We start from the raw sequence: 57671 nt of genomic DNA on the forward strand, positions 1-57671 counted from the left end.
CAAATATTAAGTCCTCGATTATCAAGTCATAAACTTGTTGTGTAGAACTTCTTCCTTTAAATAGAACATCAGGATCAGCCGATTCTACAGGTTCTGTATATAATGGAAGGTCGCCAAAAAGCTGTGTTAATTGAAAATACGTATAAGCTCTCATCCATCTAGCTTCAGCTAAATATTGATTGGCAATTATTGGTTTATCAGCAGCAAAGCTAGAAAGTGGAATGTTTTTAATTACCGTATTTGCCCTTGAAATGGCATTGAAGCCAACATTCCATAAGCGTTCGTATCTAAAAGGTTGCTGCTCTGGAGTTGCATAAGCTGCATATCTAGCATTTCCTGCAATTCTTGAAGTAGCGTATTTACTCATCATACTTGTTAAGAAAAACATATCCTGTTCCCAAACCACATGACCAAACGCTGCATAAATACCAACGTTTTGAGATTGGAGCTGTTCTTCATTTTGATAAAAGTTAGAACCACTGTAGGCTGAGAATATTTCTTCTTCTAAATCAGTGCTACAAGATAAAAATCCTGCCAGCATTATTCCGAAAATGACTATTTTTTTTAGTTTCATAATATGCTATATTTTTTATTTTGAAATTTTAAAATGATAAATTTAAGCCTAAAGTAAATACTTTGGGTCTTGGGTATGCAGAATAATCAACACCTCTGTTCAAGGCCCCATTTCCATTTGTACTTACTTCTGGATCTGGCCCTGTATAGTCTGTAATGGTTATTAAATTGGTTCCCGTAAAAGTGACTGCAGCGTTTGAAAAGAAAGGGATATCTTTTAAATTATATCTAACACTTAGGTTTTTAAGCCTAACGTATGAACCATCTTCTATAAACGTTGAATTTGGAACAGTAACGCCTGTAGGACCATTAAAGCTAGGGTAATTAATATCGTTGTGTTGGTTATCTATGGTATAACGGTTTTCAAAATAGTCTTTAGAACCATTTCCTCCACTCCAGCCAGAACCGATGAAGGCTTTGTTAAGATTTAATATATCATTACCATAAGACCCTTGAATAAACATGGAAATATTAAAGTTTCCTATTGTAAATTGATTGTTCCAACCAAAGAAAAAATCTGGGTTAGGGTTTCCTATGGTTTGCCTATCTGCTGGCGTTATAAGCCCATCGCCATCAAGATCTTCAAATTTCCATAATCCAGGAGCATTTTGCCCAGGGTTTCCATTACCATTATTATTACGGGCTGTTGTAGCAAAAATTGGAATATCGGCAGGATTACCATCTTCATCAATTCCTGGTTCTGTTCTAATATTGAAGTTCCCGTTAGCATAATCTTCTAAGTCATCAGGTTGAATTAACCCAGTTACCTTATAACCAAAAAATAAACCTAATTCTTCGCCAGGATACGTTTGCGTTGCATTAATTTGAAAGAAATTGGCACCTATACCAGGACCTATAATAGATTCATTGGTACCATATTCAATTAATTTACTTACGTTCTTTGTCCAATTAATCTTAGATGTCCAAGAAAAATTTTCGTTATTAAAAATATCATAGGCTATATCTACCTCAATACCTTTGTTTTCTAGTTCGCCATCGTTAATTGGTATACTGTTAAAACCATTTTGACGCGGAATTTGTAAATTATTCAATAAATTATCAGTTATTCTTTCATAAACATCTACCGTTGTTCTTATTCTATTTTTATAGAAGTTCAGGTTTAAACCTAAATTTAAGGTGGTACTGGTTTCCCATGATAGGTTTTTATTTGCAATTCTTGCAGGAAAGGTTCCTGTGTATATGCTATTATCTGTTAATCCAATTCTACCAATGGCATAAGTGTCTAGAGTTGAATAGGGTGCCACACCAATTGAACTTCCAACTTCTCCATAAGAAGCCCTTAATTTAAACTGTGATATGGCTCTAATGGTTTTCATAAAACCCTCTTTGTTTACATCCCAAGAAATGGCTGCCGAGGGAAAGAATCCCCAAGGATCTCCTTGACTAAATTTTGAGTCTCCATCATTTCTTCCAGTTGCGGTAAAGGTGTATTTTCCCTTGTATGAATAATTAAACCTGAATAATAAGGATTGGATATAATTATTTGATTTTGCAGTAGAGTATCTTGACGACAATCTTGCCAACTCAATAGCGTCTGGTCCTAAATCATCAAACGTAAAATCTGTATACTCTTCTCTACGTCTTGTCCTATTTATATCGGTGTAACTGGCACCAGCAGTAACGTTTATAGTATGGTCATTAAAGTTTTTATTGTAATTTAAAAATGATTCTGCTGTAAACCTATCTGATTCTGCATCTGCAAGAAATAATCGTCCATTGTTATTAATACCTTGCTGTGTGTTCTTTCTGTTAAAAACTTGATTGGTATTGATTCCATAATTAAAACCAATTCTGTTAGTCCACTTTAAATTGTCATTGATATCCAATATACCTTCGGTTGAAAAGATAAGTCTTTTATCTTTTTGAATGTTGTCAGATTGTGTCGCTTCAATTACTGGATTGGTTATAATATTATCATTTCCATCCAATTGATTTAAATCTCCCGCATCATCAAATAAGGGAATAAACGGATTGATTCTCATGGCTGTAAAAACAACTCCAGACAAACCTGTCCTGGCACTAGTTTGAACACGTTGGTTTCTAGAATAATTTAATTGGATATTGGAATTAAGCGAAAAACTATTTCCAACTTTCATTTTAGCATTATACCTAAGGTTAACTCTTCTAAATACAGAGTTTATAATGTTTCCTTCGTTTTCATTATAATTCACAGATAATAATTGAGACAAAGATTCTGTTCCTCCAGAAATACTAAAATTGGCAGTCCTGTTAAAACCCTGTCTAAAAATAGCATCCATAAAATTAGTACCTTCTCCAGCATTTTCTGGTAACGGTCGTCCATTATCGCTTCCATCATAAGGAATTCTATTATCATCTAGCAACTCTTGAAACGTGAATTGCGGATTTTGTATTACAACCCTGTCGTTTCTGAATTGTGCGTATTGTCTTGCGGTCATTAAATCATAAGGTACGCCCACACTAGATATTGAAGTTCTAAAAGATGTATTGATTTTTATTTTACCAATTTTTGCTTCTTTAGTTTTAATTAAAACAACGCCGTTACCGGCTCTGGCACCATAGATAGCAGTAGCAGATGCATCTTTTAAAACTTCAATACTTTCAATATCATCCGGGTTTAAAGAGGCTAATGGATTGGTAGGTGTGAAATATAGATCTCCAGCCGCTTGAGTATCCAATCCCAGTGGAATACCATTTAACACATATAAAGGTTGGGTACTGGCACCTATACTATTTATACCTCTAATAGTTACAGAAATTCCCGCACCAGGTTCTCCAGAATCTTGGCTTACAAAAACACCAGCAGCTTGTCCTTGAAGTGTTTCGGTGATACTGGTAAAAAACTGATCTTCTAAATCTTTACTTTTAATGGAACTAATGGCTCCCGTAATATCTTCTCTTTTTTGTGAGCCATAACCAATAAGTACGACTTCGTCCAATGCCTGTACATCTTCTTGGAGTGTGACATTAACAGTAGAAGTTCCTTTTGCAGTTTTTTCTACAGATAGGAAACCAACATAAGAGTATACTAAAGTTTTTGAACCCGATAGTAAAGTGATTGAGTAGTTTCCATCAAAATCGGTAATAGCACCATTAGTGGTTCCTTTTTGTAAAACGGTAACCCCTATTAAAGGTAAATCGTTAGACGATTTTACAACGCCTTTAACAACTTCTCCTTGAGCATAACTCCCAAAGGAAATCATTATAAAGAAAAAAAACAAAGCCTTTTTCAAGACGCTTTCATAATAGATGTGTTTCATAATTTTTGATTTAATTTTAGTTCTTGAATAATTGTTTTAGTTATTTGATTTCCATCAAAACTATTATAAGAATACTATTAATGTATCCTGTACTATACTGTTGGAATTAGTTATACAGTCGATAAAAACAAAATAATCACTGTTTGCAACCTAAGGAAATATTAATGAATGCAGTCATACAGCCATTACAATAGTAGCCGTTAAACAAACCTATAACTCCATTTTTACCTTAAATTCATCCAAAGCGAAATCATATATTAAGTCAAAGTATGGAATAAGTACATAAACTTTATTATTAAGCAACGTCTTGAGTACAACAAAAAAAAAATTGATATTCTTGGTTTATTAAAATTACTTCTTCTCTAGATGCTTTATCGCTATCTTTAAAAAGCAGTATAGTACAGGATATGTATCAAGAATTAAAAACAGTTTTTTGTATATTATTAATATTCATAAATTAATACAAGATATTTACCGCCATAATGATAAAAAATAGTCTCCTCATAATATGTATTGCTTGTTGTCTTGGATGTAAAAAAGAAAAGGAGTTAACAAAGAATACTAAACCTAACATCATATTTCTTTTAACGGATGACCAACGCTGGGATGCATTGGGCATTAATGGAAATAGGTATATAAAAACCCCAAATATTGATAGTTTGGCAAATTCTGGTTTTAATTTCAAGAATGCCTATGTTACAACTTCGATTTGTATGGTAAGTAGAGCCAGTATATTAACTGGACAATATATGTCCAGACATGGCATAAATGGTTTTCATACTAGCTTAGAAAATGAAGCTTTAAATAATACTTATCCTGCCCTATTAAAATCAGCAGGATATACAATAGGTTTTATTGGTAAATATGGCATAGGAAACCCTCCAGACCATCCTAAGAAACTATTCGATTATTGGAAAGGTACACCTTTGCATCAACCAAACTATGAAACCGTTGATAAGAATGGAGACTCTATTCATTATACAGATTTACTTAGCCAAAATATTTCTGAATTTTTAAATATTTCATTTAGCAAACCATTTTGTCTTTCTGTAAGTTTTAAGGCGCCACATAGCCAGGACGGGGATGAGAGGCAATTTATTCCAAAGACTGAATATGCGGAATTATATGAGAATATTGAAATGCCTTTACCAACAACTGCCGATTCAAAGTATTGGGATTCTTTACCATCATTTTTTCATACTGAAGAAAATATAGCCAGAATTCGTTGGAAATTGCGCTTTTCAACTGAAGAGAAATATCAAGAATCAGTAAAGAATTATTACAGATTGATTACGGGTGTTGATGAATCTGTCGGTAAATTAAGGGAAGAACTCAAGAAATCAGGTCAAGATAATAATACAGTCATCATCTTTATGGGGGATAATGGGATGTACCTCGGAGAACACGGCTTAGCAGGGAAATGGTTCGCACATGAAGAATCGATTAGAGTGCCATTGATTATTTATGACCCTAGAAATGAAAAACGGTTAATTGGAGCCCTTGATGAAATTGGATTAAATATTGATATTGCACCAACAATCTTGGGTTTTGCTGGCGTGGAAATTCCAGAAAGTATGCAAGGTCATGACTTAACTGCTGCACTAGCTGGTAATTCCCCGAAAAGAAAGCAATTTTTTTACGAACACACCTTTAATGGAAGTCCAAGTTTACCAGAAACGAAAGCAGTTATTAGTCCGTCACTAAAATATGTCTATTATCCTGAATTTGATTTTGAAGAACTTTTCGATTTAAATACAGACCCTAACGAAGTGAATAACTTAGCAAGTGATTCAAAATATTTAGATGTATTAGAAGAACAGCGTCAAATTTTTAAAAAGTTGAAGAATGAAGCTAATTAAAAATGCCCGTTTCAGACTAAATAGAAAAATAAAAAATAAATTTATGAGTAAGATATATAGTTATTTTATAATTGGTCTGTTGGTTTTTAGTTGCAACTCTAAGGGAGTTGAAAACACAAAATACGATAGTGCAAACTCTGCAGATTTAATTGCCAATTTCATAAGACCCACTGATGATAACACTTTGTGGTGTTATTGGTATTGGATAGGGGATGATATTTCAAAAGAAGGCATTACCAAAGATCTTGAAGCGATGAAGGAAGCGGGTATTGGTGGTGCGCTTATCGGCAATATAAATCCAGCTGAAAAGGACGGAAAAGTTCCCATGCTCTCAGAAGAATGGTGGGAACACATGGTGCACGCGGTTGAAGAAGGGAAACGAATAGGTGTGGATATTGGAGCGTTTAACTGCCCGGGCTGGAGCCAATCGGGAGGCCCTTGGGTAAAACCGGATATGGCGATGCGCTATTTAACCTATTCTGAAATCAAAGCTGAGGGTGGAACCAAAATAGAATTGGAGTTGGTAAAGCCTACGGACGAATTTCAGGATGTGTATGTGTTGGCATTTCCATCGATTGCTTCTGAAAATTCAATCCTCTCAAAAAATAATTCAAACATAAGAATAACACCGTCACTGGCACAAAAGGAGCGTCTTATTGATGGTGATACGACCAAGTCTGTTGGTTTTTCAAAAAAAGTCAAAAACTACGAGGTCGTATTTACTTCAAAAGATACCATTAAAACTAGAAGCCTTAAAATCATTCCAGGGAAAAATCCTGTTGAGATTTTGGCAAAGGTCTATTCTTGGCAACTGGATGATTGGAAAGAGATAAAATCCTTTAAAATTAATAGAAGCCGATTAAACCCAAATGTGGGACCTGATAGATATGCTCCCATCATGATCGCTCTGCCAGAAAGTCGCTCGAATCAATTTAAGTTGGAATTTGAACTTCCGGATAACCTCTTTAAATCCTTTACGGAAATAGACCCGGTCATCGATACTTGGGACATCGCAGAAATCATCTTTTCCGAGGCAGCAGGATTTGAATTATATGCGGATAAAAATTTATCAAAAATGCATCCCACACCAATATCAAATTGGGATAGTTATCTCTGGGATGCACAAGAATCCTTAACCAGTAAAGATTTAAAAGTAAATACGGATCAAGTTATTGATATTAGCGAGTTTATGGACGAAAGTGGACATCTTGATTGGGAAACACCCGCTGGAAATTGGACCATTCAACGCTTTGGTATGACGCCTACTGGCACCGAAAATGCGCCCGCTGCACCTCAAGGGAAGGGCTATGAGATAGACAAGGCCAATGAAGAATTGGTAAAATTTCATTATGAACAATTTATCGGTGAATTTTTAAAGCGGATTCCGGAAGAAAGCACGAGTGCCTTTAAATATGTCATTGCCGATAGCTATGAAATGGGGAGCCAAAATTGGACCGACGGTTTTGAGGCTACATTTGAAAAAAAATACGGCTATAATCCGAAGAAATACCTGCCCGTTTTTACTGGTAGAATTGTGGGCAGCGTCGAAGAATCCGAGCGCTTTCTATGGGATCTGCGCCGTGCCGTAGCAGATGCCGTCGCTTATGAATATGTAGGAGGCCTTAGAAAAGCCAGCAATGAGGATAACCTAAAACTTTGGTTGGAGAATTATGGCCATTGGGGATTTCCATCAGAATTTTTGATGTACGGCGGCCAATCGGATATTGTAAGCGGCGAATTCTGGAACGAAGGCAGCTTAGGCGATATTGAGTGCAAATCTGCATCCTCGGCTGCCCATATCTATGGAAAAAACAGGATATCTGCCGAGTCATTTACGGCATCCGGTCGCACTTATGTTCGGCATCCGGCGATGCTTAAAAAACGAGGGGATTGGGCGTTTACAGAGGGCATCAACCATATAGTGTTGCATCTTTATATCCATCAACCCGATGATAATAGGGTACCAGGTGTCAATGCTTGGTTCAGCACAGAATTCAACCGGCACAATATCTGGTTTAAAAAATCAAAAGCCTATTTTGATTATTTAAGAAGATGCCAACATTTATTGCAACAAGGTACCTATGCTGCGGACGTCTGTTATTTTATAGGTGAAAATACACCCATCATGACCGGTGCAAGGCAGCCCGAATTACCAGATGGCTACTCCTATGACTATATCAATGCCGAGGTTATTTTGAACAGATTATCCATAAAGGATGGCAAATTTGTTTTGCCGGACGGGATGGGTTATAGTTTAATGGTCTTGCCTCCATTTGAAACCATGCGACCAGAATTATTGTCCAAAATTGAAGAATTAGTGTTACAAGGTGGAAAAATATATGGGCAAGCCCCAAAGAAATCCCCAAGTTTGCAAAACTTTCCAGAAAATGATAAAAAGGTCAAAGAGCTTGCTGACAAGATGTGGGGACAAGATGATTCCCAGCTGAAGGGATATGGCAGTGGGAAAATTATCGACGGTCTCACTTTAGGGCAAGCACTGGATACTTTGAAGATTAGAAAGGATGTCATTTTAAAACCGGAAGACCCTGTGCTATGGACACACCGTTCACTTTTAGATAAGGACATTTATTTTTTGACCAACCAAAGTGAAACTGAAATTAAAATCAATCCATCCTTTAGGGTTAAAAACAAAACACCAGAATTGTGGGATGCAGTTACCGGCGAGATACGGTCGCTAACGGAATACACAAAAGAGGAAGGTAGAATTACGGTACCCTTAACTATGGAAGCCCATCAAAGTTGGTTTGTGGTTTTTAGTGATTCGGAAGTTAATGATGAGGTAAAAGAATCTGGGATAGCATCAAACTTCCCTGAACCAAAAACCGTTCTCAATTTAGATGGACCATGGGAAGTGGATTTTAAGGACAAGGAAATCGGACCTAATGAGGCGGTGTCTTTTCCAAAGTTAACAGACTGGATTGATAATGAAAATGATCAAATAAAATATTATTCTGGTACAGCGGTTTATTCATCAACATTCACTTACGATGAAAAAGACCAGTATTCAAAAGTTATTTTAGATCTTGGAAAAGTAGGCGTCATGGCATCGGTTAAGATCAATGGTAAGGAGCTTGGCACTACATGGATGGCACCCTTCCAATTAAATGCTTCGGAAGCGATAAAAACGGGAGAAAATACGATCGATATTGAAGTTGTAAATGTCTGGAGAAACCGTATTACTGGCGACAGCTTATTGCCAGAAAATGAGCGCAGCACTTGGTTGTTGGTTGATATCGTAACACCAAAGGAAGAGTTGATCCCTTCTGGGCTGATGGGGCCGGTAACCTTAAAGGTTATTCAATATTAAAAAGGGCATGTGGTAAGGAGCAAGTTGCTTTCTTCTATCCCTAAATAAGTACATGACAAAAATTGGGACATACATTTTAAGTTACTAATTATCTTAGACCTGCCAGGTTTTGAAAACCTAACAGGTCTCATATTCAGTAACATTAGTATTATTTAATGAAAGCTAAACTGATTTTTGTCTTGTACTGAAAAACCTAACTTGATATTAATGGGTAATGGGTAAATGGACAAACGCATTGGTCTGGAGAATATGTCCATTAAAAAGGATATTAAAATTTATAAATCACTAAACAATATAACTTATCATTATGAAATCAACTTCATTTTTTATTAGAGTACTATGCGTTTTTTTAGCACCCTTTTTTTTTAGCTGCTCTCAGAAACCCAAGGATAATACACCATGGGTTGACTTATTCGATGGAAAAACCTTAGATGGCTGGACACAAAAGGGGGGCAATGCCAATTATAGGGTTCGTGATGATGCAATAGTAGGTAGCACAGTTTACGATACTCCCAATTCGTTTTTATCAACAAATAAACTCTACGGCGATTTTATTCTGGAACTAGACTATAAAGTAGACTCTACAATGAATTCGGGTATTCAAATACGAAGCAATAGTTTTCCTTATTATAGAGAAGGACGTGTACATGGGTATCAAGTTGAGATCGATCCCTCTCCACGTGCATGGAGCGGTGGTATTTATGATGAAGCTAGGCGGGGATGGCTTAATCCGTTAACCGATAACCCAGGGGCACAAAAAGCTTTTAAGCAAAACGATTGGAATAATTATCGGATCGAAGCCATAGGCGATACCTTAAAAACTTGGATAAACGGTGTTCCTGCATCGCATTTAATTGACGATAAAACGGCAATTGGTTTTATATCCCTACAAGTACATGGTATAGGTGAGACCCAAAAAGAGGGCACTGAAATTATCTGGAAAAACATAAAGATACTTACCGAAAACGTTTCCAAGTACTCCACAGAATCACCTCTTAAACCGATTGTCACCAAAAACAGCCTAACCATAGATGAAGCTAATAAGGGCTGGAAATTATTGTGGGATGGCGAAACCACCAATGGCTGGCGGGGAGCTAAATTAAGTTCCTTTCCTGGAGAAGGATGGAAAATTGAAGACGGAGAATTATCGGTACTGTCCTCTGGCGGAGCAGAATCTGCTGCAGGTGGTGATATTGTAACAACCGAAACCTATGCTGATTTTGAATTAATGCTAGACTTTAAATTAACACCTGGTGCCAATAGTGGTATTAAATATTATGTTGATACAGAGATCAATAAAGGACCAGGCTCTTCTATAGGTTTAGAGTATCAAATTTTAGATGATGAATTGCATGAAGATGCTAAATTAGGTTCGCACAAAGGCAGTAGGACCGTAAGTTCTTTATATGATTTAATTGAAGCTGATATCAATAAACCTATTAATCCTGTGGGAGAATGGAATACCGCTTATATAATGTCTAAGGACAATCATGTAGCACATTGGTTAAATGGGGTTAAGGTGTTGGAATATGAAAGAGGTAGCAAAGACTTTTTAAAATTAGTTTCAGAAAGCAAATACGCTAAATGGCCAAATTTTGGTACTTTAGAAAAAGGTCAAATTTTACTGCAAGACCATGGAGATAAAGTATCATTTAAAAACATAAAAATCCATCCTTTAAATAAAACTAAAGAATAAATACCATGACTAACAGAAGGGATTTTATAAAAAAGGCGGCCATTGCTACTGTGGGGGTTACAATAGGCTCAAGCGTTAATGCGATGTCCGCAAAGAGTTATTCTAAAATTATTGGGGCTAATGATAGAATACATGTTGCTATACAGGGTTTGGGAAGAAGATATGGCGCCTATATACCCGCAATTGCAGCAAAAGAAAATAATATAGAATTACGTTATTTATGCGATGTCATGAAGAGCCAGCGCATTAAAGCCGTGGACGCTGTTCATGATAAAATTAAAAACAAACCCATACAGGAAAACGATATTCAAAAGATAATAGATGATAAGGATATTGATGCAATTTTTATGGCTACACCAGACCATTGGCACGCCCCGGGAGCTTGTATGGCCATGCAGGCCGGCAAACATGTTTATTTAGAAAAACCATGTAGCCATAACCCCAAAGAAGGCGAATTGCTGGTTGCGTATCAAAAAAAATACAACAAGGTGGTGCAAATGGGAAACCAGCAGCGTTCCTCATTACAATCCCAAGAGATCATAAAAGATATCCATAACGGTATTATTGGTGATGTTTATAAGGCCATGGCATTTTATACCAATGCCCGGGGCCGTGTTCCCAATCAAGAAAAAGCAAATCCACCAGAAGGCTTAGACTGGGAACTTTTTCAGGGGCCTGCTCCAAGAAGGGATTACACAGTAAACACTTGGGATTACAATTGGCATTGGTATGGCTGGGATTATGGAACAGCAGAAATGGGCAATAATGCAACACACGAAATAGATATAGCGCGTTGGGCTCTGAATGTAAAATATCCTATACATGTAGCCGTAAATTCTGGAAAATACCATTATAAAGATGATGGTTGGGATATGTACGATACAATGGAAGCATCCTTCCGATTTGATGGTGATAAGGAAATTCAATGGGATGGAAGAAGTAGGGATGGATACGATAAATACGGTGCAGGTAGGGGCACTATCGTTTCAGGTTCCAATGGTTCTGTATTTATTGATAGGAGCGGTTATAGACTATACGATTTAAAAGGCAAAATAATTAAGGAAAACATATCTGGAAAAACTGAGGCAGGAAATGCGGTTGGTGGGGGCGGTGATCTTTCAACATTGCATACCACAAACTTTTTCGACGCCATAAGGGGAAAAGCAGAGTTAAACTCTCCTATCGATGAAGGTGCCATTAGCCAATTGTTAACGCATTATGCAAATATTGCATCTCGCATTGGCGACACCTTTGAAGTTGACGAAGACACCGGACGTATTTTTAATAGGGAAGCCATGAAATTATGGTCTAGAACCTACGAACCAGGTTGGGAAATTAAGCCTGTCTAATTAACAACTTTAAAAGTAATATGAAAAGAAGGGAATTTATAATTAAAAGCACCTTAGCATCGGCAGCTGTTTCGGCAACTTCATTTGCCATTGGAAGTAACTTGAACTTTGAAAATGCAATTGAAACTATAAATATTGGTATTATCGGAACCGGAGCTAGGGGTGCTGGCCTTATTCCGAGTATTAATCATATTAAAAACTTTAATGTCGTTGCCTGTTGTGATATACTTCCCTTTCGTTTAGAAAATGGCCTGGCCAGGGTTAATGGCAAAGCAAAAGGCTATAAGGATTATCGTGAATTATTGGACAATAAGGATATTGATGCTGTATTGATAGCAACACCCTTTAGTACACATTCTCAAATAGCTATAGATGCATTAGATGCCAGTAAACATGTGTACTGTGAAAAAACTATGGCAAAAGGATATGATGGTATTCAAAACCTAGTGCAAAAAGTAGAACAATCCAAAGCCATTTTTCAAACAGGACATCAATACCATAGTTCAAGATTGTACACACATGTAGTCGATCTTATTAAAAATGGAAAAATAGGAAAGATAATTGCCTTTGATTGCCAATGGAACCGTAACGGAGATTGGCGACGGCCAGTACCTGATCCAGATCTGGAAAGAATAATTAATTGGCGTATGTACCGTGAATATTCCGGGGGTTTATTAGCTGAACTTTGTTCACATCAAATTGATTTTGCCAACTGGGTTTTAAACGAAACACCAAATCAGGTCATGGGAACTGGTGGCATTGATTATTGGAAGGATGGACGCGAAACCTACGATAACATTCATCTTATCTACAACTATCCAAGTGGTGTTAAAGCTACTTTTACATGTTTAACGGGTAATTCTAGAGATGATTATAAAATAAAGGTAATGGGAGACAAGGGCACCATTATATTGGATTATCACAAAGCGTGGTTTTTCCCGGAAGGACAAACTAAAAAAGAGTTGGGCGATTTGGATGGTGTCTCTGGTGCTACAATAAAATGGGACAAGGGTCTGGGTATTCCTATAGATGTTGATCATAAAGAACCTAGCGAACAGGCTTTATTGGATTTCAGGGACTCCATTGTTTTAAACAAAGAACCTGTATCTAATATTGCTACTGGCTCCAATACTGCAGTATGTATACAAATGGGATTGGATGCCATGTATAATAACAAAATTGTTACAAGACCTGTATTTTAGTAGCTGGCAGCTATTTCTTAAAATCAAGAGAAACGGTATAATGGAAGTTGGGAAAAGAAGGTCAATGGGTACAAAAAGTAAAAGCGGTATTGTGCAGGATAGTAGTACTTACCTTAATCCCTATTTTTAAGCAAAATACTCGAAATCGAAACGGACTTTCATCTCACTAACTTATAATTAAGAATGAAAAAATTTCTATACATATTATTACTTTTAATATTTGTACAAATGGTTAATGCACAATTACCCCCTGTTTTTGATGATGCTGCAAACGAGAAGGCGACAGCCTCAGAGATGTCTAAAACCTATTTGATTCCATCAGCAATAGTATGGCAATCGGATTCGACGGGTACAAATCTTCAAAATACCGGGCAACTTTTAAAAATGGGTAATGGTCAAGTGGCAGTTAACGACACTAATCTAACGCGCTTTATCAGCGATTCCATTAACAAACCTGGGATATTACTCGATTATGGAAAAGAAATTCATGGTGGTTTAAAAATCTCAATGGGCATCAGACCCTCTAAAACACCTTTGAAGTTGCGAGTTAGATTTGGAGAGTCGGTAGGAGAGGCTATGTCTGATATTGGTGGTGACAGAAATGCGACCAACGAACATTCCCTCCGTGATTTCATTGTTGAAGTACCATGGTTGGGTAGCGTTGAAATTGGGGAAACAGGCTTTCGTTTTGTGCGCTTGGATGTGGTAGAGGTCAACGAAAATGCACCTATAAAATCTGTGGAGGCAGCTTTTGTGTATCGCGATATTCCTTATTTGGGAAGTTTTAATAGTAGCGATCAGCGATTAAACGAAATATGGGCAGTAGGTGCATATACCGTTCATTTGAATATGCAAAATTATCTCTGGGATGGTATAAAACGTGACCGATTGGTTTGGGTAGGCGATATGCATCCAGAAGTGATGACCATAAATACGGTATTCGGAAAAAACAATATTGTTCCAAAGAGTTTGGATTTAGCTCGAGACCAGCACCCCTTGCCGCAATGGATGAATACCATAAGTTCGTATTCTATGTGGTGGATACTCATTCATAAAAATTGGTATGACTATCATGGTGATATGGATTACCTAAATGAACAAGAGATGTATATGATTGCGCTTTTAGACCAGCTAGCCACATTTATAGATAAGGATAACAAAGAAATTTTAAATGGTGGACGTTTTTTAGATTGGCCTACCAGTACGGATCCAAAAGCAGTGCATGCAGGCCTGCAGTCGATGATGGTCATGACCTTTGAAGCTGGTAGTGAGATTATGAAGCTTTATGGAAAAGAAGCATTAAGCGAAAAATATCTAAAGGTATCTAAACAATTAAAGAAACATATCCCAAAAGGTAATACCTCAAAGCAGGCAGCTGCATTGATGGGATTGTCAGATTTGGAAAAGCCTTCAAAAATCAATGAGTCGATTCTAAGTAAAAATGGAGTAAAAGGAATGTCAACGTTCTACGGATACTATATTCTTGAGGCTATGGCCAAAGCAAATGACTATGATAATGCATTGGATGTTATTAGAACTTACTGGGGTGGCATGCTCGATTTAGGAGCTACAACATTTTGGGAAGATTTTGACATTAGCGATATTGAAAATAGCGGTAGAATTGATGAACTCACCCCAAAAGGAATTTATGACATTCATGGCGATTTTGGAGAATTCTGTTATGTAGGTTTTAGACATAGTCTAGCACATGGCTGGGCAAGCGGGCCAACACCTTGGCTCACACAATATGTTTTGGGAATTAACGTGACCGATGGCGGGAATACGATAAAATTAAAACCACATCTTGGCGATTTAAAATTTGCAGAAGGGACTTTCCCTACCAAATTTGGAATATTGAAAGTGCGTCATGAAAAATCTTCAGACGGAACCATTAAAACTGAAATTGATGCACCACAAGGTCTAAATATTATTCAATAATAAAACAATGACAAATAATCTTAATTCAAATATGAAATACAATGTCGATATTGATTTAGATAAAAACAACCTTAAGTATTTCATAAGGTTGATTATTATTTGCTTTTTGATTCCATCATTAAATGCTCAGGAATCAAAACCAATGAACGTCGTTTTCATTCTTGCTGATGATTTAGGATGGAGCGATACAACACTTTACGGCACAACCGATTTCTATGAAACCCCCAATCTTGAACGCCTTGCAGCACGAGGAATAATATTTAATAGAGCTTACGCAGCTAGTCCATTATGCTCTCCTACTCGGGCAAGTATATTAACGGGTCAGACACCAGCAAGACATGGGGTTACTGCACCGCAGGCTCATTTACCAGAAGTTCGACTTGTAGCATCAATTGATAAATCTTCAGGTCCTAATAGTAAAATGATAATACCAAATTCGGCTTCCCGATTAGACACAGCCTTGCCTACTTTAGGTAAATTGGTTAAAAGTAAAGGATATTCCACCGCACATTTTGGGAAATGGCATTTAGGCCCAGCACCTTACACACCACTAGAACATGGTTTTGATGTGGACATTCCACACTGGGCAGGGCCAGGACCTGCAGGAAGTTTTGTTGCACCATGGAAATATCCAAGCTTCAAGGCAAACTACGAAAAAGAACATATCGAAGACCGCATGGCGGAAGAAGCTGTTAGTTGGATGCGAGTACAAGATAAAAGTGTGCCTTTTTTCATGAATTACTGGCAGTTTTCAGTGCATGCACCTTTTGATGCTAAGGAAAGTTTGATTTCTTATTATCGTACCAAAGTAAATTTAAATGATTTACAGCATTCCCCAACCTATGCGGCCATGGTACACTCACTAGACGATGCTGTTGGTAAAATCCTTAATGAGATAGATAGATTAGGAATTGCAGAAAATACAGCCATCATTTTCTTTAGTGATAACGGCGGTAATATGTATAATGGCATTTCGGAAAAACTTCCGAATGGAGAACAATTCTTAACAGCACCAACTAGTAACATACCACTTCGTGGAGGAAAAGCAACTATGTACGAAGGCGGTATAAGAGTACCTTGTATTGTAGTTTGGCCGGGTATTACAAACCCAGGAACAAGGTCTGATGCTTTAATTCAATCCACTGATTTTTATCCTACTATTCTTAAACATTTAAATATTGAGAAGCCTAAAAATCATGTTATTGATGGAGTGGATATTACCTCCGCGTTACAAGGTAAGGAATTAGACCGAGCGCCTATAATTACTTATTTCCCACATCAGCCGCCAGTGCCACAATGGTTGCCAGCTTCAGTATCCGTTCATGATGGCGACTGGAAATTGATTCGACTATTTGGTATGGCAAAAGACAATAATCATGAATACCGACTTTATAATTTGAAGTGGGATATCGGAGAAACAAATAATTTAGCAGGTGCTTATCCAGATAAAGTAAAAGAAATGGATGCTTATATTTCAAGCCATTTGGCAGATGCAAATACCGTAGTTCCATTACCAAATCCAAATTTCGATGCCAACCAGTCTTCAAATGACATTTATGGAGTACAGCCTGGAGGCTTAAGATATAATCCTAAAATAACAATTGATAGTGATTAGGAAAGCCTTTAAGATGAAAGTATTCCCTGAAAAAATCGAGGAGTATGTAAAACGTCATAATCCGATTTGGGAAGATCTGAAGTCCTTGTTGAAGGATCATGGTGTTCATAATTACAGTATATTTTTAGATAAAGAAACGCACTGTCTTTTTGGTTATGCTGAAATTGATTCTGAAGAAAAGTGGCAACAAATCGCTTATACCGAAATTTGTCAAAAATGGTGGGTATCTATGTCTAATTTGATGGCAACAAATCCAGATAACAGTCCTCTTTCCTTGGATCTAGATGAGGTTTTCCACATGTCTTAAAAATTCCTGCCCAAAGCCCATAGTGTTCAGAAACAGCATTCAACAGGATGGCTTCCAATATGCTTCATTGTATATTTAAAATCCATTATAAATATCTATAGCTATGAATAAATTTGCAATATATCTATTCTTGATACTGTCCATGTCAATATACGGACAAAACGCTCAATTGCCATTAACAGTAATTCAAGATGACACCAACGATGTAGCGTTAAAAATCATAGATAAATCAATCTATGATATCACCACAACGGGATCTGACCCTTACGTATTTACTTCTAAATTATCGTCAGATTTGGACAAGAAGAAAAACCAATTATCCTTTCAATATTTTTGTCCAACAGGTGTAGATTTTATTGAGGTTCACTTTTTTCCGATGAAAGAAGGTGTTGGTCCAGAAATTATTGGAGATGTTGGCTCTACTGAAGGATGGGTGGAGTTTAAAATAGATTTATCTGAACAAATTCAGAACTGGGGAAAAAAGGGGGATTTCCTAAGATTAGATTTTGGTGCCGCTCCCGATTTAAAAATTCAAATAAAGAATTTAGTCCTTCGACCTCAAACTGAACGTGAAGCAGAAATTGATGCCCAAAAAGATGCAAAGAAAAAGTTGGAACTTGTTTTTGAAAATAATCTAAAAACATATTTAGATAAAGATTTTCATAATCATATTTTAAATGTTTTAGTAACAGATGATAAAATTGAGTTAACAGGGAAAATTTCAGAAATGAAAAATTTATTCATCGCCGAGGTCAGTACTTATGAAAATGCTACTGAACTTAAAAGCTATGAATATTTGATACCATTAAAATCGGAAGGGAGCAATTTCAAAATGAGTATCGATCGTTTTGTAAAACGACATGGTTTCAATCAAGACCGTGTACTTTCCAAATGGATAGTTGTAGAAAAAAATGGGCAGAACTATACGCCCGCATCCCATGCTCGTTATGCCGATTCCATTGTTCCAAAATACATCTATCCGTTTGTAAAACCTTCAACAAAGAAAGGCTTGGGCGGCTACAGTACAGATCGTGAAGCCCCTTATACAGACTTGGACGACTTGGGAATCACAAGTGTAACCGTAAATATATTGGTCACACGTTTCTTGCGTTCTGAACCTTCCCCAGAGAATATATCATTTGAGTATATGGGAAAAACCTATTATGCCGATAAAAAATCGATAGCTGAGCACGACAAAACATTTCTTTCTACTGCGGAAAGAAATATAGAAGCATCTGCGATATTGTTGGTAGATAAGGCATCAAAGGCGACAGATCCTAAAATCGGTGCCATCCTTCAGCATCCAGATTGTGACCCTGCAGGTATTTACAGTATGCCCAATTTAACCAGTCCGGAAGGTGTTCAATACTATGCGGCCGTACTTGATTTTCTGGCAAATCGCTATACCAGACCCGATAAAAAATATGGCCGGATCCATCATTGGATTATTCATAACGAAGTCGATGCAGGATGGGTTTGGACCAATGCTGGAGAGAAGTCCTCCTTGGTATTTATGGATCTTTATCATAAATCCATGCGCATGTTGCACAATATAGCACGTAAGTATAACCCAAACTCCAAAGTATTTATTTCCCTTACACATTATTGGAATTGGACCTCCAATCCCAAGTTTTATCATTCCAAGGAACTGTTGGAACAACTTTTACAATTTTCAAAGGCGGAAGGCGACTTTGAATGGGCCATTGCACAGCACCCATACCCCGAATCCTTGCGAGAACCAAAAACTTGGTTAGATGAAAAAGTGAGTTTCGATTTTGATACAAAATTGATAACCTTTAAAAATACCGAGGTATTGGATGCTTGGGTAAAACGACCTGAAGCGCGCTTTAAGGGAAAGACCAAACGTCTCGTTTACCTTTCTGAGAACGGAACAAATTCCCCGACATACAGCGAGCAAGATCTGTTGGAGCAGGCTGCCGGTATGGCCTATGCCATGAAAAAAATAAAGTATTTGGATGGAATAGATGGTTTTCAATACCACAACTGGCAAGATAACCGTCAGGAAGGTGGTTTGCGGATTGGGCTCCGTCGTTTCCCCGATGATGAGGAAGATCCAGGCGGCATCAAACCCGTTTGGAAAGTGTACCAAGCTTTTGGCACGGATAAGGAAGATGAAGTGTATGATCCGTACAAGGACATCATTGGTATCGATGATTGGGACGAGATCCGTTATACCGACGAAATTGGTGAGAAGGGCGAGACTGACAAAGAATGAATTTTAAAATCCAGACTATGAGAGGTAATAAACGGCTGCGGCCTTTTGAATTCAATTTAAAAATACATCGCCCAGTAAACTTTCTTTTTATTGTACTCCTAGGTTTAATACTGTTAGGTTGTGAAGAGAAACAGGAAGAGCAAACGAGCGATACCAAAAGCGAACCAAGACCCAACATTATTTTAATCGTTGCCGATGACTTGGGCTATAGTGACATCGGTAGTTATGGTGGCGAAATATCTACACCAAATTTGGATGAATTAGCTCAGGAAGGCGTTCGGCTTTCTAATATGCATAATGCAGGTATGTGTGTTATTTCTAGAGCCTCAATGCTTACAGGGCAATGGTGGCCAAGGGTCGGTTTTGGAATTGAAAAAGGAAGCAATATTGCGCAAGTTCTAAAAAAGGATGGGTATAGAACAGGATTGATTGGTAAATGGCACTTAAAGGGCGAACCAAACAATAAAGGCTTTGACCACTTTTTTGGATTTTTAGGAGGCTTTTCAAGCTACTTCAATGGCAGTCCTGATTACCGTTTAAATAAAGAAAAATATGATGATTTCGATAACGGATTTTACAGTACCGATGCGTTCAGTAAAAATGCAGTGGATTTTGTAAATAAAAATGATCCTAGCCAGCCATTCTTTCTTTATCTAAGTTATCAAGCACCACATAATCCTTTACAAGCTCCCAAAGAAGATATCGAGAAATATCGTGGCTCTTATTTAAAGGGGTGGCAAGTAGTAAGAGAGGCCAGGATTGAGAATCAAATTAAAATGGATTTAATTCAGCCTGAAACACCCTTGCCGGACTATCCAGAAAATTTACCTGCTTGGAATTCCTTAACGCCTCAACAGAAAGACCTTGAAGATTTAAGGATGTCGGTTTATGCAGCCATGGTAGAGCGCATGGATACAGGTATAGGTCAGCTCATGGCAGCATTAAAAGCCAATGGCCAAGATAAAAGAACCTTGGTAATTTTTCTAAGTGATAATGGAACGGATTCCTTTTCCGTCATGGATGCTGCTATGCTCGATAAAGGACTTTTGCCTGGCGATGCCGGTTCTAACTATCAACCAGGTACAGGTTGGGCATACGCTAGTGTTGCCCCCAAAAGACTCTATAAAATCAGTCAACATGGTGGTGGTGTTAAAACTGGAGCAATTACTTGGTGGCCTGAGACCATAGAGAAGAATAAAAGTATACATATGGAACCACTACATGTGGTGGATATTATGCCCACTATTTTAGAGGTTTCGGGTAGTTTAAAATCTTCAAACAATAAGGAAAGTAATAATTTTTTCGCAGGAAAATCATTTCTCCCACTTTTAAAAGGAGATGATTGGAAACGGGATGCGCCTATGTATTTCCAATTTATCGACAACCGTGCCATCCGAACGGAACAATGGAGCTTGCTGGAAATAGATGGCAACGGATGGGAATTGTATGACAATACAAAAGACCCCTTGGAAACTAACGATCTTGCAAATGAAAATCCCGCCAAGGTTTCAGAACTTGAAAAAGATTGGTTGGAATGGTGGAAGTCCGAAGGTGGAAACCTTGATTACCAACCAGAAAGTACTTCTGAAAGTCCTCATTACCAACCGCAGGGCGATCGGGGGTCGGGGGATATGTATGTGCCTACTGCGATGCCTGATACCTTAAGGCTCAAATACTAGAATTGGAAAACACTTATCAAATCAAAACCTGTAAATAAATAGTTCTATATTTGAGAACTTTTATTATTTTTGTTTTATAATTGAACAAATGAAACGAATAGTTGCAAAAAGTACACTTCGTAAATTTTGGGAAAAACATGAAGATTCCGAACAGTATTTAAAAACTTGGTACAATACAACAAAAAATGCGAAGTGGTTTTCCCCGAATGATGTTAAAGAAACTTATATCAATGCGAGTATTCTTAAAGATGGTCGAGTAGTTTTCAATATCAAAGGAAATTCATATCGATTAATCGTTAAGTTTAATTACGAAAGACAATGGGCATTTATTCGATTCATCGGTACACATGCCGATTATGATAAAATAGATGCAAACTTGATTTAAATAAATAGTTATGGATTTGAAGCCTATTAAATCAGAAAGCGATTACCAAAAATCACTTGAACGCCTTGAAGTAATTTTTGACGCGCCAATCGACTCAAAAGATGGAGACGAAGCGGAAATACTTGCTATGCTGATCGAGAACTACGAAAATGAGTACTATCCTATTGAGGCACCCGACCCTATCGAAGCTATAAAAATTCGTATGGAAGAAATGAATTTACGTCAAAAAGACTTAGTTGGAATAATTGGAGGAAAAAGTAGAGTATCTGAAATTCTAAACCGCAAAAAGCGATTGACTGTAGATATGATAAGAGAATTAGAGCGGTTACTTCAAATCTCAGCTTCGGTTTTGGTAAACAACTATCAGCTTGTACAAAAATAATTGTTTACTACCGTACTCGAGAAGTATAACTTCAAGTTTAAATAGAATAACTATTCAATGGTCTCTCCACTTCGAAAACGTTCCAAGTATTTCTTTGTGATTGGGTATTTCCAAACAGGTATTATCGCTATTGCAGCGAATACCGCAGCGGATAAAAATCCTACCAAGGTTACTTTTTCCATCGTTTCCATGGAATAACTTTCCTGAGCCGCCTCAAACCCCATCTGGGTCAATACAAATCCTGAGAAAAACACTCCGAGCGATTGTGATGCTTTAAACACAAAACTTAGCATTGCGGAATAAGAACCATCTCGAAGTTTGCCTGTTTTGATTTTTCCGATTTCCGAAACATCGGCAACCATGGCAAACGACGTTGGAATCATGGTACCGACCCCTAACCAGAAGAGGTCATGAAAGCCCATAAATGTCAACATGCCACCTGAGAATTCCAATCCGAACAGCTCAAATGGGGCAAAATCCTTAGAAACAAAACCACCCACAAATAGCACGCAGAGCAAAATGTTTCCGATCAGACCAAGGGAAATGCCTGAGAGGATGGCACCTTTTTTCTCAATCCGTTTGGCAAGTGCACTTCCCACAAGAGAGCCAATTGCAAATGCTACCATCGTTGAGGAGTGCACCACGGTTTTTTCGACACTAGAAAACTCCATAAAAAACTCGTACACATAAATCTGTACACTTCCCACAAAGGCGGCTGAAGTGATACCTACCACTGTCATGATATAAACCATACGCAACAACGGGTCTTTTAAGGTATGTCCAATTTCCCTGAACATATTACCGATGCCACCATTACCCTTGGGCTCATCACGGGTATCTTTAGCATATTTTCGTGTAGTAAACATTACAATAGCTAATAGAATAACACCTAACACCAAGCAAGCGATTATCAATGACACATAATTATCTGCCACTGCAGTTGATTTTATGGCCCCTTCTGCTGTATCTTGAAAGAATAGAACCCAACTAAAAGCTGTTAATATGTTAATAAACATACCAAAAGCAAAACGTACCCCTTGAATTTTAGAGCGTCCTTCATAGTCCGTGCATATTTCAAAACCAAGGGCGTTATAAGGTACAAGAAAAATGGTCATACCCGTTCTCATCAGAAGGTTGAAACCCATTAGCCACCCGAATATAGCATATTCACTTTCCATACCTTCTGGGACAAGCCAAAGAAGGGTAAAAAAGAAAAGTGATAAAATCCCGCCCAATAGCATGTATGGATGTCTTTTGCCCCATTTGCTTCTGGTATTGTCCGAAATATATCCCATAATCGGATCTGTAACCGCATCCCAAAAAATAGAAATACTTATGGCAAGTCCCGCCAATGTTGCATCAAGACCTATGACTTGGGTATAATACAACATGGCAAAGTTTAAAATGGAATTCAGCATTATGGAGGTCACACCATCGCCCGATGCATAGGCCATTATGTCACGCATCTTTGTCGGAATTTCCTTTTTTAAAATGGTGGCCATATCTGGTTATTTAAGGTTAGTTGAACTCAGCAATCCATTGATTAGAATGTTTAATATTTTATATTTAAGCGAACAAATATGTGGACAAAAATGGGTTTAAACATATGCTCCACCAAGTATCAAATAAAAATGTAATGTAGAATTATAGTCCTGAAACAGCATCCTGTACTGACCTGTTAAGGGTACTCTATCTATAACATAAAAGATTAATTATCATAGAATTGTTAAGACTGTGGTATAGTTATCAAATATTATCAATACCTAGTAGGTAAGGGAATTTCTAATTCTATTGTTGTCACATTTCGAATCTTATACTAAATGAATAGTGACCAGACCCAATTTTAAGCACCGTTTCTTTATCATTCACTTCTAATATATTGATATTATGTAACTCTAAAATAGATATATTACTCTCTTTGAGAGTTGAAACATTGTTGGAAGGAATAAAAACTTTGGCTTTGGTATTTACAGGAATGCCAATATCCATGATTAATGTATTTTCCTTCCAGTCCCATGCTGAAGAAATAATCCCGTTGATACTTTTATAGCTTCCCTTCATAAACCCCATGTCTTTACTTATTGCAGGTTTTATAATAATATTCCGGTAGCCAGAATCTTCAGAATCGATGCCGAGTGCGCATTGAAACATCCATTGTGTGACAGAACCAAAAGCATAGTGACTAAAAGAATTCATTCTGGCATTGATATCGGAATTCACAGCATCGTTTTTGGTATAGCTGTTCCAGCGTTCCCAAATTGAGGTAGCACCGTTTTCTATGGAGTAGCCCCAACTTGGATATTCGGTCTGTTGAAATATTTTGTATGCCACATCGTTATGTCCATATTTAGAGAGGGACAACATCACGTGTTTGGTACCCAAAAAACCAGTTGCGAACTTAAATCCGTTATTTGTTATTTTTTCGGCCAAACGAGCAGCTCCCTTTTCGGCTATATCTACAGGATATAAATCAAAATATAGGGCCAAGGCATAACTGGTCTGGGTGTCTTCAGTCGTATGGCCGTTTGCTAAAATATACTTTTCGGAAAAAGCTTTTTGAATATTTTCAAATAGTTCTGCGTACTTGAGTGCTTTTTCTATTTTACCCAAGACCCCTGCCATTTCTGCCATTAATAAGGCGTCGTAGCCGTAAAATGAAGCCGCGATAAAGTCATTACTGGTATCTTCATTTACGGAAAGCCAATCGCCCCAATTTCGCCCGCCTTCAGGTCTAAGATAATTTGAACTTGCATCCTCCTGAAATTGCATGAATTTTTCCATGCCCTTATACATGTATTCCAAAATGCGGGTGTCATTGTAGACTTTGTACATTGTATAGGGAATAATGATGCCGGCATCCATCCATGCTGGGGAATATTGATGCTGCCTTGAAAATGGGAAAGGCGCAAAATTAGGATAAGCCCCATACCAAAGCTGGGAATCCTCTAGGTCTACCAAGAATTTGGTCATAAAGGCAGCGATATCCGCATTATAGGTGGCAGAGCGCACATATATATGGGCATCCCCGGTCCAACCCAAACGTTCATCACGTTGGGGGCAATCGGTGGGAATTTCAAAAAAGTTGGCACTCTCTGTGGTTTTTATATTTTTAAAGAGCATATTGTTCATCTCATTAGAACAACTAAACGTACTTGCATTGGTCTCAATGGAACTTAATGCGATACCCGTGATGGTATCAGTTGTCGGTTTTTCTGGCAATCCCGTAACTTCAACATACTGAAAGCCGTGATAGGTAAATCTAGGTTGCCAAGTTTCGATGCCGTCTCCCTTTAAAATATAAGTGTCCGTCGCTCTGGCCTCACGGAGATTATCGGTCTGAATGTTGCCGTCCTTTTTAAGTATTTCTCCAAATCGAAGCTTTACTTTGGTTCCTTTTGGTCCTTGCACCTTTAAGAGTGCAAAACCAGCGATGTTTTTTCCCAAATTAAAAACAAAGGTATCGGGAACAGGTTCCGTAATATTGAGAGGCGTTAGACGTTCGGTATTCTTGACCAAGGTGCCAGGATGTGCCTGCAGTTTTCCTTTTGGGAAAGGATACATTATTGGATAGTGCCAATCGCTATCATCATAATTTGAAGCATCCCAACCCGTTTTTTCCAATCGGGAATCGTAGGTTTCGCCCATAAGGATGTCCGCTTCCCGAATAGGTCCTTGGTCGACTTTCCAAGTATCGTCAGACGCTATAATTTCAAAGCTTCCGTCTTCATATTCTAATTCAATCTGGCCCATAAACGATGGATTGACCCCATAGAATTCCCTGACCTTATCCAGCCTAAGGTAGAGTGCATAGCCCACATAACCCGCATACCATCCATCTGCAATGACTGCTCCTATGACGTTTTCGCCTTCAAGCAAACTGTCGGTAACATCAAAGGTCTGATAGTATAAGCGCTTATCATAATCCGTCCAACCAGGTAGAAAGTTTGCATCCCCTACCTTTTTTCCATTAATGTGCAATTCGTATAAACCCAAAGCGGTTGCATATACCGTTGCTTTTTTTATTTTTTTATTTAAAACGAATGGCTTGCGCAGGTATCTTGCTGGAGGCAGATATAAACTATCATATTTATCCAATGTATTGTGTCCCACATCGTGCCCGATGAAGGCACCCTTCCAATTGGAAAATTTCAACAGTCCCATAGACCAAAAAGCTGGTTCGCTCCATTCGGATTCCCGGTCTGTTTCATCCCAAACCTTAACTTTCCAATGATACGTTGTATTTGATTCCAGCAAAACTCCATCATAGACAATCTGGTTGGTGGCATTGGAAGAAATCTTGCCACTATCCCAAACATCCGCTGTATTTTTTAAGAGGTTTTCTTTAGAAGTAGCAATCAATATACGATAAGAAGTCTGGGTTCTGTTTCTTCCTTCTCCAATTAAAACCCAGCTAAATCTGGGAATTGGGATATCCAAACCCAAGGGATTTTTTCGATATTCGGTTCTTAGTTCATCGATTTTCAATGGCACGGAATTATTTATTTTTGAATGTTTATGGTTCAAGGGAAAGATGGGAATTTAAAGACTATTTAACTTGGACCTTTTTTATTTATTTTAAAAAAAGCTACTTAAAGAAGGCAGCCTCCGTTTAGGTTCAAACTCCAATATAAGTAGTATTTCGATTTATTTTTAAGTTATCTCAAAAAGGTTCAACTCAATCAATTGGGATGATTCTTATCTCAATGCATTAAATCATATAATCTTGTAAATGAAATATAAAAGTATGCAAGGTCAAAACTACACCCTTTAAACGCATCCTGTACAATGCTGATACATTAATTTTACATTCCCAGAATGAATAAAAACTTTAAGCCGTTTTCTTATTCATTAAGAAAACTAGTATTAATATGCCCGATAACAGTACTGTACAGGATGGAAACATTAGAACCTTAACTTATTTTTAGCACACTTTGATAAATTTTAAAGTGCATAAAGATTAAACTATTTGAATGGAGTTAATTTAAATAATCTGTATAATGAAGACTAATATCTTGATATCCTTTTGTGTTCTATTATTTCTCATATCATTTTCTTGTAAGGAGCAGGAGAAACAAGTTGCGGAGATCGAGGTAAAGAAGCCCCTTAACGTCGTACTGATTTTGACTGATGATCAAGGTGCTCATCTCTCAGCCTTAGGAACGCCAGAGATTTCAACTCCTCATGTAGATGCCTTGGCAAAGAACGGAATTTTGTTTACAAATGCCTTTGCTGTTGTACCATCATGCTCGCCAAGTCGAAGTTCAATCATGACGGGTATGTATCCGCATGCCAACGGGCATTGGAGAAATACGATTACGCCAGAACTGTCTGATGATGATAAAGAATTTACTCGTGAAGGCTCTAGAATAGATAAGGTCGGGATTCATGAATACATCAAGACACTTCCTGAAGTGCTTCAAGATAACGGTTATTATACGGCAATAACCCAAAAGTTTCATATGAGTCCACCGTGGAAATTTCCTTATAATGGCAGAAACGCCATTCAGAATAATCACAATGATTTTAAAAAGGTCATTTCTGATTTTATTTTTGAAGCGGGAGATAAGCCATTCTTTTTCCAAACGAATATTGCTCCACCACATCGAAATTTAGATAAACATATGGACGATTTTCCAAATTTTCTTCCAAACAAAGATAGTATTGCCGTGCCTGAATATTTGGCCGATACACCAAAAATGCGAGAGGATCTGGCAAAATATTATGGCTCCGTACAATTGGCCGATGCTTGTGCAGGAAGCATCATTGAAACACTTAGGGAAAAGGGACTGTTAGAAAATACTCTGATTATTTTTACTGGTGACCAAGGCGAGCCCTACCACAGAGCAAAAGCATCGCCCTACTATGCGGGCTTGCACGTACCCTATGTGGCGAGCGGCCCAGGGCTTGAGAGTGGTAAAATATCTGATGCATTGATTTCACATATCGATATCATGCCAACGATTTTGGATTATTTAAAAATTGAAATTCCTGAAACTGTTCAGGGTAAATCTTTAAAATCCATTTTTACAGGTGAAGAAGAAAAAGTTTCGGACAGGGATTATGTATTTGGTGAACATAATTCCCATGGCCCTCCCCGCGTTGAACATTACCCAAGTCGGGTTATTTTTGATGGTCGATTTTATTATATCCAAAACCTGATGCATCAAAAATCCCATGAACTTCCTGCCGATTTAAGGGTTGAAGAAGCTTGGGGAAACCGCAGCTATCAAGCGACCTTGGATGCCAAAGATTCGCACCCTGTACAATATAAACTTTTAAAACTATTGGAATCAGGCCGGCCCTTTGAAGAATTATACGATATGGATAACGACCCAGGCCAATTGGTCAATCTCGCTGGGACAGAAGAGCATGCAGAAAAACAGCAAGAGCTAAAAAATGCACTTGAAAGTTGGAGAGCGGATTCAGGGGACCTGGCTGATGACCCGTTGGAGATTAAGACAAGACAAATAAAAGTAGGAGGATAGAATAAAGAGAAGAGAGAAGCTAAAAAAGTTAAAAGAGGCAGGAGGGAGGAGTCTTTTTTATTTCATTTTAAAATTCAGGAAAGCAAACAACCGAGATAATTTATCATTTTATGAAGAATATAAAAAGGGTACTGTGTTATATAACAATCTTGTGCTATATAGTAAGTTGTAAGGATTTCGATTCGACAGCAACCATGAAACCGAAATATCAAGCAAAAAGACCAAACATTATTTTTATAATGGATGACCAACACCGTTATGATGCATTAGGAATGATAAATCCCCAAGTAATAACACCTACTTTAGATAGTTTGGCTAGAAGTGGTATTTTATATAGTCAAGCAGTTTGTCAAGCACCTATGTGTGTTCCTAGTAGAAACTCAATCATGTTTGGATTGTATCCCAATCAAACAGGTGTCTATACAAATAGTGGTGGCGTCCAAGATTCATTAATGCCAGGGAAAACCATGGTACAATATTTTAAGGATGCAGGCTATGAAACGGCTGGTTTCGGAAAAACACATTGGGGAAAATATAAGACAGATACGCGCGGATTTGAAACAAGATATGTATCCGAAATTCCAGAAAAAGGGGCTATGAGTATGCAAGAAATGAACCCCGAAGCTAAAGTACGGTATGATGCTGAAATCGAAGCCATGGGTCCGGGAGAAGAAAACAATATTGGTTATTTGGGTTTTACCAGTAAGTTACCTGAAGAGGATCATCGCGATGGATGGGTTACCAAACAGACCATCAATTATATTGAAAACCGAAATGATGATAGGCCATTATTCTTATATCTCTCCTATATGAAACCCCATGCTGGTCATAATATCCCAAAAGGCTATGAAGATATGTATGATTTAGACAGCATGAAGTATGCGCAACAGCCACCTTGGGAGAAGGACTACTCACCACATTCGGCTGGGGTAAATAGAAGAGGACTCTATGAAACTTATTGGAAAAATGCTTCTGAAGAAGAATGGAAACTCATGACTATGCGCTATTATGCCAACGTGACCTGGATAGATGATATGATGGGAAGCACATTAAAAACAATGAAAGACAAAGGCTTATTGGATAACGCTATTATTGTTTATACCTCCGATCATGGAGAGATGCTAGGGGAACATTATTACCGTTTTAATAAATATAATTTATATGATCCTAGTGTAAGAGTGCCTATGATTTTGGCAGGAAGTGCTTTGCCTGATACAACTAAAGAAAATACGGTAAATTCCACACCAACTGAAAATATTGATATCATGCCTACCCTATTGGATTTGGCGGGCATTACACCAGAGAGGGCATTACCTGGAAAAAACCTTTTCGCAAACAATAACAGAACCGCCAGTTTCTCTGCACTTCATGAACGCAAAGGAGAGGCCGCATTTATGTGGCGCACCAACACACATAAACTGATTTTAGTATTTAATCGTAAGGAAAACATGAACGATTATACTCGTGACAACATTATAACAGGTGAATTTTACAATTTGGAAAAAGACCCAATGGAATGGCTGGATCTCTACGATTCGAAAGAAGTTACAGAACTTCAAAAGAAATTCACGGATGGATTATTGAAGCATCTTCAGGAAATGGATTAAAACAATTTCTCTCTATTTTTTTAATGAGTTCATTAACAGAAAAAAATCATGAATGTTAAATATAGTGTGAGTTTTATTTCAGTGTTAAGTCTATGTCTTCACCTATCAGAAGTTGTGAAAGCGCAAAACCCTATTTCGCCTCCAGGGATTTATATTGCAGACCCATCAGCAAAGGTTTTTGAAGATGGAACCCTTTATGTTTATGGCTCTACAGATGAAAGCACGACCTACTATTGTTCAGGTAAGCATGACATTTTACATACAGAAAATATGATGGATTGGCATCTAACCGAAAATGTATTTGCTTCCAAAGAAACCAACGACCAAGTACCTTATAATGATGCCGTATTATTTGCACCAGATGCTATCAAGAAAAATGATACGTATTATCTATATTATTGCCAACCAGATATAAATGCACCAGAAGGTGTGGCTACTTCCAAAAGTCCATTGGGACCTTTTACAAATGGTGAAAAAATAGATTTAAAAGGCCACAATCAAATAGACCCTTCGGTTTTTATAGATGATAATGGTACTGCCTATTATGTATGGGGACAATTTAGTCTTAAAATAGCGAAGCTTAATCCTGATATGAAAACCATTGACCCGTTGACCCTTCAAAAGGATATTATTACAGAAAAAAATCATTTTTTTCACGAAGGTGCTTACCTTACCAAACGAAAGGATCTTTATTATTTAGTTTACTCAGATATTAGTAGGGAAGATAAACCCACCTGTTTAGGCTATGCCACCAGTTCCTCTCCTTTTGGTCCTTATACGTATGGTGGTGTCATTATAGACAATAATGGTTCCAATCCTGGTAATTGGAACAATCATGGTTCTATTGCATCATTTAATGACCAATGGTATGTATTTTATCATCGTTCAACACATGGGGTTCGAACGATGAGAAAAGCCTGTGTTGAGAAAATAACTTTTCTGGATGATGGCTCTATTCCCGAAGTAGAAATGACCTCTCAAGGTGCAGGTTTACCAATTAAAGCAAAAAATAAAGTTGACGCCGCTTCGGCTTGTCTATTACAAGGCAACGTTCTTATTGAGAAGGCATCTGAAGCGAATGAAATTCTTTCTAAGTTTAAAAATAAGGATGCTGCTATTTATAAATATTTAGATTTTGGAGATGGTATTGCTTCCATAAAAATTCATGTAAAATCTATTTCAGGTGGCCAATTAAATATTTATTCTGATAAACCTTGGCATAAAAAATTGGCAACCTTGATGCTTGAGCCGAATAAGGATTGGCACACCATTACGGTTCCAGTAAAAAATGAAACTGGCATTCACGCTCTATGGTTTGAGGCCTCAGGAGCCGAAGGGGAATTATTTGAAATAGATTGGTTTCAGTTTAATTAATTCCATTATATGACCTTGATCAGTAAACCATAACAGGTTAGTGCAGGGTACGATTTACAGATTGAAGTCTTAATTTTATTAAAAATTTTTAATCATGAAAGAAAAATTATGCTTCCTCTTTTCAATTTTGAGCCTTACAATATATGCTCAAAATATTACACTAGAACTAAATCCCAGTCTTAAAAATCAAATGAACATCACTGAAAATCCCATGGGAACTTATGATATACAAACCTTGGGTGGTGATCCTTGGATCGTTACGCGACCCGTGGAAACCTATGATCCCAATCAGGTTTATGTAATAAGCTTTGATTACATCGCAACAAATGGACTGGATAATTTTCAGATTTTTTATGGAGCTCCAATAAATCCAACAAATAGAAGAAGGGATTTTGGCAGTCTGGCACCTTCAACAGAATACACGACTTTTAAGGCTTTTATGAAATATGAGGTGGGCAACTGGAGTATTTTTGATCGCTTTCGCTTTGATTTTGGAAGAGCAGCCGGTCAAAATATTACGGTTAAAAATGTGCGATTAAGAGCAGCACTTCCAGGAGAGGTAGTGCCGTTGGCTTTGAATTTGGCACGTAGAAATCAGATATCCGTTGTAGAAGATCCAGAAGACACCTATAGTATTTCTAGTTTAGGAACCGACCCATTCATCTATTCAGAAACAATTACAACCCCATACGATCCTAATAAAGCCTTTGTTTTGGCATTTGATTATACCTCTTCAACAGGACTGGATGATTTACAGATTTTTTATGGAAAACCCACTAGTCCCGCGAGGCGTGTATTACTAGGCGCTCTTACAGAAGCAAGTTCTAAAACTAATATTTCGGTTCTTATGACCATAAGTGCACCGGTTTGGGATTCTTTTTATGACGAATTCCGATTTGATTTTGGCAGGTTTGCAGGACAGGATATTACCGTGAGCAATTTGGTGCTTCGAGAGCCCACCAATGCAGAAAAGAAATTATTAGCACCAAAAGAAATTATTCCAATTGAACTGGATATAAATAACACGAGTGGTGGTCTCAGTGCTACAGAAGTTGAAACAGGATCCTATGTTTTAGATACCTCTGGGAATGACCCCTGGATTCGCTCAAAATCCATTGATGTACTATATGATATCGAAGAGTCCTATATTATTTCTTTTGAGTATCGAACAGAAACGGTATATAATGAACTGGAAATTTTCTATGGACCACCTATAATTGGAACTCAAAAGTTGAGTGCTGGCGAAATTCCTGTAGCTTCGGACTGGACCACATACACGATTAATCCTAGACTTTTGGTTAATAATTTTCAGGATAATGAATGGACGACATTTCGATTCGATTTTGGTAAAAATGAAAATGTGACGAAATCCATAGAGGTTAGGAATATCCAAATTAGAAAACCAACAGCTCAAGAATTAGAAGATGAGCAGAATAGCGATAAATTTTTAAGTGTTTTAATAGATCAGGAATTTAGGGACTATCTCAATACTACCTTTGCCAATACCATCTCATTGGTTAAGGTGGATATGGATATGGTGAATATAACTGGTACGATAACAAACGCCACTGAGGAATTTTTTTTGGCAGAGATTGAGCCACATCAATATGGTTTCAATCAATCTGAGTTTAACTTTATCACGCCTATAGCTATTACAAATGACACCTTTGATATAGACGTTGAACGTTTTATCCAAAAATCTGACCATAATTATGATCGATTATATTCCAGATGGGTCATTGTTAGAAAAACAGGCGAAAGCACATACGAATATACTTCTAATGCCGTCTGGGCAGGAGACATTTCTGCAATAGCATTAAATAACATAGAAGAAGATAAAGCAAGTTCCATTAAAGGATTGGACGGATTAGGGCCTTCAACACTCTCTAACTTTTCCGATCTAACTGATCTTGATATAAAAAGCATGAAACTTAATCTGTTGCTTAATGGTGTTTTAAGCCTAAATCCTACTGGGCTAACACATGAATTCAATGGAAAGATTTACAATATCAGTCCTGGGTTTGTAACCGGTTTTGACCAACGTATAAAAAGGTTAACAGATAATGGCATTAAAGCCGCTTTTGTGCTCTTGATACCTTTAAATATAGGCAATGAAGATTTAAGACGCATCTTTGTGCATCCAGATGCATCCCTTGGATTATACAGTATGGCTAATGTTGCCACCGAAGAAGGTGCAGAATATTATGCAGCAGTTGTTGATTTTTTGGCAGAGCGCTATTCAAGACCAGATAAACTTTATGGACGATTGGATCAATGGATTATTCATAATGAAGTGGACGCCCATACCAATTGGACACATGCAGGTCAAAAACCAGTATCTCTATACACTGAAATATACAACCGCTCCATGCGTATGGTGCATTATACGATTAGAAAACACAACCCTTCCGCAAAAGTTTTTGGATCGTTTACCAAACACTGGAATAGTGTTCCCGGTAGCAGTGCCAATTTTAAATCCAAAGACATTCTTGATGTTTTGGTACGGTTATCTGTTAAAGAGGAAGATTTTGAATGGGGTATTGGTTGGCATTCATACCCAACCAATTTGTTTAATCCTAAAGTATGGAATGATGCCGCTGTAAAAACACAGTTAAATTTCGACACCCCTGAGATTACGCCAAAGAATTTGGAAATGATTGATGCGTATGTTAGACAGAAGGACGTATTATATAATGGCAAAAAAGTAAGGACTATATTGTTATCTGAAAACGGTTTTAGTTCAAACACAGCTAAAAACCCAAACGCCAACGAAACCAATCAAGCGGCGGCACTCGCCTATTTCTGGAAGAAAGCAAACTTAAGATTGCCTTCTATAGAAAACATCCAATTGCACAGATGGGTAGATAACCCTAATGAAGCTGGACTGGAATTTGGATTGTGGACTGTTTTAGATGGTACAAATGATGGTTTTGATCGCAAAAAAGAAGGCTGGTATGTTTGGGAAGCTGCTGGTACCGCCAATGAAAATACTGTATTCGATCCTTATAAATCTGTTATAGGAATTAATGATTGGAATGAAATATATAATGATGTTGCTATCGAAGTTACCCCTTATGTTGTCAACATAAGTATTGAAAATTGCGGCAGTAATTTGAATGAACTATTGGTAAGTTTTAATGGGGAATTGAAAATTCCACAACAAGACGGCTCCTTGATTTTTTATAATGTAGCTTCTAATGTATTGCAGCCCTATACTATTAAAAAAGGCAGTGTTATATTGGCATCAGATGTCCTTAATATTACTGAGGATACTGAATTAAATATCAATCTTATTGCAGTTGAAAATGTTTCAGCTAAAGGAATCTCTCCATCAGAAATTGAAATTAATTGGAATTCCAATCTTCAAGACTTTCAAGGATTTGTAATTGAAGTAAAGAAAGAAGGTGGTAGCTTTTCAGAATTGGAACGCGTATCGGCAGAAACATTCAGTTATGTTCACAGCGGAGTTGTAGCTGGAACACGATATTTTTACAGAGTGGCGGCTGAATTGGACGGGGAGACCTTGTCGTGTTATTCCGAAGAAACTTCAGTTATCGCTCCATTCTTAATTGCAGATTATAAGGACGGTGATAAGAATAAAACACAGAACAACAAAATAAGACCGCACCTTATCCTAAGAAATGAAGCTGAAAACGCCATCGATTTAAGCCGGGCCACGGTAAGGTATTGGTTTACCGCAGAAGATGTTTCCACTTTAAGGTTCAAGTTGGATGAAGCCGGTAGTTTAGGGTTGGAAAATGTAAAGGGAACCTTTGTGGCTTTAGAAGCACCATTAAATAAGGCTGATTATTACTTGGAACTATCCTTCACTCAAGGAACATCAATTTCTGCCCTTGGTGATTCGGGAGCGATCAAGACCAAAATTGAAAAATCCAGACCATCACTCTTTGATGAGCTGAACGATTACAGTTATAAAAATGCATCAAGCTTTCAGGAAACCAGAACCATCACCGTTTATTGGGACGGAGAACTGGTCTGGGGAGATGAGCCAGGTGAAGCGGAACCATCTACAACCCAATATACGGAGAAGTCACTTTTGTTGACGGTGTATCCGAATCCGACACAAGGACGAACCAACATTAAATGGGCCGAGAAAATAATCGAGGTGGGCAATTTTGAATTGATAGATTATATGGGGAGTTCTTATAAGGTAAAACAAAGCAAGGTCAAAGGAGATGAAATATCCTTTCGGTTTTCTGGATTAAGGACCGGGATTTACCTTCTTAAAGGAAGTATCAATGGCCAGGTAGTAGCACATAGATTATTGATATTATAAATAAAAATTAAGATTTTTAAAGTTTAAACGAGTTCGTTTATAAATTTATCACTAGCATCCGAAAGTTTTTATAGAAATGTAAAAACCATAGTTTTATCCCAATGTTTTCGTTTAATATATTAGATTACCCAGAAAATAAGTCTGCCTCGAACACCCATTCTGTTTGCGTTGAAAACGTGACCTTACGCACGCCTTCCCTTACGTGGTTGCATACGTAATCCAGTGATAGATAGTGATACAGGCAAAATCTAATTTTTTCTGATAAATTGGAAAAAGCAACTGCTTTTTTGGAGATAGTTCGTTTTATGAGCTCTAAGAGCAGATAATTTATCAGGGCTACATATATTTGGGACTTTACTGCATTTTCACTGGTTCCCCAAAAGGTCTTTACCTGTAGGTTTTGTTTTAAGGCTTTAAAAAACAGTTCTATGTCCCAACGTTTCTTGTACAGTTCCGCAATGGTACCGTGCTCCCAGTCAAGTTGGTTTGTAACAATGGCTATCACTTTGTTTTCATCTTCTTTACAGCCGTGTGCCAATCTTAGTTTTTGTCCTGAAATCCCTGTTTCCATTGCCTTGTTTGAAGTCAGTTGGATTATTTCATCTTTCAGTATATTTTGGTCAACATGATCTGGCAGTTCCAGTTCTTCTATCGTTTGGTACAACGTATTGGACTTGATCCTGGTAACAAATACATTTTCTGCCTTTATCCTGTTGAGCATCAATTCAAAATCAAAATAAGCCCTATCTTCAACTATAATGGTGTCTTTAGGATAAATCAATTGCTTTAACCCATATCTGTCGTGCACCTTTGCTTCTGTAATATTTACCACATCTGGTATCATTAAATTGTAATCCCAACTTGTATGTAATTTAATGCCCCCTTTTGCTGTCCGAAACTCTGCCCAATCAAACATGGCCAAACATAAGGATATCGTTGAGCTATCTATTAGTTTAACAACCTTGCCCTTGATCTCTTGTATAATGTGCGTGTTATGATGTTGTTTCAGTACCGATTTATAGTGGCTCAATAAACGATAATGCAAACTCTCAAACACCTGCCAGTCCCTGTTTTTATTGCCATCGCCCATTGTGGAACGCGCTGGGCCTTGGCGCAGGCCCCAAGTCGTTTATGAAAATTTCGCTTACTCCAATCCCTGCCGATATATCATTCAAGCTCTGGCACTTATTGAGCTGTCCGAAAGTTAGTGCTACAAACTGATCGTATGTTCTGTATTTATGAACACCTTTGTCCGTTTTGTAAGTATTTGTGCAACTTTTAATTAACCAAGGTGGTACTAAATCTAATATTTGTCGAATTATTGGTTTATTGGTATTTTTGTTTCGCCTGAAGGGCCCCATATTTGAAAAGTTTTTCGTAGAACCCTAAAATAAGGGATTCTGAGGGCTTTTTAAAATAGCGACTTTCAGATGCTAGTATAAATTTATAAAAGGTTGTGGAAAATTCCATAACCTTTTTTTTGGAGTCAATAATGTAAGGGGTTAGTCAGGTGGGTACAGGACACTTACAAGTGGAAATGATAGTAGATTTATCTAAATTAAATATTCTATCATGTCTCTAAAATTACTATTAAAATTCTCTTTCTTGAATTTCTTCTGTCTCCTTGGTTTTTTAATGGTTGCTCAAACAATTCCATTGGAATTAAACACTAGCGTAAAACAACAAATGAATATCACCGAAGGCCCTGCTGGTACTTATGATATTGAAACTACAGGCGGAGATCCTTGGATTATTACAAAAGCAATCGCAAATACCTATGATCAAGATGAGGTATATGTCGTCAGTTTTTTATATGATGCCCCTGCAGGATTGGATAATTTGGAGCTTCGATATCGGGACAACGCTTCTACATTTAACGGGATCCGTAGGTTAAATTTAGGGTCATTGCCGGCTACATCAGGTTTAACTCCCTATAAAATATTCATAAAGTTAGATGCGGTAGAATGGGACAAGGCCTATACGGTTTTTAGGTTCGATTTTGGAGTTTCCGCTAACCAGAACCTTCAAGTTAAAGACATTCAACTAAGGGCTCCTACAAGGTCTGAAGTTGTGGAAATAGATCTGGACGTCACCGGTAAAAACCAGATGAATATCTCCCAAAATACGGATGGGAGTTATAGTATTTTAACCACCGGTGGGGATCCCTGGGTTAAATCCCAATTATTGTCAGAAACTTACGATTACGAAGAAACCTACATTATGACCTTTCAATATTTGGCGGTCAACGGTAGCGGTGCCTTTGGGATAGACGACGTTCAAATATTTTATGGATTTCCACCGGCAGGAGCAAGGAGTGTAACCTTGGGTGAGCAGCCAGCGGCACCTAATTGGAAAACCGCGAGTGTTAACCTTAAACTCAGGGCTTCACAATGGAACCAGGCTTATGATGGCTTCAGGTTTGACATGGGCCGTAGGGCAGACCTTAACATTAAAGTGCGAAACTTTGCATTAAGAGCCCCGACCCCAGCCGAAATTGCTGCAACCACACCGGTTAACAATATACCTATTACCCTTAATCTTAACAGCCAGGCCCAGATGGACGCTGTCCAAAATGCAGATGGCAGTTATACCATAGAAACCTTAGGGAATGATCCGCGGATTACTTCGAATACCATAGAACAATTCTACGATTATAATGAAACCTTTTACATGAGTTTTGAATATATAGCATCTGAAGGTCTGGACAATCTTACCGTTTTTTATGGACCTCCCTCCCCAACCAGAAAAATAGATTTTGGGGATCTGGAACCAACGGAAGTTTACAAAAACATTAATGTAAATATGAAACAATTTAAAACTTGGAACAGTATGTTTACACAGTTTCGATTTGATTTTGGGACCTCCCCCAATCAGCTTATCCAGGTTAGAAACATACGATTAAGAAAGCCTACCCAAGAAGAACTTGACAATGATCCCATCATTATCAATCAGAAAAACAACGCCTTTCTTAGCAACTATTTTAATAGTGAATATACTTCAGAAGTTGCCAAGGCAATGGTCACACAAGACAGTGTATTTGTTCAAACTATAATACCTCAGAATAGCGGAAATCTATTTTTATGCGAATTAAAAATGTACAATGCTATTTTTGAACCAGAGGATATTACCTTTTCATTACCGCTTTCTTCAGAAGAATTTATTGAAACTGAATTGGAGCGTTTTATCGATGTAGAAGGGGAAACTTATGACCGGATCTATTCTAGATGGGTCATCGCAGAAAAGAATGGCGATGATTATATATATGTGTCCAGTGCCAAATTTCCTGATGACATTTATAAAGCGAACAAACGGTATTTAGCAGAAGAAAAGCCCTTATCCGTAAAAGGAATTGGAGCATCGGCTGGCCCACAATATGCGTCAGACCTATCAGATCTTGGGGCTGAAAATGTACGAACAGGCATTTTATATGGAAGTCTTTTAAGTTTAGTGCCAACCTCGATGAGTTATGAATTTAATGGAAAAACCTATTATTTCAATCCGAACTATGTGAATCGTCTGGATCAACGCTATAAAAACTCTACCGATAATGGATTAACCACGACGGTCATAATCCTGATACCAAGTAACATTGAAGCTGATAAGAAGGTGATATTAACCCACCCGGATGCCGATAGTGATGCATTTTTTAGTATTGCAAATGTTACCAGCCCAATAGGGGTAGAATATTATGCCGCTATGACGTCATTTTTGGCAGAGCGCTATACCAGACCCGATGAATTATATGGGCGCATTACCAACTGGATCATTCATAATGAAGTCGATGCAGGTTCTGAGTGGACCAATGCCGGTGAAAAGCCTATGGACATCTATACCGAACTGTACGATCGTTCTATGAGAACCGCCTACTATTCCATAAGACAGTTTGATCCTGCAGCAAAGGTGTTTATTTCCTTGACACAGTTTTGGAACGCCGCTGTCGATTATCCGCCAAGACTAATGTTGCAGACTCTTAACAAATTGAGCGAAACCGGTGGGGATTACGAATGGGGCATAGCCCACCATCCCTATCCCCAGAATGGATCTGCCACGTGGAATGACATCCAGGTGACCAATGACTTAATGACTTCTCCAAAAATCACCCCGAAGAATATAGAGTTAATGGATACTTGGATTAGATCCAAGGAAAATCTATACAAAGGCTTAAAGGTAAGGTCATTAATGTTTACCGAACAAGGAATTAATGCAGGTAGGGATTATGATGAAGAAACCTTTCAAAGACAGGCAGCTGGAGTAGCCTATATGTGGAAAAAGTTTAGTCGGTTACCATCTACAGAAGCCATTCATTATCATAGATTGGTTGACAATGCATCCTTATTTCCGGTACACTTTGGCCTGTGGACAAGAGATGAGGCATCTAATGCACCAGAGAAAAGAGGAATAAGAAAACCTAGTTGGTATGTTTGGCAGGCTGCCGACACTGAGAACGAAGAGGAAGCATTTGAATTTGCCTTGCCGATAATAAATGTTTCCAGCTGGGAAGAAACTTTTAACACCTTAATGGGCGAGGTTAATCTTTGTGATGTAACATTCAATTTAACCAACGATGAAAGTGTGGCCAGTGACATTGAAATCTATTTTAATGGAGAGATGCACAGATCCGAAAATGATGGCTTTGCCAATTTTTATAATGCAGCATCCTTGCCGGACGAAAGAACCATCAGGTATGTTACTAATGACACGCTCATTTGGCCAGAATTAACCCTAGTTGTTCAAGAGGACAAGGAAGTTTTTATGGATTTAAAGCCAGTGGATAATCTGGAGGCCGTGGGGATTTCGCCCACTCAAATTTTAGTTAAATGGGATGACATTACAGACTTTGAAGACGGATTTATAATCGAAAGGCGATCAGAGAACGAGTCGAACTTTACGTTACTTGAAAGCGTTTTGGCTGATACAACGAGTTATCTTGATGAAGGCCTTACGCCAGGAATGCGCTATTATTACAGAATCCGTGCATTTAATGAGGAGGTTAGAACGATTAACTCTAATGAAGTAGATGTTTTAGCACCATTCCTACTTGTAGATTATAAGGACGGTGATAAGAATAAGCCTCAAAACAATAAGATACGGCCGCATGTCATCCTAAGAAATGAAGCAGAAAATTCAATCGATTTAAACCGGGCCACGGTAAGATATTGGTTTACTGCAGAGGATTATTCGCCATTACGCTTTAAGGCAGAGAAAACAGGTATTTTTGATAAGAAAAGCCTCCACGGTGATTTTGTTGCTGTTGAACCTGTGCTCGACGGTGCCGATTATTACCTGGAACTTAGTCTTGATTCAAATTCTCAAATTCCAGCTATGGGATCATCCGGGGAAATCAGGATGAAAATAGAAAAATCACGCCCGTCACCTTTTAATGAACTTAACGATTACAGTTATAAAAATGCTTCAAGCTTTCAGGAAACACGAACGATCACTGTCTATTGGGATGGCGAATTAATCTGGGGCGAAGAACCTAATGCGGTTCAAAATTCGACAGAAACGGAAACAGTTACTTCATCGATACTTTCAGTCTATCCCAATCCAGCAAAGAACTCAACAAACTTAAAATGGGCTGAAGACATTATCAGTGTTGGTAATTTTACGTTATACGATTATTACAATGTTCAGCATACGGTAAAAACCAATATAAACGAAAGTGACGTTCTATCTGTAAAATTACCTAATCTTAAACAGGGATTATATATTTTAAAAGGACAGATTAATGGTGAAGAGATATTATATAGGTTGCTTGTAGAATAATATATTGTTCTTTCTACTAGTAGATCGGATTTAAAAAAATAAAATTCTGAAAAGCATTGAACTATCATGCTTTTCAGAATAAAAAAATTGTATATCCGTTTAATGTCCATTAGCTGTAATGCTAGCAATAATAAGCCTATCAAAGATTCGTTCTCCAAAATACCTGCGGTTGAGCTTATAAACAAACTCGTTCAGATATAATTGCAAATATTTCTTCTTGATTTTATGATAAGTTCCCGCAAAGTTCCTTTTAGCATTGCTTATTGCTATATGCACCCATTTGAGTGTTTCTTTGGTGGTTTGTTCGTTTGATTTCTCTGTCATATGTATTTCTACATAGTCTGCAATATTTACATATGAAGTACTCTTATCTGTAAATATAATAGTTTGCTCGTCATCAATAGCGTCTTTGAAGCTTTGGTCTGTGCCATCTGCCTTGTGGTCTTCTAATACCTTAGCTTTAAAATAACGGCATTGTCTATCTACTTTTCCTGTTTCTATATCTTCCAGTATGGTGCTTTCTGCCATAATCATAACATTGGATTTAGTTTTGCTCCCTCGACCTGCTTTTTGGGTTTTGTGTGCTTGTTCCGAGGCTTCAATAGTAAAATAGCCTTCATCCATTTCTATCATTCCTTCCAATGTGTACCTGTCATCACGATCCCCCATTGCTCTACGCAGTTTATGGACCATTGCCCAAACTGGCTCATAACGTTTTAGCCCCAACTGGCGCTGTATCTCTTTACTGGAAAATCCTTTTTTTGTGGTGCTCATCAAAAAAATGGTCTTGTACCAAACCAGAAATGACAATTTAGAGCTTTCCATTATGGTGCCACTGCGCAATGATGTCCTTGAGTTGCAGGATTTACATTGATAGCTCCATTTATTGATCAGCCAATAGTGGTCTGTACATCCGCAACGCTTACAAACAACACCTTGCTTGTCCCTTTGCTCCTTGAAATGAAGCCTGCAACTCTTTTCATCTGTGAAATGAACCCCAAAAGAAAATATATCCATAGCTAACTGTTTTTGAATCAATTAAATATACAAAATATTAATCAATATAGGGGTGTTTACGGATATACAATTAAAAAAATATGATGACAGGAAAAAAAGAACTTATTGAGAATTTATAATTGAAAACCAATCCTCTTTTGCTTCTGGTGTTAAGCTATCAAAACTCTTAGATGCTATTCGGTTTATTGAAAAAGTGGTCAATTGAGTAAGAAAAACTACTTTTGAGATATGTGGTAAACAAAATTTTAGCTTTCATTTAGGAAAAGTTTTGATTTTGTTTGAAAATTTATGTTAGAACTTGTATAGTTAAAAACTTTTCAAAAAGGTAAAATGTAACAAAGGTTCTTATGAAATAAGTTACCTATTCGGTTACCAAGAAAAGCTAATATTATGTAATTTATTGATTTTTAATAGATAAGGGTAAAGGCAGACTTCCTGCCGCCCCGACACAATAGTATATCAATCTATATCAAAAACCTGTTAATCTTACGATTTACAGGTTTTTACGTTTCTATAAATATTATAAGAATGTAAAAAATGCAGTTAAAAAAGTCAACAATTCGGATAACAAAAAGAGTTTTAGAAAAGTGTCATCCAAATTGTTAAAATTCAACGCATTGTAGATTAAATAAATGTGTCTTTAAAGTGATTTGACTTTCGTCTTTACAAATTAATGTTTAACTAAAAGTCATTTAAAATGAAAACAAAAAGCACCTTCACGGTTATTTTTTTTACAAGAAAATCAAGAAGCAATCCCAACGGGCTTTCTATCTATGTCCGTATTAGTAAACGGCAAACGCTCAGAAATGAGTTTAAAAAGAAGTATTGAGGAAAACTAGTGGGACAATACTAAAAATAGAGGAAGAGGTAATTCAGAAACTATCAAAATTCTAAATGCCTATTTAGACCAAGTTTATAACAAAGTACTTCAATGTCATAAGGAGCTTATGGAAGATGATACAGTATTGTCCTTAGGGTTATCAAGTCAAGATATTTGGGAGAAGATGACAATAGCAAAACTTTAAATGAGTTATTTCTTTTCATGTTGCTAGACATACGTTTACCACAACATAATAATAATGAAGCAATTTAGATCCCAAAGCATACAGAATTAATATCCACCCTTTTAACTATTAAATTAGAGAAATTCGAAAGGTTAATATGGTTTTAATATTCACAAATCATTTTTAAATTGATTAGATTTGTTTGAATCAAATTTCACTTCATTAAGGTTAAAATTATTTAATGCTAGCAAATTTCAAACACATATTTCTTTTAGTTTGTGCCATGGTGCTTTTTGGTAATATGTATGCGCAATACACACCTTTTTTTCAGAATTATTCATTAACAGAATTCAATGCTGGTAACCAAAATTGGGGGATTTCTTCTGCTGAAAACGGAAAGTTATATGTGGCGAATGACAAAGGGTTACTTGAGTTTGATGGGTTAAAGTGGAGGTTTTTTCAACTTCCAAATAAAACTACTATTAGATCGGTGTTAGCATATAATAATGTTATTTATACAGGATCATATGAAGAGTTTGGATATTGGACAAAAAATAAAAAAGGAGAGTTAGTTTATACCTCATTATATAACTTTCAAGCACAAGAAAAATCTTTAGATGAAGAGTTTTGGGAAATTTTACACCATAATGGTGCTATTTTGTTTAGATCATTTTCCAATCTTTATATATACAAAGATGGAAATATAACTAAGGCAAAGCTAGAGTCTACAATAATTTCATGCAATGTTGTTGGTAATAATGTTTATGTCTCAACATTAAAAGACGGAGTATACATATTGCAAGATGACACATTAGTGCCTTTTATTAAAACTGACAAATTGTATAACACAAAAGTTGTTTCTATAACAGCGTTTAACAACAAATTACTAGTTACTACGGCATTAAAAGGGTGCTATTTATATAGCAACAATACGCTAGAGGTTTGGCAATCTCAAATTAATTCGATAATTAAAGAGCAACAACTTAATAGCTTTTTAGAGCTAGAAAACGGCAATATGGTATTTGGAACCATAAAAAATGGCGTTTATATAACTAATCCTTCAGGTAAAGTATTATTTCATATTAGTAAAGAAAACGGTTTATTAAACAATACCGTTTTAAGCCTTGGTTTAGAAAAAAACAATAAATTATGGGTAGGCTTAGATAATGGCGTTGCACTTATAGATTTAAATTATAACCAAGTACTATATAATGATAATTCTGGTGAATTGGGAGCTGTTTACGATATTATTAACTACAAAAATGTTTTATATATTGGTAGTAATACGGGGTTGTTTTATTTAAATGAAGGTGATGATAAGCTGAAATTTATTAACAACTCGCAAGGTCAGGTTTGGAGTTTAAAAGAAATAAATGGTGAGTTGTTTTGTGGGCATAATAATGGCACCTATTTAGTTCAAAATAAAAAACTAAAAAAAATATCAAACTCTACTGGAGGGTGGGTTATTAAAAAAGTCCCCGAATCTAATAATACATATATCCAAGGCACCTATGCAGGCTTAGTTAAATATAAATACGTAAATGGAGAATGGGTTGTATTGCATTTAGGTGGAACTACTATACCTATTAAATTTTTAGTTTTCGAAGGTTCACACACTGCTTGGGCTGCTCATGCCTATAAAGGTCTGTATAGAATTAAGTTTGATGAAAATTATGAAAAAGGAGAAGTTGAAGATTATAAAAACAAAGGACTGTGGTCTGATTATAATGTAAGGGTTTACAATATTAAAAATGATATTTGTTTTAAAACAAATGAGGGGTGGCAAAAATATGAACCCTTATTGGATAGTATTGTGCCGCATAACTTACTAAATGAAACTATTGGGGATGGCACTAGTATCATTTCAGATTTGGACGAAGATATGTTGGTAACAAAAAGCATAACGGATAAAATTAGTTTTGTCTCCCTTAGCAACGGTTTTAATAATGTAGAAATTCCTAATATCCTATTTTATAAAAGATTGGTTGTAGATAACGAACGCGTGTCGAAAATAAAAGACTCGGTATATGCCTTAAATTTATATGATGGTTTTATGCTTATCAATAAATTGAGTTACAATAAGCAGGATACGCTTCAAAAACCCATTATCGAACGAATTGAAATTGATAAAAACTTTATAGATATAAATGATTTAGATACTTATGAGTTTCCGTATAACAAAAACATTGGGATATCTATATCTGCTCCAAAATCCAGTAATCATTTTTTTGAGTATGCCATACCCAACGATTCTGATAGTTTAAATTGGTATCAAATGGAATATGATAAGTTAGAATTGTCTAACTTAAGCAATGGAGACTATAAAATTCATTTTCGAACAACTAATCTCTCAGGGGAAGTATCATTAATAAAAACACTTCAATTAAAAATATCGCCACCATGGTACAAAAACAGTTTTTTTTATTTAATAGCTACATTGCTTATCAGCTTAATTATATATGGGCTTCATAAACGAAAAATTAAAAAAGAACAAAAAGCACTACACAATAAACTAATAAGGGAGCAAGAAATATTGTTAAAGGAGAAAGCCATTGAAAATGATAAAAAAATAGTGCAATTAAAAAACGAGTCCTTAAAAAACGAAGTAAAATTGAAAAGCAAACAATTGGCAAATACGGCCATGTCATTAGTTAAGAAAAACGAATCGATGCTTGAAATTAAAAAAGAACTGGTAAATAATAAATCTGTTTTCAAAAATGTATTAACCTATAAAAGATTATTAAGAACTATAGATAAATCCATTGGACATGAAGATGAATGGCAATTGTTTGAATATAATTTCAATCAAGTTCATGAAGAATTCTTTAACCAATTAAAAAGTGATTACCCACAACTGACACATAAAGATTTGAAAATTTGTGCCTACATTAAGATGAATTTATTGACTAAAGAAATTGCGCCATTAATGAATGTGTCAATTAGGGGGCTAGAAACCCATAGATACAGATTAAAACGCAAGCTAAATCTAGAAAATGATAAATCTTTAGGTGATTTTTTGCGAAATTTCAAATAAATAGAGTATAAAATTACACTTTTAACTCTTTTTTAGTACGTCATAATTACTTCATATAATTATAAACGCCTTTGTTTATTGCTTATTTTAAACGTCATAACATACGTCAAATAGCGTTTGTGTAATTTTTTTAACGTATGACGTATTTTATGTGTAAGTGATTATTTGATACATGCGACCATAGTTTTTAATTTAGATGAAACTAACATTCTAATTAAAACTATATGAAAACAAAATTTACTTTATTGTTAATTTTTCTATTTTCAACACATGCCTTTGCACAAGACATATTGGTAAGCGGTACAGTAATAAGTTCCGAAGATAATATGCCTGTACCGGGTGTGAATGTTATAGTAAAAGACACTAGTAGAGGTGTAAGTACCGATTTTGACGGAAACTATTCGATCCAGGTAAAAACTGGAGAAGTATTGGAATTTAGTTCTATTGGTCTTAAAACGGTCAATATAACTATCGGTAATCAAAAGATTATTAATGTATCACTAGAGCCAGACATTGCGGCTTTAGACGAAATTCTCGTTGTTGGGTATGGTACACAAAAAAAAGCAGTGCTTACAAGTTCTGTAAGTTCAGTTAAAGGAGAAGATTTAGCAAGAGAACCGATAATTAATGCTGCTCAAGCTCTTCAAGGGAAGGCAGCAGGTGTTCAAATAATCGCGTCAGATGCACCGGGGGCAGCTTCAACCGTTATTATTAGAGGATTGGGAACCATACAAGGAGGTAGAGATCCTTTATATGTCGTCGATGGCGTTTTAACTGGTAATATAAATAATATCAATACTTCTGATATTAAAACCATGAATGTTTTAAAAGATGCTGCATCGTTAGCAATTTATGGTAATAGAGGTGCTAATGGGGTTATTATCATTACCACTAAAAAAGGACGTTCCGGAAAAATGCAAGTTTCGTTTGATTCCTATACTGGTTTCAGGGATATATTAAGCAAAGTAGATATGGCTGATGCTTCTTCTTTTGTAACATATAGTAATGAGGCCGCATTAAGAGATTTATTATATGACAATGATCCAAGTAACGATAACGACACAAGTGGTTTTTTCCCCACAAATCAACCATATAATACCAATTGGCTGGACGCAATCACAAGAACTGCCAAAGTATCAAATTACAACCTTTCCTTATCTGGAGGGTCTGATAATATCCAAGCGTTTTTTAGTTTAGGATTTAATAAGGAAGAAGGTATTTTAAAAGATAATGATTTTGATCGACTCACAATAAGAAGTAATGTAGATTATAAAATTAGTGACAAGCTTAGCCTTTCTCAAAATGTAAGTGCCCAGTTAGCAAATACTACGCCAAAAGGATTTAATGCATTTACTACTGCCTATAAACAATCCCCTACCGTTCCTGTAAGAGATGAGCAAGGGAGGTTTGGTGCATCTGTAGCGTTTAATAATGTAGGGAACCCTGTAAAAGATCTTTTTTTCCAAGATGAAGAGCAAAAGTTCTTTAAACTTCAAGGCTCGCTTAAAATGGATTATAAAATAATAGACCCCTTAGTCTTTACCTCACGGTTTTCTATAGAAACTGAAACGGCACGATTATATAATTTTCAAGATAGATTAGGTTCTTATTTAGCCAGTAATCCTGGAAATACGGAAGAAAATTTTGAAGGCGGTATAGAAAATCCGGCTAAAACTAGACTAGTTGTTGAGCATAAAAATAACTATCACTGGTTTTTAGATAATTATTTTACTTATGAAAAAACTTTTAATGAAGACCACACTGTAAAGTTAACTGCTGGTGTTACCGCAGAAGAAAGTAGGGGAGAGTATTTAAAGGGTACTAGAAATAATGTGCCTTTAGATTCAAATCTTAAATTTAACTTGGGGTTGGGTGATGAAGATGATACACAACTTTCAGATGGCTCATTTACCGTATTAGATAGATTATATTCGTTTATAGGGAGGGTGAATTATGATTATAAAAACAAATATATTTTTAACGCTTCTTATAGAAGAGACGGCTCTAGTAAATTTCAAAAGGGATTCAGATATGGTGATTTTTTCGCTGTGAGTGTTGGTTGGGCAATAAGCAATGAAGACTTTATGCAAGATGGATTTTTTGATGTTTTAAAGCTTAGGGCAAGTTATGGAGAGTTAGGAAATCAAAATGTGCCCTTTAATGTCCTATCAGCAACAACTGGTAGTGGTGGATTTTATGCCTTTGGTCCTAATCAGGATATACAACAAGGCATTACCATAACCGGTACTGTTCAAGAGAATTTATCATGGGAAACCACCAATGAATTTAATATAGGTTTGGAATATACGCTTTTTGACTATAGATTAAGTGGTGAAATAGATTATTACCAAAGAGTGAATGAAAATGCTACCTTGGAAATACAACTTCCAGATGTTTTTGGTTTTGATCCTTTCAACTCCCATGTAGGTAGAATTGAAAATACAGGTTTAGAAGTGCTCTTAAATTGGTCAGATAAAATAACTGATAAGTTCAAATATCATGTTGGTGGTAATTTTTCATACAACAAAAATGAATTGACAAAAGTAACCAGTCCGTTCTTTAATGAACAAACAGGAGGAAATATTGATAACGGGCAATACACTAAAAAAGTAGCCGTTGGCCAACCATTAGGCAGTTTCTATTTATTTGAAGTGGCAGGTATTGATGATCGAGGCGAATTTGTTTATAAAGATCTAAACAACGACGGAGATATAACCGAAGATGACAGAAAATTTTATGGTTCTTATATTCCAAAATATTACTTTGGTTTCAATTTTGGGTTTGACTACAATAATTTTGATTTTAACGTTGACACTTTTGGGAATTTTGGAAATAAAGTTTATAACGGTAAAAAAGCACAACGCTTCGGAAACGAAAATATTGAGCAAGATGTATTTAATAATCGATGGACCACTGGAAGGCCAAGTAATACAACTCCAAGAGCGTCTAACGATGTCCCAAGATCTTCCAATTACTATCTTGAATCTGGTGATTTCTTTAGAATTAACAATATCACCTTGGGTTATACTTTGCCAAACGAAAAGTTAGGCTTCTTTTCTAATATTAGAATCTATGCATCAGCAAAAAACCCCATTATTCTTAAAAGATTTTCAGGGTTTTCTCCTGAAATACCTGGGGAAGAAAATGGAAACCCTCTTAAAACAGCTGGAATTGAATTGAATGCCTATCCAACGTTGCGATCATTTTATGTAGGAATAAACACATCATTTTAATAAATAAATAAAAATGAAAAATTTAACTAAAAAATCAATTTATTTTAGTGTTTCAATACTATTAATATTGGGTCTTACACTCTCCTGTAGTGAAGATTTTATTGATGTTGAGGCTAATGAAGAAACTGAAGGTGCGATAACAGCAGATAAAGCTCCAGAACTGGTAAACGCTGTTTACAATAATCTTAATCAATGGGCTATGAGCTCATTTTCATGGAATGGCGTTAGTAGCATAACCACTGATGATGCAGATAAAGGGAGTGACCCAGGAGATACGGGTGGAGATAAAAATTTGTTAGATGCACTTACCTTTGATGCTACAACCATATCCTTCGATGAGGTTTGGGCTGCACATTATGATGGTATACAAAGAGCAAATCAAGCCATAAATAGAATAGAAGCATTTGATTTTGATCCAACCTTAAAAAGCAGACTTATTGGGGAGACAAAATTTTTAAGAGCATTAACATATTTCAGACTTGTAAAAATTTTTGGAGGTGTTCCATTAATAGCAGGTATTCCTGACCTTAGTGTTGATCCAGATCAACTTCTTAGTAGAGCTACAAAAGAAGAAACCTATGCTTTTATTGAGACAGATTTAGCAGAAGCAATCGTCTCTTTACCAGAGAAGAGCGAGTATCCTTTTTCAGAGTTAGGAAGAGCAACCAAAGGAGCAGCGAAAGCATTACTGGCAAAAGTGAGTATGTACCAAGGTAAATGGCCAGTTGTATTAACCTTAACAAATGAAATAATTGCCTCTGGAGAATATGGTTTAACCCCCAATTACGAAGATATTTGGAAAGAAATAGGGGAAAATAATACAGAATCCATTTTCGAGATTCAAGCTAGGGGAGACTCGCCTACTGCTGGAACTCAAGGCTACAGCGTTACTCAAGGAGCTAGAGGAGCTGGTGGCTGGGGTTGGGGATTTAATACGCCTTCACAAAATTTAGCCGATTCTTATGAGGCTGGAGATACTAGACGAGATGCCACCATTATTTTTAGAGGAGAAACCTTATTTGATGGCAGACTAGTACCAAACACCGTGGTAAACCCAATGTATAATCAAAAAGCCTATTCCAGTGCATTTTCTGATGCATGGGAAACAGGAAAAAACATACGCATATTACGCTATGCCGAAGTACTTTTGATGAACGCAGAGGCTGCCCTAAATATGGGTGGAGATGTAGCAACGCCACTTAACCAAGTTCGAAATAGGTCTGGATTAGGAAATGCACCGGTTGTTAACCAATTGGCTATTTGGGAAGAAAGAAGACATGAATTGGCTTTTGAACACGATCGTTATTTTGATTTGGTTAGACAAGGAAGAGCGGGTACGGTATTAAGAGCACTAGGTAAGCCGTTTGTTGATGGTAAGCATGAAGTATTCCCTATACCTAATGAACAGATAATTAAAAGTGGTGGATTGCTTGAACAAAATCCAGGGTATTAAAAGTTGTTTAAGAATTACATAATAATATTAAACACATGAAATCAGTATTAGCTATAAAAACAAACCGGATGTTGAAGACATTTATATATGGCCTTACAATATTCACAGTATTGTTTGGTTGTAACAATCCAAATGGTATTGCACCACCACCACCAGATGTGGGTTTTATTGGTGAGCCTGTACCAGTAATTCCTTTTGAGGAATTACTGGATTTGGTGCAGGAACGTACATTTAAATATTTTTGGGATTTTGCTGATCCCACAAGTGGTTTAGCTAGAGAGCGTTCGCAATCTTTAGAAACACTTACTACTGGGGGTTCTGGTTTTGGTATTTCAAGTTTCCCAGCAGCTATTAACAGAGGTTGGATATCGAAAGACGAAGCCATTCAACAATTAAAAAAAATATTAACATTTCTTGAAAATGCTGACACATATCATGGTGTTTTTTCACATTGGTACCTGAATACAGGTACAACACAACCTTTTGGTAATAAAGACGACGGAGGTGATATTGTTGAAACCGCATTTTTAATTCAAGGACTGCTAATTAACAGACAATATTTTTCAGGCAACAGTGCCGACGAAATTGATATTCGCGATAGGATTACTGCCATATGGGAAGATGTAGAATGGGATTGGTATACGCAAGGCAACAAATCGATCACTTGGCATTGGTCTACAAACTATGAGTTTGAACTAAATCATATAATTAGTGGTTGGAATGAGGCATTGATTGTTTACGTTTTGGCAGCATCTTCACCTACACATCCTATTGATAAAGAAACTTACGACAATGGTTGGGCACGCAATGGTGACATAAAAAACGAAGGAACATTTTATGGTCATTTCTTGCCACTGGGAGAAAATTTAGGTGGCCCCTTATTTTTCGCTCATTATTCATTTATTGGTCTAGATCCTAGGGGATTAGAGGATCAATATGCCAATTACTTTGAACAAAATCAAGCACACTCACTTATCAACTACGAATATTGCATAGCTAACCCAAAAGGTTATGCTGGGTATAGTGGACATAGTTGGGGTCTTACAGCAAGCGATAACAATACTGGATATGCGGCCCATAGCCCAACAAATGATCTGGGTATAATAACCCCTACTGCGGCATTATCATCTTTTCCATATACACCCAATGAATCCAAAAAAGCTTTGGAATATTTTTATTACAACTTGAATCAAAATTTATGGGGAGACTATGGTTTTTATGATGCTTTTTCCGAACATTTTAATTGGTACGCAGATGGCTATTTGGCGATTGATCAAGGACCGATAGTAGCCATGATAGAAAATTATAGATCACAATTATTATGGACGCTATTTATGCAAGACCAAGAAATAAAAGATGGATTAACAAAATTAGGATTCACATACTAACTAAATTTAAAAAAGAGGAATGAATTCGCAAAAGTTATATTGTATTATATTTTTAATAATACTTAATAGTTGTGGTGGTAAAGATAAGACTACTACATCAGCGACTAGTACAATTGAAAAAGGTATTGCAATTATTCTTTCTTCAAATGAATTATTGGGTTTAGTGCAAAAACAAACCTTTAAGTATTTTTGGGGTTTTTCCGAATTCACAAGTGGCATGGCCGGGGAGCGTACACAAACCCCAATTATGGTCACTATGGAGGCATCTGGTTGGTGTTTCATGTTTTCCAAAAACAATTAAACCGAGAGGATGGATTTCTAAAGCAGAAGGTATTCAACAATTAAAAAAAGAGTCATGACTAGATTATAAATATTAAATCTAATAGTAGATATAACATAGTAAAGATTGTAAAAAAAAATAGAATAAATATTAAATAAATTATTATGAAAACAACTAAATTTTATCTAAATGCATGTATGCTTTTTATAGTGTTGATATTTTGTGCATCTTGTGAGGATGAATTAGACAAATATCCAACAATAGCATATGCGCCATGTGAAGATACTAATGTTACAGTAGATATTAATATTATCTCGGATTTCGAATGTCAGGCAAATATAGAGTTGCCAGGTGTTGAAGCCGTAAGAAATCCTGCCGAAATACAAATCAATAAAAGCAAGTTTGTTGGTAAATATATAGACGGTACTGGCGCTTGGGATGCTTTGATTATTGATTATGGGGCTCCTATAGACTTGTCAACATATAATACTTTTAAATTAAAAGTCAAGACAGTAATTGAGGGAACGCTCATAGTAAAATTGGAAGGGGGTACTTCTATACCATTCGAAAAAACAGCTACTGTTACTGGAGATAATGGATGGACAGAATATTCATTTGATTTTAGTGATCAATTTAATCAAAATCATAACAAACTTGTACTCTTCTTTAATGCAGGTGTTGATACTGGTGGTACAGATGTATATTATATAGATGACCTTAAATATGAATCATCTGTAGATCCTTGTGTCGGAGTTGCTCCAGATCTTAGTATAGTCAGTGATTTTGATTGTCAAATGAATCAAGACATTCCAGAGGTTGAAAAAGTAGCTACTCCCAATAAAAATGATATTAATAGCAGTAAATTTTCTGGTAAATATATTGATGAAGTTGGTGCATGGGATGCAGTAATAATAGACTTTGGTGCTCCAATAGACCTGTCATTAAATAATGTACTTAATATAAAAGTTTTTGCACCAGTAGCAGGTATTTTAAAAGCCAAGTTAGAAGGTGGTACTTCAGGTGGGATTGAAGTTGATGCCCAAATCACGAATACCGGTGTATGGGAGGAATATACCTTTGATTTTAGCAGTCAAGCAACAGAAAACCATCAAAAAATAGTACTCTTCTTTAATGCAGGTGTAGACACCGATGGTACTGAGGTTTATTTTATGGATGATTTAAAATTTACAGAACTTTCAGATCCTTGTATTGGTGTAGCCACTGATTTAAGTGTTATTAATGATTTTAATTGTCAACAAAATTCAACGATACCTGGTTTTATACCAAATGAAATAGTTGCAAACCCAGATTTAAATGCAGCCAATCCGAGTGATGCGGTATTAGAAGTAACAGATAACGGTACCGATGCTTGGGATGCATTAGTGCTTGATTATGGTGGCGTAATTGATTTAACAACTAAAAATTATTTAAGAATTAAAATTTTATCAACTAGGGCAGTCCCTTTATTGGCAAAATTAGAAGGAGGCTCATCTGGGGCAAAAGAAGTTTGGGGAGACATTACTACAACTGATGCTTGGACAGAATACATTTTTGATTTTAGTGATCAGGCAGCAGAAAATCATCAAAAAGTGGTATTCTTTTTTAATGGAGGGCAAACTGATGGCACAGCATCTGATATTTATTATATTGATGATATACGATTTAGTGAATTTGACCCTTGTTTCGGAGTGTCAATAGATACAAGTATTGCTAATGATTTTGAATGTCAACAAAACTATGACGTAGTATGTTGTATAGAGACCGTTATCATCGATAATCCTGATGTAAGCGGAATCAATACCAGTAACAGTGTTCTTGAAGTCACAGATAATGGAACAGATGCTTGGGATGCATTAGTACTTGATTTCGGAGCCGTAATTGACTTATCTGTAAAAAATCAACTAAAAATAAAAATTCTGTCAACTGGAACAGTGCCGCTGTTGGCTAAACTAGAAGGAGGATCTTCTACACCTGCGGAAGTTTGGGGGAATATTGATACTGCTAACGTCTGGACAGAGTACACCTTTGATTTTAGTGGTCAAGCAGCAGAAAACCATCAAAAAATAGTATTCTTTTTCAATGGTGGTGAAACAAACGGAACCGCTACCGACATTTATTATATTGATGATATTGAATGGCAATAATATAGTAATTACTACTTAAATAAAAGAAAGTATTAATTGAATAATTTATTTTGAATTAGTTTTAGTGAAAAGGAGAGGCTTATTACATTCCTCTCCTTTTCAATCTATTGAAAAAAAAATAATTTTGATGAAACTGATGTAGCAGAAACCCCATAGTTGAAGCAAATGCTTATCCTCTATTTTTATGCTTCCAGCAATATTTAAGTCGAACATATAAATCATTAAGGAATCGTGGACAAAATTAAAATCCTTCAAAGTACAATATTCACTTTGACATTATTAGTGATGGCATGTCAAAACCCACAGCGAAACCTTTATCCCGTTAGTGTATCAGGGTCTTTGCAATTGTTGCTTCCAGAGAGAACAGGAATTGATTTCAGTAATACAATTCAAGAATCGGCTAAAATAAACCACTTATATTACAGTCAAATATATAATGGAGCTGGAGTGGCTATAGGAGATATCAATAATGATGGTTTGCCAGACATATTTTTTTGTGGCAATCAAGTCAATGATAGATTATATTTAAATAAAGGAAATTTTCAATTTGAAGACATTACCAAAAAGTCTAGAGCAGCAAGAAGCCCTGGCTGGTCATGTGGAGTAACCATGGCAGACGTAAATGCTGATGGATATTTGGATATTTATATCAGTAGAAATGGTGAATCTATGAATCCTGAAGAACGTAAAAACCAATTATATATTAATAACAAAGATCTCTCATTTACTGAATCTGCAATGTTATACGGGCTTGCAGATGCAGGGTTTTCTTCGCAAGCAGTCTTTTTTGATATGGACAATGATGGTGATTTAGATATGTACCAAGTTAATCAGCCTCCAGATCCAAGATTATTTACGCGTTATAAAATCCCGAAAGAGAGGGAGTTATATTATTCGGATAAACTTTATAGAAACGAGAATGGTAAATATCAAGATGTTTCTAATCATGTGGGCTTATCAAATGTTCTAGCACATGGGTTAAGTGTTAGTGCATCCGATTTTAATAATGATGGATGGATGGATTTATATATAGCCAATGACTACGATGAGCCAGACTTTATGTATTATAATAATGGCGACGGAACCTTTCAAAATGTGATTGATGAGACATTGAAACATATTTCTAGGTTTAGTATGGGAACCGATACTGGAGACATTAATAATGATGGTTTAATGGATTTAATTACCCTCGATATGGCTGCAGAGGACCACTACCGCTCCAAAACCAATATGGGCTCTATGAGTAATGCAGATTTTAATAAACTGGTTATGTCGGGGAAGCATTATCAATTCATGTTTAATACACTACAAATTAATTCAGGTATGGGTGGTTTTTATGATGTTGGTAATATGACGGGACTTGCCAAAACAGACTGGAGCTGGGGAGCATTAATGGTGGATTTGGATAATGATGGGTTGAAAGATATTGTAGTCTCTAATGGTATTAAAAAAGATATTAGAAACAATGATTTTTTGAGCAGTGTAAAAGAAACGTTGAACAGTGGTTCTAAAAACTTTTTTAGCATGAGTAAACAAGCACCTTCTGCACCACTTTCCAATTATATTTTTAAAAATAAAAGAAATTTAGAATTTGAAAAAGTGGCTAAAGAATGGGGATTTGATACTCCCGGATATTCAAGTGGCACAGCCTATGGAGATCTTGATAACGATGGCGATTTAGACATAGTTATAAATAATATGGATGCACCAGCATTTGTTTATGAAAACAAAGCAACTGGCAATTATTTAAAAATAGCTTTTAAAGGTTCAGAAAAGAACAAATTTGGTTATGGTGCCAAAGCAATTATCCATCATAATGGTAAAATGCAGATAGCAGAAAATATAGTAACACGGGGATACTTTTCTTCTGTAGAGCCAGATGTATTTTTTGGTCTAGGAAAAGATACGAAAATTGATACAGTTGAAGTGATTTGGGCGGATGGAAAAGCAATCAATTTTCATGGAATTAAAGCCAATACAACCTTAATTGCCAAATACTCCAAATCAAAATTGGTTGAAAAGGAACCAGATAAAACAGAAACACTTTTTACCCAAATCAGAGCATCTGAATTAGGAATTGCATTTGTTCATAAAGAAAATGAATTTGATGATTTTGCTAGAGAAATACTTCTGCCTCATAAATTATCACAAAACGGACCATTTTCTGCTGTTGCTGATGTTAATAAAGACGGATTAGAAGATGTTTTTATAGGAGGAGCCAGCGGTCAAAGCGGTATTCTCTATCTTCAAGGTTCGAATGGCATATTTAGTAAAAGTTCTTCGCAACCTTGGGAACAAGATGCGGTTTCAGAAGATTTGGAATGTTTATTTTTGGATGTAGATGGAGATAATGACAATGATCTGTTTGTGGCTAGTGGAGGCAATGAATTTAAAAATGGAGTTAAAACCCTACAGGACCGTATCTATTTAAACAACGGGCATGGAGAGTTCATAAGAGATGCAAAAGCACTTCCTTCAATATATGAAAATTCACAAAATGTAGAAGCGGCAGATATTGATGGAGATGGTGACCTTGATCTATTTGTAGGCACACGGCTTAATGCTGGCAAATACCTATACCCTGCCAGCAGTCATCTACTTATCAATAATAAGGGAAGATATACGGATTTAACATTTCAAATTGCCCCAATGTTACAAAATATAGGTATGGTTACCGATGCCGTTTTTACTGACATTGATAAAGATGGCGATGAAGATTTGATGGTAGTGGGCGAATGGATGCAGATAATTCTACTCGAAAATCAAAATAACATATTTAC

The 57671-nt window shown here is 36.5% G+C and carries 29 protein-coding genes and 1 pseudogene (2 of these 30 cut by a window edge); 24 read left to right on the top strand and 6 right to left on the bottom strand.

Annotated features, from left to right (window positions below):
• A protein-coding gene (locus FAF07_RS12915) for a RagB/SusD family nutrient uptake outer membrane protein (RefSeq protein WP_142785493.1) crosses the window boundary here: on the bottom strand, nucleotides 1–574 show its beginning. Its footprint begins 962 nt before the window's first position; the window shows 574 of its 1536 coding nt (coding positions 1–574); it begins with the start codon at nucleotides 572–574; the stop codon falls past the left edge of the window.
• A gap of 28 nt (nucleotides 575–602) precedes the next feature.
• Complete coding sequence (locus tag FAF07_RS12920) at nucleotides 603–3833, bottom strand: SusC/RagA family TonB-linked outer membrane protein (RefSeq protein WP_142785494.1); 3231 nt, start codon at nucleotides 3831–3833, stop codon at nucleotides 603–605.
• 482 nt (nucleotides 3834–4315) lie between these two features.
• Here FAF07_RS12920 and FAF07_RS12925 point away from each other — a divergent pair, with 482 nt between their 5' ends.
• From FAF07_RS12925 to FAF07_RS12980, 12 genes are all read left to right on the top strand, one after another.
• Nucleotides 4316–5692, top strand: coding sequence for a sulfatase family protein (locus tag FAF07_RS12925; RefSeq protein WP_142785495.1), 1377 nt, complete (start codon nucleotides 4316–4318; stop codon nucleotides 5690–5692).
• Between the two features lie 43 nt (nucleotides 5693–5735).
• On the top strand, nucleotides 5736–9020 hold the full coding sequence (locus FAF07_RS12930) for a glycosyl hydrolase (RefSeq protein ID WP_142785496.1): 3285 nt from the start codon (nucleotides 5736–5738) through the stop codon (nucleotides 9018–9020).
• A 307-nt stretch (nucleotides 9021–9327) separates the two neighbouring features.
• Complete coding sequence (locus FAF07_RS12935) at nucleotides 9328–10716, top strand: 3-keto-disaccharide hydrolase (protein ID WP_142785497.1); 1389 nt, start codon at nucleotides 9328–9330, stop codon at nucleotides 10714–10716.
• A 5-nt stretch (nucleotides 10717–10721) separates the two neighbouring features.
• Complete coding sequence (locus FAF07_RS12940) at nucleotides 10722–12065, top strand: Gfo/Idh/MocA family protein (RefSeq protein WP_142785498.1); 1344 nt, start codon at nucleotides 10722–10724, stop codon at nucleotides 12063–12065.
• Nucleotides 12066–12085: 20 nt separating this feature from the next.
• On the top strand, nucleotides 12086–13267 hold the full coding sequence (locus FAF07_RS12945) for a Gfo/Idh/MocA family protein (RefSeq protein WP_142785499.1): 1182 nt from the start codon (nucleotides 12086–12088) through the stop codon (nucleotides 13265–13267).
• 183 nt (nucleotides 13268–13450) lie between these two features.
• Nucleotides 13451–15205, top strand: coding sequence for an alpha-L-rhamnosidase-related protein (locus FAF07_RS12950; RefSeq protein WP_142785500.1), 1755 nt, complete (start codon nucleotides 13451–13453; stop codon nucleotides 15203–15205).
• Between the two features lie 7 nt (nucleotides 15206–15212).
• Nucleotides 15213–16820, top strand: coding sequence for a sulfatase (locus FAF07_RS12955; RefSeq protein ID WP_142785501.1), 1608 nt, complete (start codon nucleotides 15213–15215; stop codon nucleotides 16818–16820).
• Nucleotides 16813–17127 carry an L-rhamnose mutarotase gene (gene rhaM, locus FAF07_RS12960; protein ID WP_142786626.1) on the top strand — a complete coding sequence of 105 codons (315 nt, stop codon included), beginning with the start codon at nucleotides 16813–16815 and terminating at the stop codon, nucleotides 17125–17127. The genes FAF07_RS12955 and rhaM overlap by 8 nt, the downstream gene beginning before the upstream one ends.
• A gap of 103 nt (nucleotides 17128–17230) precedes the next feature.
• Entirely contained in the window at nucleotides 17231–19363 is a 2133-nt protein-coding gene (locus FAF07_RS12965) for a DUF5722 domain-containing protein (protein ID WP_142785502.1), read from the top strand.
• A gap of 17 nt (nucleotides 19364–19380) precedes the next feature.
• The gene (locus tag FAF07_RS12970) at nucleotides 19381–21042 is read left to right on the top strand and encodes an arylsulfatase (protein WP_185956432.1); all 1662 of its coding nucleotides are present in this window, start codon (nucleotides 19381–19383) and stop codon (nucleotides 21040–21042) included.
• Between the two features lie 88 nt (nucleotides 21043–21130).
• Nucleotides 21131–21427: a type II toxin-antitoxin system HigB family toxin gene (locus FAF07_RS12975; protein ID WP_142785504.1), complete on the top strand. Its 297-nt coding sequence runs from the start codon at nucleotides 21131–21133 to the stop codon at nucleotides 21425–21427.
• Between the two features lie 10 nt (nucleotides 21428–21437).
• Nucleotides 21438–21809 (top strand): helix-turn-helix domain-containing protein, encoded by a 372-nt coding sequence (locus tag FAF07_RS12980; RefSeq protein WP_142785505.1) that lies wholly within the window; start codon nucleotides 21438–21440, stop codon nucleotides 21807–21809.
• A gap of 50 nt (nucleotides 21810–21859) precedes the next feature.
• Here the strand turns inward: FAF07_RS12980 and FAF07_RS12985 are convergent, their stop codons facing one another.
• On the bottom strand, nucleotides 21860–23311 hold the full coding sequence (locus FAF07_RS12985) for an MFS transporter (protein WP_142785506.1): 1452 nt from the start codon (nucleotides 23309–23311) through the stop codon (nucleotides 21860–21862).
• A gap of 295 nt (nucleotides 23312–23606) precedes the next feature.
• Nucleotides 23607–26300 (bottom strand): alpha-L-rhamnosidase, encoded by a 2694-nt coding sequence (locus tag FAF07_RS12990; RefSeq protein ID WP_142785507.1) that lies wholly within the window; start codon nucleotides 26298–26300, stop codon nucleotides 23607–23609.
• Between the two features lie 506 nt (nucleotides 26301–26806).
• On the opposite strand from FAF07_RS12990, the gene FAF07_RS12995 reads away from it, so the two are divergent.
• The 4 genes from FAF07_RS12995 to FAF07_RS13010 all read left to right on the top strand — a co-directional run bounded on the left by FAF07_RS12995 (nucleotide 26807) and on the right by FAF07_RS13010 (nucleotide 35572).
• On the top strand, nucleotides 26807–28294 hold the full coding sequence (locus tag FAF07_RS12995) for a sulfatase family protein (RefSeq protein ID WP_142785508.1): 1488 nt from the start codon (nucleotides 26807–26809) through the stop codon (nucleotides 28292–28294).
• Between the two features lie 110 nt (nucleotides 28295–28404).
• Nucleotides 28405–29901, top strand: coding sequence for a sulfatase family protein (locus FAF07_RS13000; protein ID WP_142785509.1), 1497 nt, complete (start codon nucleotides 28405–28407; stop codon nucleotides 29899–29901).
• Nucleotides 29902–29949: 48 nt separating this feature from the next.
• Nucleotides 29950–31275 carry a family 43 glycosylhydrolase gene (locus FAF07_RS13005; RefSeq protein ID WP_142785510.1) on the top strand — a complete coding sequence of 442 codons (1326 nt, stop codon included), beginning with the start codon at nucleotides 29950–29952 and terminating at the stop codon, nucleotides 31273–31275.
• Between the two features lie 94 nt (nucleotides 31276–31369).
• Complete coding sequence (locus FAF07_RS13010) at nucleotides 31370–35572, top strand: DUF5722 domain-containing protein (protein ID WP_142785511.1); 4203 nt, start codon at nucleotides 31370–31372, stop codon at nucleotides 35570–35572.
• 124 nt (nucleotides 35573–35696) lie between these two features.
• On the opposite strand, the pseudogene FAF07_RS13015 reads toward FAF07_RS13010, so the two are convergent.
• Nucleotides 35697–36933: pseudogene (locus tag FAF07_RS13015) on the bottom strand (IS4 family transposase).
• A gap of 244 nt (nucleotides 36934–37177) precedes the next feature.
• On the opposite strand from FAF07_RS13015, the gene FAF07_RS13020 reads away from it, so the two are divergent.
• Entirely contained in the window at nucleotides 37178–41338 is a 4161-nt protein-coding gene (locus FAF07_RS13020; RefSeq protein ID WP_185956433.1) for a DUF5722 domain-containing protein, read from the top strand.
• 99 nt (nucleotides 41339–41437) lie between these two features.
• Here FAF07_RS13020 and FAF07_RS13025 read toward each other — a convergent pair whose 3' ends face one another.
• Nucleotides 41438–42355, bottom strand: a complete 918-nt coding sequence (locus FAF07_RS13025; RefSeq protein ID WP_142783597.1) for an IS1595 family transposase — start codon at nucleotides 42353–42355, stop codon at nucleotides 41438–41440.
• 1245 nt (nucleotides 42356–43600) lie between these two features.
• Here FAF07_RS13025 and FAF07_RS13035 point away from each other — a divergent pair.
• The 7 genes from FAF07_RS13035 to FAF07_RS13065 all read left to right on the top strand — a co-directional run.
• Nucleotides 43601–46393 (top strand): helix-turn-helix and ligand-binding sensor domain-containing protein, encoded by a 2793-nt coding sequence (locus FAF07_RS13035; RefSeq protein ID WP_142785513.1) that lies wholly within the window; start codon nucleotides 43601–43603, stop codon nucleotides 46391–46393.
• 224 nt (nucleotides 46394–46617) lie between these two features.
• Complete coding sequence (locus FAF07_RS13040) at nucleotides 46618–49626, top strand: SusC/RagA family TonB-linked outer membrane protein (protein ID WP_142785514.1); 3009 nt, start codon at nucleotides 46618–46620, stop codon at nucleotides 49624–49626.
• Between the two features lie 13 nt (nucleotides 49627–49639).
• The gene (locus tag FAF07_RS13045) at nucleotides 49640–51079 is read left to right on the top strand and encodes a RagB/SusD family nutrient uptake outer membrane protein (protein ID WP_142785515.1); all 1440 of its coding nucleotides are present in this window, start codon (nucleotides 49640–49642) and stop codon (nucleotides 51077–51079) included.
• 35 nt (nucleotides 51080–51114) lie between these two features.
• A complete protein-coding gene (locus FAF07_RS13050; protein WP_142785516.1) occupies nucleotides 51115–52467 on the top strand; it encodes a glucoamylase family protein in 1353 nt (450 codons plus the stop codon).
• A 19-nt stretch (nucleotides 52468–52486) separates the two neighbouring features.
• Nucleotides 52487–52768, top strand: a complete 282-nt coding sequence (locus tag FAF07_RS13055) for a hypothetical protein (RefSeq protein WP_142785517.1) — start codon at nucleotides 52487–52489, stop codon at nucleotides 52766–52768.
• 143 nt (nucleotides 52769–52911) lie between these two features.
• Nucleotides 52912–54891, top strand: coding sequence for a hypothetical protein (locus FAF07_RS13060; RefSeq protein ID WP_142785518.1), 1980 nt, complete (start codon nucleotides 52912–52914; stop codon nucleotides 54889–54891).
• Nucleotides 54892–55176: 285 nt separating this feature from the next.
• Nucleotides 55177–57671, top strand: the 5' portion of a protein-coding gene (locus tag FAF07_RS13065; protein WP_221930758.1) for a VCBS repeat-containing protein. It continues 742 nt past the right edge of the window; 2495 of the gene's 3237 nt are visible here — the first part of the coding sequence; it begins with the start codon at nucleotides 55177–55179; its stop codon lies beyond the right edge, outside the window.

Origin of the sequence: Changchengzhania lutea, assembly GCF_006974145.1 — a bacterium.
GTDB classification, from domain to species: domain Bacteria; phylum Bacteroidota; class Bacteroidia; order Flavobacteriales; family Flavobacteriaceae; genus Changchengzhania; species Changchengzhania lutea.

Bases quoted from the DNA above. Each gene is read 5' to 3' on its own strand.
- FAF07_RS12920 (WP_142785494.1), bottom strand. From the start codon at position 3,833: ATGAAACACATCTATTATGAAAGCGTCTTGAAAAAGGCTTTGTTTTTT.
- FAF07_RS12925 (WP_142785495.1), top strand. From the start codon at position 4,316: ATGATAAAAAATAGTCTCCTCATAATATGTATTGCTTGTTGTCTTGGA.
- FAF07_RS12930 (WP_142785496.1), top strand. From the start codon at position 5,736: ATGAGTAAGATATATAGTTATTTTATAATTGGTCTGTTGGTTTTTAGT.
- FAF07_RS12935 (WP_142785497.1), top strand. From the start codon at position 9,328: ATGAAATCAACTTCATTTTTTATTAGAGTACTATGCGTTTTTTTAGCA.
- FAF07_RS12940 (WP_142785498.1), top strand. From the start codon at position 10,722: ATGACTAACAGAAGGGATTTTATAAAAAAGGCGGCCATTGCTACTGTG.
- FAF07_RS12945 (WP_142785499.1), top strand. From the start codon at position 12,086: ATGAAAAGAAGGGAATTTATAATTAAAAGCACCTTAGCATCGGCAGCT.
- FAF07_RS12950 (WP_142785500.1), top strand. From the start codon at position 13,451: ATGAAAAAATTTCTATACATATTATTACTTTTAATATTTGTACAAATG.
- FAF07_RS12955 (WP_142785501.1), top strand. From the start codon at position 15,213: ATGACAAATAATCTTAATTCAAATATGAAATACAATGTCGATATTGAT.
- FAF07_RS12965 (WP_142785502.1), top strand. From the start codon at position 17,231: ATGAATAAATTTGCAATATATCTATTCTTGATACTGTCCATGTCAATA.
- FAF07_RS12970 (WP_185956432.1), top strand. From the start codon at position 19,381: ATGAGAGGTAATAAACGGCTGCGGCCTTTTGAATTCAATTTAAAAATA.
- FAF07_RS12975 (WP_142785504.1), top strand. From the start codon at position 21,131: ATGAAACGAATAGTTGCAAAAAGTACACTTCGTAAATTTTGGGAAAAA.
- FAF07_RS12980 (WP_142785505.1), top strand. From the start codon at position 21,438: ATGGATTTGAAGCCTATTAAATCAGAAAGCGATTACCAAAAATCACTT.
- FAF07_RS12985 (WP_142785506.1), bottom strand. From the start codon at position 23,311: ATGGCCACCATTTTAAAAAAGGAAATTCCGACAAAGATGCGTGACATA.
- FAF07_RS12995 (WP_142785508.1), top strand. From the start codon at position 26,807: ATGAAGACTAATATCTTGATATCCTTTTGTGTTCTATTATTTCTCATA.
- FAF07_RS13000 (WP_142785509.1), top strand. From the start codon at position 28,405: ATGAAGAATATAAAAAGGGTACTGTGTTATATAACAATCTTGTGCTAT.
- FAF07_RS13005 (WP_142785510.1), top strand. From the start codon at position 29,950: ATGAATGTTAAATATAGTGTGAGTTTTATTTCAGTGTTAAGTCTATGT.
- FAF07_RS13010 (WP_142785511.1), top strand. From the start codon at position 31,370: ATGAAAGAAAAATTATGCTTCCTCTTTTCAATTTTGAGCCTTACAATA.
- FAF07_RS13025 (WP_142783597.1), bottom strand. From the start codon at position 42,355: ATGGATATATTTTCTTTTGGGGTTCATTTCACAGATGAAAAGAGTTGC.
- FAF07_RS13035 (WP_142785513.1), top strand. From the start codon at position 43,601: ATGCTAGCAAATTTCAAACACATATTTCTTTTAGTTTGTGCCATGGTG.
- FAF07_RS13040 (WP_142785514.1), top strand. From the start codon at position 46,618: ATGAAAACAAAATTTACTTTATTGTTAATTTTTCTATTTTCAACACAT.
- FAF07_RS13045 (WP_142785515.1), top strand. From the start codon at position 49,640: ATGAAAAATTTAACTAAAAAATCAATTTATTTTAGTGTTTCAATACTA.
- FAF07_RS13050 (WP_142785516.1), top strand. From the start codon at position 51,115: ATGAAATCAGTATTAGCTATAAAAACAAACCGGATGTTGAAGACATTT.
- FAF07_RS13055 (WP_142785517.1), top strand. From the start codon at position 52,487: ATGAATTCGCAAAAGTTATATTGTATTATATTTTTAATAATACTTAAT.
- FAF07_RS13060 (WP_142785518.1), top strand. From the start codon at position 52,912: ATGAAAACAACTAAATTTTATCTAAATGCATGTATGCTTTTTATAGTG.